The following is a 56,024-nucleotide window of genomic DNA, read 5'->3' on the forward strand; positions in this document are numbered from 1 at the left end:
CAGAACTCAGCAAAGAGCACAGAGGAGAGGGAGCGCGCAGCCGGAGCAAGACCCGGCCAGCAGAACCAAGCAGAGAAAACTCCCCATCGCAAGAACACCGAAGTAAACTAAAACCCAACCCCAAGAACCATGACAACCCCCCCTTACGACCCGCAATGGTTGCGCGAGCTCCGCGCAGGCGCAACCGTACCCCCGTTGCGCCCGCGCGTCCCCCTCTGGGCCGGCGAATCCATGATCGGCTCAGTGGAACCCGGCTTCTTCCACAAGCTGGCCCTCCACACCATGACCGACGGCGACCACCCGCTCCTCAAGGAAGAGCGCCCCGGAACCCTGGGCTGGCGCGTGATGGGTGACGTCACGACCAGCCTGAACAAGATTGCGGTCGCGCTGCACGAAGCGGGCCTGGCCGGCGCCTGGCGTGACGAGCAGCTGGCGGTGCCGGACCAGTTCGGCCACCGCAAGGGTACGGTGGAGCGTGCGGCTGTGCGGCCGCTGGGCATCACCACGCTGGCGGTGCACCTGGTGGGGCAGTCGCCGGACGGGCGCTTCTGGGTGCAGCAGCGGGCTTTCGACAAATCCAACGACCCGGGCCTGTGGGACACATTGATGGGCGGCATGGTGTCTGCTGCCGACACGGTGGAAACGGCGCTGGTGCGCGAGACCTGGGAGGAAGCCGGCTTGCACACGGCTGCGCTGCAGGCCATGCGCTACGGCGGGCAGTTGGCGACGCGGCGGCCGGCTACCGACGGCAATGGCGCGGGTTATGTGGTGGAAGACATCGACTGGTATGTCTGCACCGTGCCTGAGGGCATGGCGCCGGACAACCAGGACGGCGAGGTCGAGCAGTTCCGCCTGATGGAGGTCGGGGAACTGGTGGCCGCGCTGCAGCGCGGCGAGTTCACCACCGAGGCGGCGCTGATTCTTTCAGATGCCATGGGCCTCACGGCCTGACCCTCAGAACAGCCCTGTCAGACCTGGTCTGGGAGGGCGGAAGCGCGCAGCCGGTTGGGTGCGAGCGCGCCGGCCGAATCGAGGATCGGATAAGCGATCGAGCAGATGTGCGAGTTGATGCGCTTGAGCTCGCTGATCAGGTCGATGTGCAGCGAACTGGTTTCCAGGCTTTGCACCGTGTTGGCCGAGAGCCGGCCCAGGTGGGTGGTGGCGTAGGCGCGCTCCAGGTCGCGGAAACGGGCTTTTTCCTCGAGCAGTTTTTGCGCGTCGCGCACCGTGCCGTTGAGGAACACACTCATGCCCAGGCGCAGGTTGTCCACCAGGCGCTCGTGCAGCTCGACGATCTCGGCCATGCCGGCTTCCGAGAAATTGCGGCCGGGCTTGATTTTCTTGTCCTCGATGTCGATCAGCACGCGCTCGATGATGTCGCCGATCTGCTCCATGTTGATGGTGAAGCTGATGATGTCGGTCCAGCGGCGGCTTTCCTCCTCGGCCAGCGCCTCGCGCGAGATCTTGGTCAGGTAGTACTTGATTGAGGAATACAGCTCGTCGACAGCGTCGTCCATCTTGCGCAGGTCCTCGGCCAGCTTGAGGTCGTTGTTGCGTATGACCTGCAGCACGCCCAGCAGCATGCTTTCCACCACGTCGGCCTGGTGCAGCGCCTCACGCGCCGCGCAGGAGATCGCCAGCGAGGGCGTGGCCAGCGCGGAAGGGTCCAGGTGTTGGGGCCGGCCGCCGGCCTTGTTCTTTTCAGGCTTGGGCAGCAGTTTTTCGACCCAGCGCGCGATCACCTGCGTCCAGCCTATGAAGACCACGCCCACCAGCATGTTGAAGGTCAGGTGGAACAGCACGACCACGGTGGCCGCCTCGCCCAGGTAGGGCCGCACGTGGCGCAGCCACAGGCCGATCAGGGGCGCGGCGATGACGATGCCCAGCAGCTTGAACAGCAGGTTGCCCAGGGGCACCTGCCGCACTTCGATGGGCGAGCGCATCGTGGTCAGCACGGCCAGCAGGCCGCTGCCGAGGTTGGCGCCCAGCACCAGGCCCAGCGCGACGTCGAGGGGGATCACGCCCGAAGCGGCCAGCGTGGCCGTGAGCAGCACGATGGCCAGGCTGGAATAGGACACCACGGCCAGAAAGGCGCCGGCGGTGATCTCGAGCAGCAGGTCGCTGCTCAGCGAACCCAGCAAGGCCTTGACGGCCGGCGCTTTCGTGAGCACTTCGGTGGAGGCCGTGACCAGGCGCAGCGCCAGCAGCATCAGGCCCAGGCCTATCAGCACGCGGCCCACGCGCCCGAGGTTGGTGTCCTGGCGCGAGATGAACAGCACCACACCGACAAAGATGAAAAGCGGCGACAGCCAGGACAGGTCGAAGGAGAACACCACGGCCATCAGGCTGGTGCCCACGTCCGCGCCCAGCATGACGGCCAGCGCCAGCGGCAGGGTGACCAGGCCCTGGCCGACGAAGGAGGAGACGATGAGCGAGGTGGCGGTGCTGGACTGCACCAGCGCTGTGACGCCTATGCCCGAGACCGCGGCGGCGAGCCGGTTGCTGATGCTGACGGCCAGCACGTGGCGCAGGTTGGCGCCGAAGACCCGCAGGATGCCGGTACGTACCAGGTGGGTGCCCCAGACCAGCAGCGCGATGGCCGCCAGGAGATTCAACAAATGCTTCATGCGGTGATTGTCCGTTCTACAGGGCCTGGGCGATGTGCCGCAGGTGTCAGGGGAGCCAGGGGCGTCAACAGGCTTTCGAGGCCGGTCATCAGGTGGTAAAGCGAGGAGGCCGGCGAGGGCGCAAGGTCAAAGCCGCCGTCTTCCCGCTGCCATTCATGCCAGAGGCCGGGTACCTCGGTGGCGAGGAAACGCATCAAGCCGGAAAAACTGCCGGCCGCGGCGGCCTGGAAAGCCTCGGTCCCGGCCGCGTCGCCCATGCCTTGCGCGGCGAACAGCAGCGAGGTCCTGAGCCTCTCGGTCTGCGCCCACAGCCGGGCACGGCGGTCCGTGGCCTGGCCGGCTTCGTTGACGGCAAACAGCGCGACCTGGCGCGCGGCATCGATGCCGAAGCCGCGGCCGAAGTTCTCGAGTGCGATGGCCTGGCTGCGTGCCTTGATGCCCAGCCAACCTTCCGCCTGCAGCAGAAGGTAAGCCCATTCAAATTGGTGGCCGGGTTCATACAGCCGCTCCTGCGGCGCGCCCAGCGGGGCCCAGCCTGCTGTGAAAAGCTCACCGACCGCGCTGTTGGCGGGATTGATCAAGCGTGTGGTGGCCAGCTGGCACAGCGCCAGGGCCGAGGTGCGGAAGCTGCCCTCTATGCCCATGGCCACCCAGGCCAGCAGAGCCTCGAGCAGATGCATGAGCGGGTTGGACTTGAGGATGGGCTGGTGCGGCAGGCCGTCGTAATAGCCGCCGCCGTCATGCGCCAGCGCGGCTTCAATCTGCCGCAGCAGGGTTTGCCCGGTGTCCAGCAATGCTTGCGGCCGGCCTTCGGCTTCATAGGCATGGGCCAGCGCGAACAGCACAAACGCCTGGTCGTAGAGGTCTATGCTTTCGTCGGCGGTGTCCAGCGTGCTGCGGAACAGGCCGTCGGGCCGGGGATAGCGCGACAGCATGAAAGACAGGCCGTGCCGCATGGCCGCCTGCCAGGGACCGGTCCAGCCGAGGGCGCCGGCGCGGGCATAGACATAGGTCTGCCGCGCCTGCACGCGCACGCGCACCGGCTTGCCGATGGGCAGGCCGTCCTGGCCCAGCTTTTCGTGGAAGCCGCCTCCCTCGTGGTCCGCGCCGCGTTCCCACCACAGGGGCAGGGCAGACTCAAACAGCCAGTGTTTTGCGTGTCGGCGTGTGTCGGCAAGAAAAGAAGGGAAGGACTCTGGGGGCATCAAGCGTGGCGGAATAAAAAAGCGAGTTCGGCGGTCAGGTGCTGGTCGTCGGGCTGCTGCAGCGCGGCCTCCAGCAGCGGCAGGCGCGCGGTGACAAGCTGTGCGGCCAGGCGCAGGCGCTCGCCGACGTCGGGGGTGGGATTGTCGCCGCTTTTCACCAAGCCGACGGCGACCACGACCGTGAGCAGTTCGGGCAGGGCCGCGAGGGCCTCGGGCTGCTGCGCCGGCTGGCCGGCCCAGGGCGGCAGGCTGGCGTCGCGCACCGGCCGCGCCGCGGCCAGGGCCCGCAGCACGGCGGCGCACAGGGCGGCGTGGTCGCGCGGCGAGGCCTTGGCCTCCTGCGCGCGGGCGATGAGGCCTGCGTGCTGCTCCAGCACCTGCCAGAAAGCCTCGTCAATCGCCTGCTGGCGCGCGATCAGCGCGCTGCCGGGCTTGCCCGCCAGCGCGTGGCGCAGCAGCCAGTAAAAGGCGTTGGTGAAATGCTGCGATGGATTTTTCGGGTCGCTTTGCTGCAGGAAAAAATCGGCCATCGGCTGCAGTTCAAAGTGCAGGGTGCGGTAGGCGGCGTCCGGCAGCACGGCGACGGCCGCGGCCTGCTGCGCGACCTGCAGCGTGGAGAAGGTGGCCTGGGCCGTCGAGTCGATCAGGTGGTGCAGCTTGTGCAGCGTGCCGGCCTCGTTGCGTGGCTCGGCCTGCTTGACCAGGCTGCTGCCGACATCCTGCAGCAGCCAGTGCGCGCCGCGCTGCAGGTTGAAGCCGAAGGTGCGCAGTTCGTCCTTGAGCGCCAGCTGCACGGCGGTGCGCGTCGGCTGCACGGTGCGGGCCGGGCGGGCGGTGGGCAATATGTTGTGTGTCATGAAAATCCCATCAATGGTTTACGTTAGCATGACAGCCGGACGGGGAGGGCCTGAAGCCTGATTTTGCACCCCAAACCGGCCTAAATTGGCCAAATTGGCCAAATCGGTCACTTCCCCAGAATCAGGAGCCGCCTTGCCCAAACCCGCGAAAACCCCCGCCGAAGGCAAAGCTGTCATGCAAGCGCCGACTGCCGCCGAACTGGATGCGCCGCTCGCGGGCGCGGGGCCCAGCCAGCGCAACAAGCGCATGCGCCTGCGCGTGGCCTGGATGTATTTCGTCGAGGAGATGACGCAGAACGAGATCGCGCAGCGCCTGGGCATAGGCCGGGTCACCGTGGTGCGGCTGCTGTCCGACCTGCGCGAGCGCAACGAGATCAAGTTCAGCATCGAAACCGGCGTGCCCGAATGCATCGCGCTGGAGCGCGAGCTCGAAAGGCTTTTCGGCCTCGGCGAGGCGGTGGTGGCGCCGGTGTCGGATGCCGACGTCGATGCCACGGTGCCCATCGCCGCGGCCACCGGCCAGTACATGGCCGGCCTGCTGCGCCCCGGCATGCGCATAGGCCTGGGCTGGGGCCGCACGCTGCACGAGTCGCTGCGTTTCATGAGCGAGGCGCCGGTCGCCGACCTCGGCGTGATTTCACTGCTGGGCGGCATCACCAAGGTCAGGCGCTTCAACCCTTCCGAGTTCGCCTGGCGGTTTTCCAGCCTGTTCCAGGCCGAGTGTTATTTGATGACGGCGCCCGCCGTCGTCGATTCGCCGCAGACGCGGCAGACCCTGATCGACCATTGCGGCCTGGGTGAGGTCTTCGACAACGCCAAACTGCTGGACGCCGTGCTGGTGAGCGTCGGCGACGTGTCGCCCGAAGGCACGGCCTACCGCTACGGCGTGATGCCCGAAGAACTGCGCCGCCGCGTCGTCAAGATGGGGGCCGTGGGCGATCTGCTGTTCCACTATTACGACCGCAAGGGCGAACTCATCAATGACCCGATCCAGGGCCGCGTGATGTCGGTGCCCGTCGAGACGCTCAAGGCCGTTCCGCAGCGCATCCTGGCTTCGGGCGGCGTTGGCAAGGCCGAGGCCCTGCTGGGCGCGCTGCGCCTGATCAAACCCACCACCCTGATCACCGATGAACACGCCGCGAGGGCCTTGATCAAGCTCGCCGGCCAGGCCGGCTGAAGCGCCGGCCCAGGCTTCTCCCACCTCTCGGGGATTACCCCTAAATCGCGGCTGATTCGCCATCAGCCCGTGGTTTTTGCTTGCGCTCATGATGTACATAAGTATAAGATTAAGATCAAATGTACACAAGCGCGGGAGTTGAACCGTCGCCGTACCGGTCTTTCAAATCGACGAAATGGGGTATTGGATGAATGGTTTTACGCCCAGCGGCCTGGCCGCTGACCTGCTCAGGCTCGAGGCTTCGGGCAAACCGGTGCGCATAGGCCTGATCGGCTCGGGAATGATGGGCACGGACATCGTGACCCAGGTGCTGCAGATGCGCGGCATCGTGGTCGCGGCGATTGCCGACATCAACGTGCCGGCCGCCGTCGCCGCGCTGGCGTCGGCCGGCCATAACCCCGACGCGCACCGCGTGGTCAACACGGCCAGCGCCCTGGAGCAGGCGATACGGGATCGCCGCATCGCCATCACGCAGGACGCGCAACTGGTCTGCGCCTGCGGCCTGATCGACGTGGTCGTCGACGCCACCGGCAAACCTGCCGTCGGCGCGCAGATAGGCCTGACCGCGATGGAGCACGGCAAACACCTGGTGATGATGAACGTCGAGGCCGACGTCACCATAGGCGCCTACCTCAAGCACGAGGCCGACCGCCTGGGCGTCATCTATTCGCTGGGCGCGGGCGACGAGCCCAGCGCGGCCATCGAGCTGATCAACTTCGTCTCGGCGCTGGGCTACCCGGTGATTGCCGCCGGCAAGGGCAAGAACAACCCGCTCAACGTCGACGCGACACCGGACGACTACACCGAGGAAGCCCTGGGCAAGGGACTGAACCCGCGCATGCTGGTCGAGTTCGTCGACGGCTCCAAGACAGCTGTCGAGATGTCGGCCATCGCCAACGCCACCGGCCTGGTGCCCGACATCGCCGGCATGCACGGCCCCAACGCCTCGCTGGAAGACCTGCACAAGGTGCTGTGCCCGGTGGCCGACGGCGGCATCCTCACACGCAAGGGCGTGGTTGACTACACCGTCGGCAAAGGCGTGGCGCCCGGCGTCTTCGTGGTCGCCGAGATGGCGCACCCGCGGCTGCGCGAGCGCATGGACTACCTCAAGCTGGGCACCGGCCCTTATTACACCTTCTACCGGCCCTACCACCTGTGTAGCCTGGAAGTGCCGCTGACCTGCGCGCGCGCCGTGCTCTACGGCCTCGCCGACATGGCGCCGCTGCCCAAGCCCTCGGCCGAAGTCTGCGCGCTGGCCAAGTGCGACCTGAAGCCCGGCGACCGGCTGGACGCGATCGGTGAATACACCTACCGCGCCTGGGCCATGGCGGCCGATGACGCGCGCGCGAAGAACGCCGTGCCTTGCGGCTTGATTGAACGCGGCACGGTGAGGGCGCACATCCGCAAGGGCGAGTTGCTGACCTACGCCAACGTCGCGGTCGACCCGGATTCGCGCATCGTCGAGCTGCGCCGTCGCCAGGACGAGCTGGTCTACGGCGTGCTGGAGCACGCATGAACGCCGTGCTCAAACCCACAACCCCCGAGGCCTATACCCGCCTGGGCAAGGCGGCCCTGCACAAGGCCCTGCGCCAGATGGTGTTGATACGCCGCTTTGAGGAAGGCGCCGAGCAGGCCTATATGCGCGGCCTGGTGCACGGCACCATGCACCTGTCGATAGGCCAGGAGGCCAGCGCCGTCGGCGTCGGCATCAACCTGGGCGCCGCGGACTGCATCACCTCCACGCATCGCGGCCACGGCCACTGCATCGCCAAGGGCGCGGAGCCCAAATACATGTTCGCCGAATTTTTCGGCAAGGACACCGGCTACTGCCGCGGCCGCGGCGGCTCCATGCACATCGCCGACGTGGCGGGCGGCAACCTGGGCGCCAACGGCATCGTGGGCGGCGGCATCCCGATCGCGGTCGGCGCCGCGCTGGCACTCAAGCAGATGAAAAAGCCCAACGTCGTGGTCTGCTTTTTCGGCGACGGCGCCAACAACGAAGGCGCTTTCCATGAGGGCCTGAACATGGCGGCGATCTGGAAGTTGCCCGTGGTCTTTGTCTGCGAGAACAACAAGTACGGCATGTCGACCTCGACCGAGCGCTCCACCGCCGTGAAGAAGATCGCCACGCGCGCGCTGGCCTACGACATGCCCGGCCTCACGGTGGACGGCAACAATTTTTCCGACGTCGCCGAAGCGGCGCACACGGCGATTGAACGCGCGCGCGCCGGCGGCGGCCCGACCCTGATCGAATGCCTGACCTACCGGCACCGCGGCCATTCCAAAAGCGACCGCAACCGCTACCGGACCAAGGAAGAGATCGAGTCCTGGGTCGAACGCGACCCCATCGTGCTCTTCGAACAGGATTTGCTCAGGCACGGAATGATTGAACAGGATGAAGTGGACGCACTGGTGAAAAGCGTGGAACAGGAAATCGAGGACGCGGTGGAATTCGCGAAAGACAGCCCGGCGCCCGACATCGCCAGCCTGACGGATTTTGTCTATGCCGCGCCCGTGGCGGAGGCCGCCCATGGCTGAAGCAGTGCGTGAACTGACTTATTCGCAGGCCATCCAGGAAGCCCTGGGCATCGCGATGGAGCGCGACGAGCGTGTCTTCCTGATGGGCGAGGACATCGGCGTCTATGGCGGCGCCTTCCAGGTCACCGGCGATTTGGTGCAGCGCTTCGGCGAGGAGCGCGTGATGGACACGCCGATCTCCGAACTCGGCGGCGCGGGCGTCGCGGTCGGCGCGGCGCTGATGGGGCGGCGGCCCGTCTATGAATTCCAGTTTTCCGACTTCGCATCCCTGGCGATGGAGCAGATCGTCAACCAGGCGGCCAAGATGCGCTTCATGCTGGGCGGCAAGGCTTCGGTGCCGCTGGTGATGCGTTTCCCCAGCGGATCCGGCACCGGTGCTGCGGCCCAGCACAGCCAGAGCCTGGAAGCCTGGTTTGCCCACGTGCCCGGCCTCAAGGTGGTGCAACCCTCGACGCCGCACGACGCCAAGGGCATGCTGCTGGCGGCCATCGAAGACCCGGACCCGGTGATGTTCTTCGAGCACAAGCTGCTCTACAAGATGAAGGGCCCGGTGCCGGAAGGCTATTACACCGAGCCGCTGCACGAGGCGCGCGTGCGCCGCGAGGGCAGCGACATCACGATTGCCGCGACCGCGATCATGGTGCACCGCGCGCTGGAGGCCGCCGAGTTGCTCGCGGCCCAGGGCATTTCGGCCGAGGTGGTGGATTTGCGTTCGCTGCGTCCGCTGGACCACTCCACGCTGATCCGGAGCGTGAGCAAGACCACCCGCCTGGTCTGCGTCTACGAAGGCACCAAGCAGCTGGGCATAGGCGCCGAGGTCAGCGCGATGATCGCCGAGAGTTCTGCCTTCGATCGGCTGGATGCGCCCATCATCCGGCTGGGCGGCGCGGACTGCCCCTTGCCCTACAACCCCGAACTCGAAAAAGCCGCGGTGCCCCAGGTGCCCGACATCGTCGCGGCGGTGAAACGTTCATTGCTGGTGAGGGCCTGAGCATGGCGGTGGAACTGATACTGCCGCGCGTCGACATGGACATGAGCGAAGGCAAGATCGCGCATTGGTACGTCAAGAACGGCGATACCGTGACCAAGGGCCAGGTCGTGTTCGAGATCGAGACCGACAAGGCGACCATGGAGATCGACGCGGCGGCCGACGGCATCGTGCAGGGCATAGATGGCGTGGTCGGTGTGACCATGCCGGTCGGGCAGATCGTCGGCTGGATTTTGCAGCCTGGGGAGGCGGTGCCGGCTTCGGTCGCTGCGCCTGACGCGCCGCAGGCCGTGGCTGAAGTCTCTGCGCCGGTGGCCGCTGTCGTAGGGCCTGAAGTCAGCAGCGCAGGCAAAGCCACACTGCTGCGCGCCACACCGCTGGCCCGCAGCCTCGCGCGCGAACGTGGCATTGATTTGAACAAGGTCAGCGGCTCCGGCCCCGACGGCCGCGTGCTGGCCGCCGACCTGGCGGGCACCAAACGTCCCGCAAGCCAGGCCACCACAGGCGCCCTGAACCTGCACTGGTTTTCACGCCACGAGGGTGCACCGCTGGTGCTGCTGCATGGTTTCGGCACTTCGCAGGGGTCCTGGCGACTGCTGGCCGACCAGCTGCGCGACCTTCCGGTGCTGGGCATAGACCTGCCCAACCACGGCAAGTCGCCGCGCGCGGAGACGCCCAATTTCGCCGCCGTCGCGCAAGCCGTGCTGGACCGGCTGGACAACGAGGGCATCAACGAAGTCCACCTGCTGGGCCACTCCATGGGGGGCGGCACGGCCTTGGCACTCACAGGCCTGCTTGGTTCCCGCCTGCGCTCGCTGACCTTGCTGGCCCCGGCCGGGCTGGGCCCCGAGATCAATGGCGCTTTTGTGGACGGCATCCTGCGCGCGAACAGCGAAGCCAGCCTGCGCCCCTGGCTGGCCCAGCTGTTCGGCGACGCCTCGCGACTGAGCGGCTCGTTTGTCGCGACGGCCTTGCAGGAACTCGGCAACGAGACCAAACGCGCCGGCCTCGCTGCCATGGCGGCCAGCCTGGTGCCCGACGGCACCCAGGCCGAGTCCTTGCGCAGCCGCCTGGAGGGGCTTGTCATGCCGGTGAAACTGCTCTGGGGTAGGCTGGACCGCGTGCTGCCGATACAGCAGGCCGAGGGCCTGCCCGGCAATGTGGCGCTGCACACCTTGCCGGCGACAGGCCATCTGCCGCAGATCGAGGCGGCGCCGCTGGTCGCGGCCCTGGTGCGGCAGCAACTGGGCGCCTCGGCCTTCGCGTCTTCTTCCCTGCAAGCTTCATGACATCAACGACCATGCGAATTCTTGTCAGCAACGACGACGGACATTTCTCACCGGGGCTGGCCGCCCTGGAGCGCGCCGCCGCCAGCCTCAGCGACGACGTCTGGGTGGTCGCGCCGCAAGACAAGCGCAGCAGCAAGGGCCACAGCATTTCGCTGCATGAGCCCTTCACCATGACACGCCTGGGCGTACGGCGTTATGCCTGCTCGGGCACGCCGGCCGATTGCGCGATCGCGGCCTTTGCCTGGCTGTTCGCCGACTCACACAAACCCACACTGGTGCTCTCGGGCATCAACGACGGCCGCAACATAGCCGAAGACATCGCCTACTCGGGCACCATGGCGATTGCGCGCGAGGCGAGCTTCTGGGGTGTGCCCGCGATCGGTTTTTCCGCGCCCAACGGCAGCGATCTTGAATCGCCCGAGGTCGCCGCCTGGCTGGAGCGCCTGGTGCGCCATTTCGGCGAAACCCTGGACGAGTGGCACCATCCCGACACCTGGCTCAGCGTCAACCTGCCGGCCGTGCTGCCCGCGCCCCTGCGCCATGCGGCGCCGGGCCGGGCCAAGATCGCGGCCGCGATCACCGCCGAAAAAGCCGGGCCCGACACGACGGTCCTGCGCTACGACAAGGGCCGTGCCGGCACGGCCCAGGCCGGCGACGAGCAATCGCAGCTCGAAGCAGGGTTTGCGACGGTTTACCGACTGCGCTGGAATGGCTACGCTAGCCTGGAAGACTCGCTGCTGGACGGCATCAACGATGCCGCCCTGCAATCCACCACCCACCCATGACGAGACCGCCTTGGCCATGAACCCTTTCGATTTGCCCCTCAAGGTCTTGCGCCACCTGCCAAGCCCGCTGGACCTGCCCCTGGCGCTCAAGGAGCTGTCGGACGGCATGCGGGCACGCGTGGGGCCGCGGCCGGCCGTCACCGCGAAGAAGCACCTGCCGCTGGTCGACGACAGCCAGGTCAGCGGCATCCAGATTGGCGAGGTCAGCGGCGACGCGGCCATCGTCTGGGCGCGCCTGCCGTATGCGGCCGATGTTGAAATCGCCTGGAGCGCCGACGGCGAGGCCGGGCCGTGGCACACGCTGCGTGCGCCGCAGGCGCTTGAGGTGACCGACTACACCACGCGGCTGGCGCTCTCGAGCCTGCCGCGCAATGCGACGATTTCGCTGGTCGTTACCGCCTACGGGCTGGAGGCCGCGCATGCCGGGCCCTGGGTGCGGCGCTCCAGCTTTCGCTCCGCGCCCGACACGGCACGGACTATCCGGTTTGCGTGGTCGGCCGACGTCAACGGCCAGGGTTTCGGCATCAACCCCGAGTGGGGCGGCCTCAAGATGTTCGAGACCATACGCCGGCGCGAGCTTGATTTCTTTGTGCACTGCGGCGACACGATTTATGCCGACCACCCGCTGCAGCACCGGGTCGACGACGAGCGCGGCCGCAGCTGGACCAATGTGGTGACCCTGGCCAAGACCCGCGTCGCCGAAAGCATTGAGGACTACCGCGGCAACTTCCGCTACAACTGGCTGGACCCGCATTTCACGAAGTTCTGCGCCGAGGTGCCGCAAATCATCATGTGGGACGACCACGAGGTCGTCAACAACTGGTCGCCCTCGCTGGACCTGATGCGCGACAAGCGCTATGTGGGCAAGGACCTCAAGCTGCTGGCCGCGACGGCCGCGCGCGCCTTCCGCGAATACTCGCCCATGCCGCTGGAAGGCTTCGGCGGCGCCGGCCTGCTGTACCGGCGCGTGCAATACGGGCCGCTGCTCGACGTGTTTGTCGTCGACATGCAGACGCACCGCGGGCCGAATTCGCACAACACGCAGACCGAAGGCCCGGGCACGGCCTTCCTCGGCGACGCGCAAATCAAGTGGCTGCAGCAGGAGCTGCTGGCCTCCACCGCGCAATGGAAGGTCATCGCGGCGGGCATGCCCATAGGCACCAACGTCGCCGACGGCCATGACACCGAGGGCCGGGTCAAGTGGCAGGGCGTGGCCAACGGCGACGACGGCGAGCCCAGCGGCCGCGAGATCGAGCTGGCCGGCTTGCTGTCCTTCATCAAGGCGAACGCCATCCACAACATCGTCTGGCTCTGCGCCGATGTGCATTACACGGCCGCGCATTATTTCGATCCCGAGCAGGCGGTGTTCAAGGACTTCCTGCCCTTCTGGGAGTTTGTCTCGGGGCCGTTGCATGCGGGCTCCTACGGCCCCTTCAACCCCGATGCGACCTTCGGCAACCAGGTGCGTTACTCGCGCGCTTCGCCGGTGCGCGGCGCCAGCCCGGCCGCCGGCTACCAGTTTTTCGGCGAGGTGGAGATTGATCCCGCTTCGCGCTGCCTCACCGTCAAGCTCTGTGACCTTGAGGGGGTCGTGCTCCACACGGAGGTCATAGCGCCCCAATAGCTGAAGTTGCCAGGTTTTTTCGTGACCGCATTTTGATAACTAAATAGATAGCTAGGAGACAAAGATGAAACGACGTTCCCTGATCCAGGCGGCCGGTGGGCTGGCCGCGTTTTGCGCCGTGGCGCAGCTGCGGGCACAGCCGGCGGCGATTTCCAAAATCATCGTGCCCTTCGCGCCTGGCGCGGGCAGCGATGCGATGGCGAGGTTTTTCGGCTCAGAGCTCAGCAAGTCCATGGGCCGGCAGTTCGTCATCGACAACCGCACCGGCGCCGGCGGCGCGGTGGGCGCCGACCTGGTGGCCAAGGCGCCGCCCGATGGGCAGACCCTGCTGTTCATCGCCTCGCCCTTTACCACGGTGGCGGCTTCGGGCGGCACGCCCAAATACGACCCGACGCAGTTCGCGCCCGTGGCCATCATGGGGGCGGGCCCGCTGCTGTTTGCCTCGCACCCCAGCCTGCCGGGTAACAACCTGCGCGAGGCCATAGACCACATCAAGACCAACCCGGGCAAGTACAACTACGGTTCGGCCGGCAACGGCAGCATCAACCACCTGGTGGTGGAACTGCTCAAGCAGCGCACCCACACCGCGATTGTTCACATCCCTTACCGCGGCATTGCGTTTGCAACCACCGACCTGCTGGCCGGGCAGCTCCAGTTCATGACCGGCAGCGTGCCGGCCTTGATGCCTTACATCAAGGACGGCAAGGTCAAGGCCCTGGCGCTGACCTCCAAGGACCGCGCGCCCAGCGTGCCCGGCGTGCCGGGCATGGAGGAACTGGGCTTCAAGGACTTCGACGTCAACAACTACTGGGGCCTGATGGCGCCCCCGGGCACGCCGGCGGCGATCACATCGGAACTCAATGCCGCGATCAACAAGCTGATCGCACAGCCGGCCGTCGCCGCCCGGCTGCGCCAGGATGCGACCGAGCCGACCTTGCTCGAAGGCGCGGCAATCTCAGCCTATGTGGCGGCCGACTACCAGCGCTGGAAGCACCTGATCACCTCGACCAATATGAAGCTCGGTTGAGCCGGGGAGTTGCTGGGCTCAGGAGCGCTGGCGCGCGAGTGCCAGTGCTTTTTGCATCGCGGGCCGGTGTTCTATCAGCGAGCGGCTTTGCCAGGCCGGTTGCAGGCCGGTCATCTGGTCGAGAAAACAGGTCGCGGTCGAGCTGTCTTCGGCGATGTTTTCGACATAGCTGGCCCAGCGCGGACCGGTGAGCGCGGCCGCATCCAGCGTGAGCGCGGCCGTGCCGGCATTGCTGTGCAGGGCCTGCAGCAGGGTCAGCACAAAACTTGTGAGGGGAAGCGCCGCGGCGTTGGCGGAAACATCGCGCAGCACGGGGGGCTGGGCTTCCAGCAGTTTTTGCAGCAGCAGGCCCAGGATGAAATGCCGGAAATCGGCGGCGTCCAGCGCCTCATAGGGCGTATACAGCTCGACCAGCTCGGCCCAGGCAAAAAATGCCTTCGCCAGGCTTTCTTCATCCACCGCCCAGCTTGAAGAGGGTGCCACGGCATGGCCTTGCAGCGCCTCGCCGAAGGCCTGCCTGAACCAGCTCCAGCTCTGCGCCCGGGAATGCAGGGCGGGCTCGCCGGCCCACTCCGCCGCAAGCGGCTCAAGGATGGAGGCTGTCATGGGACTCGCAGGGGCCGCGGCCTAGCTGGTTTTGCGGACCCGCAGCAGCTCGTCCAGGATCAGGCAGACCGCGCCTATGGTGATGGCGCTGTCGGCGATGTTGAACGAGGGGAAATACCAGCCCGCCCAGTGGAACTGCAGGAAGTCCACGACGTAGCCGTGCATGGTGCGGTCTATGACGTTGCCCAGCGCGCCGCCCAGGATGCAGGCCAGCGCGAAGGAGAACAGCTTTTGCCCCGGATGCGAACGCAGCATCCACAGGATGAACAGCGCGGCGGCGATGCCGATGGCGGTGAAGAACCAGCGCTGCCAGCCCGAGGCTTCAGCCAGGAAGGAAAAGGCCGCGCCGGTGTTGTGCACCCGCACGACGTTGAAGAAGCTGGTCACGTAAGTGGAATCGCCCAGGCGGTAGTAGCCCAGGATCAGCACCTTGGTGAACTGGTCGGCGATGAGGATGATCAGCGCCAGGCCCAGCCAGGGCAGCAGCAAACTCGGGGAGCGGGTGAAGGTGGTTTTGGGCATCAGGCGAACTTCCGCGCTTCACCGGCGCCAAACAGGTTGCTGGTGCAGCGGCCGCAGATCGTCGGGTGAGCCAGATCGTGGCCCACGTCGGCGCGGTAGTGCCAGCAGCGTTCGCACTTGGTCGCCTCTGATGCATTCACTTCCACCGCAAAGCCTGCACCTGAGGTTTCCTCCAGTCGCGCTGCCGATGTTATGAGCACAAACCTCAAATCGTCTCCTAACGAGGAGAGCTCGGAGAACAAAGGTTGTTGGCACTTGATGGTGACTTCGGCTTGTAGAGATGAACCGACTTTTCCGTCAGCGCGCAAGGCCTCGATTTCTTTGTTCACCACGGCTCGCGTTTGCAGGATATCCCCCCACTTGGCCAGCAACGCCGCGTCGGGCGCGGGGAACTCGGCATAGGTCTCCATGAAGATGGATTCCGAGGTGCCGAACACCTTCCAGGCCTCTTCCGCCGTGAAGCTCAGGAACGGCGCCATCCAGCGCAGCATGGCGTGCGTGATGCGCCAGAGCGCGGTCTGCGCGCTGCGGCGGGCCAGCGATTTGGGACCGGTGGTGTAGAGCCGGTCTTTCAGGATGTCGAGGTAGAAAGAGCCCAGGTCTTCGCTGCAATAGATCTGCAGCTTGGAGACCACCGGGTGGAATTCATAGACCTCGTAGTGCGCCAGGATGTCGGCCTGCAGCTGCGACGCGCGGCTCAGCGCGTAGCGGTCGATTTCCAGCATCTGCTCAAACGGCACGGCATCCTTGGCCGAGTCGAAGTCGCTGACGTTGGCCATCAGGAAGCGCAGCGTGTTGCGGATGCGGCGGTAGGCGTCGACCACGCGGGCCAGGATCTTGTCGTCGATGCCCAGGTCGCCCGAGTAGTCGGTCGAGGCGCACCACAGGCGGATGATCTCGGCGCCCAGCTTGTCGCTGACCTCTTGCGGCACCACGACGTTGCCTTCGCTCTTGCTCATCTTGCGGCCCTTGCCGTCCACGGTGAAGCCGTGCGTGAGCAGGCCCTTGTAGGGCGCGCGGTCGTACATCGCGCAGGCGGTGAGCAGCGAGGAATGGAACCAGCCGCGGTGCTGGTCGTGGCCTTCGAGGTAGAGGTCGGCCGGCCAGGTCGACTGTGCGGCGTGGCTGTGGCGCAGCACGTGGTCGTGCGTGGTGCCGGAGTCGAACCAGACGTCGAGGATGTCGGTGCTCTTGATGTAGTCGGCGGCCTCGGCGCCCAGGATGGACTCGGCGCTGGCCTTGCTCCAGGCCTCGATGCCGCCGGCCTCCACCATGTGGGCGGCCTGGTCCATGATTTCCATGGTGCGCGGGTGCAGCTCGCCGGTGGCGGTGTGGATGAAAAAGGGCAGGGGAACGCCCCAGTTGCGCTGGCGGCTGATGCACCAGTCGGGCCGGCCGGCGATCATGTCGCGCAGGCGGACCTTGCCGTTTTCGGGGTAGAAGCTGGTTTCCTCGATGGCGGCCAGGGCCAGTTCGCGCAGGGTCTTGCCGGCCTTGTCACTGGCGAAGACGCCCTGGGTGCCGGCGGTTTCGCCGTCCATGCGGATGAACCACTGGGCCGCCGCGCGGTAGATCACCGGCGTCTTGTGGCGCCAGCAATGCGGGTAGCTGTGCACGATGTCCTGGGTGGCGAAGAGGCGGCCGTGCTCGCGCAGCTTCTCGATGACCAGCGGCGCGGCTTTCCAGATGTTGAGGCCGCCGAACATCGGCAGCTCGTCAACGTAGCGGCCGTTGCCCTGCACCGGGTTGAGGATGTCCTCATGGGCGATGCCGTTGGAGACGCAGGAGTTAAAGTCTTCCACGCCGTAGGCGGGCGAGGAGTGCACGATACCGGTGCCGTCGTCGGCGGTCGCGTAGTCGGCCAGGAACACCGGGCTGAAACGTTGGTAGCCCGGATCGACGTCGTAGAAGGGATGCTCGAAGTTGATCTTCGCGAGGTTTTCGCCCTTGGTGACAGCGATGACGCGTCCTTCGAGCTGGAAGCGCTCCAGGCATTTTTCGACCAGCACCGAGGCCAGCACCAGCAGCCCGCGCTCGGTATCGACCAGCGAATATTCGAGGTCCGGGTTCAGGTTCAGCGCCTGGTTGGCGGGGATGGTCCAGGCGGTCGTCGTCCAGATGACCGCGAAGGCATCCTTGCTCAGCGTGGCCTGGCCGAAAGCCAGCGCCAGCTTTTGCGGCTCGGCGCATTTGAAGCCGACGTCCAGCGTCTGCGACTTCTTGTCGGCGTATTCGATTTCAAACTCGGCCAGCGAGGAACCGCAGTCAAAGCACCAGTACACGGGTTTCAGGCCGCGGTAGACGAAGCCGCGTTCCATGATGCGTTTGAGCGCACGGATTTCATTGGCCTCGTTGGCGAAATCCATGGTGCGGTAGGGGTTGTCCCATTCGCCGAGCACGCCCAGGCGCTTGAAGTCGGCCCGCTGGCCCTCGATCTGCTCGGTCGCGAAGGCGCGGCTCTTGGCCTGCACCTCGTCGCGCGGCAGGTTGCGGCCGTGAAGCTTTTCGATGGCGTTTTCGATCGGCAGGCCGTGGCAGTCCCAGCCGGGCACGTAGATCGCGTCCAGGCCCTTGAGCTGGCGCGCCTTGACGATCATGTCCTTGAGGACCTTGTTGACGGCGTGGCCGATGTGGATCTTGCCGTTGGCATAGGGCGGGCCGTCGTGCAGCACGAACTTGGGCTTGCCGGCGCGCACGTCGCGCAGCTTTTTGTAAATGCCCTTGTCGTCCCATTCCTTGGCCCAGCCGGCCTCGCGCTTGGGCAGGTCGCCGCGCATGGGAAACGGGGTGTCTGGCAGGTTCAGGGTGCTGCGGTAATCGGTTTTGGTCTCGGACATGGGATGCTTTTGTTAGGGCGGCCTGGGAAAGCGGGGCCGCCGGCAGTACGGTGGGGAGGAAAGCCATCCGCCGTGGGAGCAGGGCGGGGCCAGAGGCGACGAGATCGTCTAAATTCGGTCGCGCGTGGTCTGGCGGCTGGTTTCCGTGTGCATGGCGGCTGAAAACGGCTGCGGTGCCTGGGCAAAAAACGCCCGAGCCTCGTCGCAGTCCTTGGCGATGCCTGTTTTCAGGCTCTCCAGGCTGTCGTATTTCAGTTCGTCGTGCAGTTTGTGCAGCAGTTCCACGCGGATGATTTTACCGTATGCCCCCTCGGGCCCAAGGCCGGCGGGCCATTCGAGGCAATGCGTCTCCAGCAGCACCCGCCCGCCGTTGACGTCGGCCGGGTCCAGCGAGGGGCGTATGCCCAGGTTGGCGACGCCCGGGAGGGGCTTGTCGCCCAAGCCGTGCACCTGGACCGCAAAAATCCCGCCGGCCGCCGGTTTCCAGTGCGAAAAGCGCAGGTTGAGGGTGCGAAAACCGAGGTCGCGCCCGAGTTTGCGGCCGTGCACCACGTGGCCGGAGACGCTGTAAGGCCGCCCCAGCAGGCCGGCGACGCGGTCCATGCGGCCCTGGGCCAGCGCTTCGCGCACGGCGGAACTGGACACCCGGGCGCCGTGCACCTCGTAGCTGTTCATGCGGGCGACGTCAAAGCCCAGGCGCTCGCCGGCGGCGTCCAGCATGGCGTAGTCGCCCACGCGCTTGGCGCCGAAGCGGAAGTCGTCGCCCACCAGCACGTATTTCACGCCCAGGCCGCGCACCAGCACGTCCTGGATAAAGGCCTCGGCCGGCTGGGAGGCCAGGGCGGCATTAAAGGGCAGGACCACGCACTGGTCTATGCCGCAGCGCGCGAGTTCGGTGAGCTTGTCGCGCAGGGTGGCGATGCGGGCCGGCGCCAGTTCGGGCTTGCGCGCCACGGCCGCGAAATAGTCGCGCGGATGGGGCTCGAAGCTCATCACGCAGCTGGGCGCGCCCCGGTGCTGGGCCTCGTTCTTCAGCAGCGCCAGCATGGCCTGGTGGCCGCGGTGCACCCCGTCGAAGTTGCCTATGGTCAGGGCGCAGTGTTCGGCCAGCTGGGGATGGTGGTAGCCACGGAAAACTTTCATAGGGGCAATTATCGTTTTTGTAGCGCCTGAGCCCGGCCAAACGGGGCTTGAACGTGGTTAATGGGGGATTTGGGGGCGTTTTTCATGATTTCACTGTATATTGATACACAGTTAGCCCAGTACCGTGTTTCCATGCGTCGTCCACCTTGATGGAGGTTCGTTTTGAAGGTCTTGAAGCTCTCAGCCCAGGGATTGCCACAGTCGTGGATCAGCCTTGAACAAGCCGTGTTGCACTACGCGGCCGACGAGGTGCGCTGGGAGATGGGCGCGCGGGTGGTGGTCTTCCACGGCGGCCACAATGCGATCACGGGCCAGCAGTCCATCATCACGGTCAATAGCATCATCGGCACCAAGGGCGTGCCTAACATCAACCCCTTCGACCTCAAACCGGGCCTGACCAACGGCAAGCTGTTCGCCCGCGACCGCAATGTGTGCGCCTACTGCGGCGGGCATTTCCATGAGGAAGACCTGACGCGCGAGCACATCATCCCCTTCGCGCAGAACGGCATAGACACCTGGATGAACGTGGTGACGGCCTGCCGCGCCTGCAATCACCGCAAAAGCAGCCGCACACCCGAGCAGGCCCACATGCCGCTGCTCTACACGCCTTATGTGCCCAGCCTCTGGGAAGACTTCATTCTGCGCAACCGCCGCATCCTGGCGGACCAGATGGAGTTTTTGATGGCGCACATCCCGAAAACGTCACGCCTGCACGCGTAACGTTTCCGGGGCCGGCTCAGGCGAATACGCCGGCCGTCTCCTGCATCCGCTCCGATACCTCGCCCAGGTGATGCAGCGTGTCGCCAAAGGTCATTTCGAGCTGGGTCAGCTTCTTGAAATAGTGGCTCACGATGTATTCGTCGGTCACGCCTATGCCGCCGTGCAGCTGCACCGCCTGCTGGCCGACAAAACGCATGGACACGCCGAGCTGGTATTTGGCGCGCGCCAGGGCCCGACGGCGCTCGTCGGCCGGGGCGTTGAGCTTGAGCGAGGCGTAATAACTCATGGAACGCGCCAGCTCCAGTTGCATCTTCATGTCGGCCACGCGGTGGCGCAGCGCCTGGAAGCTGCTGATGGCCACGCCGAACTGCTTGCGCGTGTTCATGTACTCGACGGTGATGGCCAGGGTCTTGTCCATCACGCCCACGGCTTCGGCGCAGGCCGCGGCGATGCCGATGTCGACCGCTTGGGCCAGGGCCGTGAGGCCGTCCAGCGTGACCAGCGCGGTGGGCGCGTTCTTGAGCACCACCTCGGCGGCACGGCCGCCGTCCTGCGTGCCGTAGCCGCGCGTCGTGACGCCGGCTGCCGTGCGCTCGACCACAAACAGCGCGAGCTTGCCCTTGGCCATCGCGGGCACGATGAAGGCATCGGCCTGGTCGCCGGCCGGGACAATGCTTTTGATGCCGTTCAGCGTCCAGGCGTCGCCGGCCGCAGTGGCCGTGGCTTCGCATTTTTCAAAGTCGTAGCGCGCCGCGCGTTCCTGGTAGGCCAGCACCACCAGGCTTTCACCTGAGGCAATGTTGGGCAGCCAGGCGGTCTTGACGGCGGCCGGCGCATAGCCGGCGAGCACGGCGCCGACGATCAGCGCCTGGGCAAAAGGCTCCAGCACGATGCCGCGGCCCAGCTCTTCCATCACCACCATGCCCTCGACCGGGCCCATGCCCAAGCCGCCGTCGGCCTCGGGGATGTAGAGGCCGGTCAGGCCCAGTTCGGCGATCTGGCCGTAAGCCTCGCGCGAGAAGCCGCCGGCTTTGGCGATGCCGCGGCGGCGCTCGAAGTCGTAGCCCTTGTCCACCCATTTGCGCACGGCGTCGCGCAGCTGTTCCTGGTCGTCGGTGAAATCGAAATCCATGATGTTTTCCTTAGAGCCGGTATTAGCCGAGGACGACTTGCGAGACGATGTTTCGTTGCACTTCGTTGGAGCCGCCGTAAATCGTGGTCTTGCGCATGTTGAAGTAAGTGGATGCCAGCGGCGCGTCGCCCGCCAGGCCGCCGGGGAAGTCGCCCTGCCAGCCGGCTTCCATGGCTTCTTCGATGAAGGGCAGGCTGAAGGGGCCGGCGGCCAGCATCATGAGCTCGCTGTAGCGCTGCTGGATCTCGCTGCCGCGGATTTTGAGCAGGCCGGCGATGTCCAGCGAGTTCTTGCCCGATTTTTCGGCCGAGAGCACGCGCAGCACCAGCATTTCGAGCGCCACCACGTCGACCTCGAGTTTGGCGATCTCGTCGCGAAAGCGCTGGTCGTCATAGACGCCTTCGGCCTTGGCGATGCGTTTGAGGCGCTCGAGCTCGCGTTTGGCGCGGTTCACGTCGGCGATGTTGGTGCGCTCGTGGCTCAGCAGGTGTTTGGCGTAGGTCCAGCCCTTGTTCTCCTCGCCGATCAGGTTTTCGGCCGGCACTTCGACGTTGTCGAACCAGACCTCATTGACCTCGGCCTCGCCGTCCAGCAGCACGATGGGGCGCACCGTCACGCCGGGCGACTTCATGTCGATCAGCAGAAACGAAATACCGGTCTGCGGTTTGCCTTCGGTGCTGGTGCGTACCAGGCAGAAAATCCATTCGCCGTACTGGCCCAGCGTGGTCCAGGTCTTCTGGCCGTTGACGAGGTATTTGTCGCCCTGGCGCTCGGCCCGGCACTTGACCGAGGCCAGGTCGGAACCGGAGCCCGGCTCGCTGTAACCCTGGCTCCACCAGACTTCGCCGCTGGCGATGCCCGGCAGGAAGCGCTTTTGCTGCTCGGCGGTACCGAAAGCCATGATCACAGGTGCCACCATCACCGGGCCGAAGGGCACGACGCGCGGCGCTCCGGCCAGCGCGCACTCTTCCTCAAACAAATGCTTTTGCACCGCGTTCCAGCCCGGGCCGCCGAATTCCTTGGGCCAGCCATGGCCCAGCCAGCCTTTTTTGCCGAGGATCTTGGCCCAGCGCTGCATGTCGTCACGCGTCAGCCGCAGGGCGTTGTGCACCTTGTGCGAAATGTCGGCCGGCAGGTTGGCGCGGACCCAGGCGCGAATCTCTTCGCGGAAAGCCTGTTCTTCAAGGGTGAAAGCTAAATCCATGGCGGGATGTCTCCGGATCGGTTGGCGGCGGTTCTGCAGTCGCCTGCAGTCGATTTCTTATTTTTAGCACGGTCGTTCGTAATTTTATGTCTCAGGTGGGACATCGGCAAAACGGTCGCCGGCCGGCTTCCTGCCCCGTTCTAAACTAGAGGGCTATGGCCAGCGCGAACAAACCGAACAAAAACATCGTCATCCTGATTTCCGGCAGCGGCTCCAACATGGCCGCCATCGCCCGGGCGGCGGACAAGGAAGGCTGGCGCGGCCTCTACGGCGCGCAGGTGGCCGCCGTCATCAGCAACCGGGCGGACGCCGCCGGGCTGGACCTGGCCCGAAGCCTGGGCATCGCCACCGCCGTCGTGCCGCACAAGGACTTTGCTTCACGCGAAGCCTTTGACGCCGAACTGATGGCGCGCATAGACGGCTACACGCCGGCGCTGGTGGTGCTGGCCGGCTTCATGCGCATCCTGACGCCCGGCTTTGTGAAGCACTACGCGGGACGGCTCATCAACATCCACCCCTCGCTGCTGCCGGCCTTCACCGGCCTCAACACGCACCAGCGCGCGATAGACGCCGGCTGCAAGGTCGCGGGCGCCACGGTGCATGAAGTCACGGCCGAACTCGACCACGGCGCCACCCTGGCGCAGGCCGTGGTGCCGGTGCTGCCGGGTGACACGGCCGAGACCCTGGCCGCGCGTGTGCTCACGCAGGAGCACCTGATCTTCCCGCAAGCCGTGCGTGGGTTTTTCGAACGCGGGGCCTGAGACTTTAGGCCCTTGCCGGCCCCCCCCGGGGGCTCACTTCTTGTTGCCAGTGATGGCCGTGGAAAAGTTGAAACCGAATCTGTTTTGAATCCAGCGGGCCCCGCGCCCCGTATTCATCACAGCCGCTTGAATCATGGTGATTTCGGCTCTTGGTTCAACTTCTTCCAAAGGACTTCACATGCAGACCCCACACAAACTCGCTTCCATCGGCCTCGCGCTGGCCCTGTCGTTCGCCGCGCTTCCCTCCTTCGCGCAAGTCATGGTGGGCGGCGCGCCCATGCTGGCCAGCAAGGACATCATCGACAACGCCGTCAACTCCAAGGACCACACCACGCTGGTCGCGGCGGTCAAGGCCGCGGGCCTGGTCGACACGCTCAAAGGCCCGGGCCCGTTCACGGTGTTCGCGCCCACCAACGCCGCTTTCGCGGCGCTGCCCGCCGGCACGGTGGACACCCTGCTCAAGCCCGAGAACAAGGGCATGCTGACCGGCGTGCTGACCTACCACGTGGTGGCCGGCAAGTGGGATGCCGCCGCCATCAGCAAGATGATTGCCGACGGCAAGGGCATGGCCTCCATCAAGACGGTCGCCGGCGGCACGCTGGTGGCCAAATCGAGCGGCGGCAAGGTCACGGTGACCGATGAAAAGGGTGGGGTGGCCACCGTGAGCATCGCCGACGTCTACCAGTCCAATGGCGTGATCCACGTGGTCGACAAGGTAATGCTGCCTAAGTAAGGCTGAAGCGGGGCTTTTGACCAGGCCCGTGCGTCGTGCACGGGCCTGCTTGCATTCGCTCAGGCCTGTTTGCGCAGGTGCAATGCAGCTTTCACGATGCTTTGCGCATCGACGCTGAAAAATTCACGCAGCGCGGCGCGTGTGTCGCTGCGGCCGAAGCCGTCGGTGCCCAGGGTCAGGTAGCGCCGGCCTTCGGGCAGGAAGGCGCGAATGCTTTCGGGAACGGCGCGCACATAGTCGGTGGCGGCGATGATGGGGCCGGAACTTGCCTTCAACTGCTGCGCGACGAAGGCCTCAGCCTGCGCTTCACCGCTGAGCGCTGCGTGCTGGCAGGCCGCGCCGTCGCGCGCGAGTTCGCTCCAGCTGGTCACGCTGTACACCGTGGCGGCGATGCCCTGCTGCGCGAGTTGCTGCGCGGCCTTGATGACTTCGGTGAGGATGGCGCCCGATCCCATCAGGGTCACTTCGCCGGTGGCCTTCTTGCCGGCGGGGAGGAAGCTGTCGAAGCGGTAGCAGCCGCGGATGATGTCGGCCTCGGCGCCGGGCCGCAAGTCGGGCTGGGCGTAGTTCTCGTTCATCAGCGTGACGTAATAGAAGACGTCCTTCTGCTCGACCATCATTTCCCGCATGCCGCGGTCCAGGATCACGGCGAGTTCGCCGGCGAAGGCCGGGTCGTAGGCCTTGCAGTTGGGGATGGTGGCGGCGATCAGGTGGCTGCTGCCGTCCTGGTGCTGCAGGCCTTCGCCGCCCAGGGTGGTGCGGCCTGAGGTGGCGCCCAGCAGGAAGCCGCGTGCGCGCTGGTCGGCGGCGGCCCAGATCTGGTCGCCCACGCGCTGGAAGCCGAACATGGAGTAATAGATATAGAAGGGCAGCATGGCCAGGCCGTGCACGCTGTAGCTGGTGGCCGCGGCCGTCCAGCTGGCCAGGGCGCCGGCCTCGCTGATGCCCTCCTCGAGGATCTGGCCGTCGAGCGCCTCGCGGTAGCTCAGCACCGAGCCTATGTCTTCGGGCGCATAACGCTGGCCCACGCTGGAGTAGATGCCGACCTGCTTGAACAGGTTGGCCATGCCGAAGGTGCGCGCCTCGTCGGCGACGATGGGCACGATCTTCGGACCGAGCGCCGAATCCTTGAGCAGGCCGCCCAGCATGCGCACAAAGGCCATGGTGGTGCTCATTTCCTTGCCATCGGCGGCGAGCGCGAACTGGGCGTAGGAGGGCAGGGCCGGGATGTCCACGACGTCGGCCGCGGTTTCACGCCGCGGCAGGTATCCGCCCAGCGCCGCGCGCCTGGCGTGCATGTACTGCATCTCGGCGCTGTCGGCGGCGGGTTTGTAGAAGGCCAGGTTTCTGGCCTGCTCGTCGGAGAGCGGCAGGTTGAAGCGGTTGCGGAATTCGACCAGGTCCTCGCCGTCGAATTTTTTCTGCGAATGTGTGGTCATGCGGCCCTGGCCGGCGCTGCCCATGCCGTAGCCTTTTTTGGTGTGGGCCAGGATCACGGTGGGCTGGCCCTGGTGGTTGGCGGCCGCGGCATAGGCGGCGTGGATTTTCACGAGGTCGTGGCCGCCGCGTTTGAGGCGGTCTATCTGCTCGTCGGTCATGCCCTGGGCCAGGCGCGCGAGTTCGGCGTTCTGGCCGAAGAAGTTGTCGCGGTTGAAACGCCCGTCTTTCGCGGCGAAGGTCTGCATCTGGCCGTCCACCGTCTGCGCGAAGGCCTGGGTCAGCGCGCCGGTGAGGTCGCGCGCGAACAGGCCGTCCCAGTCGCTGCCCCAGACCAGCTTGATGACGTTCCAGCCGGCGCCGGCAAACAGCTTTTCGAGCTCGTCGATGATGCGGCCGTTGCCGCGAACCGGGCCGTCCAGGCGCTGCAGGTTGCAGTTGACGACCCAGACCATGTTGTCCAGGCCTTCGCGCGCGGCCAGGGTCAGCGCGCTCATGGATTCGGGCTCGTCCATCTCGCCGTCGCCGAACACGCCCCAGACCTTGCGGCCCGTGCAGTCGAGCAAACGCCGGTGCGTGAGGTAGCGCATGAAGCGCGCGTGGTAGATGGAGCTGATGGGGCCTATGCCCATGGAGCCGGTGGGGAACTGCCAGAAGTCCGGCATCAGATAAGGGTGAGGGTAGCTGCACAGGCCTTGCGCGCCCTGGCCGGGTGCGCTGAGTTCCTGGCGGTAAAAGCCCAGGTCTTTTTCGCTGAGGCGGCCTTCGAGGTAGGCGCGTGCATAGACGCCGGGCGCGCTGTGCGGCTGGAAGAACACCAGGTCACCGCGATGCTGCCCTTGGCCGACGCCTTCGCGCGCGCGGAAGAAATGGTTGAAGCCGGTTTCAAACAGGTCGGCCGCGCTGGCGTAGCTGGCAATGTGGCCGCCGAGTTCGGCGGAGCCGCCGGTTTCGACCTGGTTGGCGCGCACCACCATGGCCAGCGCATTCCATCGCATCAGCGAGGCCAGGCGCTCTTCCATCGCGAGGTCGCCGGGGAACACGGGCTGCTCGTCCACAGCGATGGTATTCATATAAGGCGTGGCCAGCTCGGGCTGCCAGCCTATGCGCTGCTTGCGGGCGACGCGGCTCAGTTCGCCCAGCATGTGCCGCGCCCGGGCGGGGCCGTGGGTCAGGGCCAGCGCCTCAAAGGCTTCACGCCATTCGGCGGTTTCTTGTGGGTCGGGATCGGCGGGCGTTGCGGCCTGCATCAGCAAATGGTGGGGAGTGGAGTCGTTCATGGCAGAAACGACTGTACGCAGCTTTTCCCGGAAGGTGTAACCTCAATATCGGGGTTTCAGACCATTCAGAGGCATAAAATGCCGTAGAAATGGATTTTTACAGATGATGCAGCTTGATGCCCTTGATTTGAAAATCCTCGATGAATTGCAGCGCGACGGCTCGCTGTCCAATGTGGAGTTGTCGCGGCGCGTGCACCTGAGCCCTTCGCCCTGCCTGGCCCGCGTCAAGGCGCTGGAGGCTGGCGGCGTGATCGACCGCTATGTGGCGATTGCCAATGCCGCAGCGCTGGGCCTGGGCCTCAATGTGTTTATCTCCATCAGCCTGCGCACGCAAAGCAAGGAGTCGCTGGCCGACTTTGAGCGGCGCATCGCCGAGCATGACCAGGTGATGGAGTGTTATTTGATGTCGGGCGACAGCGACTATTTGATTCGCGTGGCGGTGGCCGACATAGGCGCTTTGGAGAAATTCATCCTCGAACAGCTGTCGCCGATCTCGGGGATTGAAAAAATCCGCTCGAGTTTTGCACTCAAGCAGGTCAGATACAAGACGGCCCTGCCGCTGCCCAAACGTTGACCAGGGCTTTCAGCGTGCGCCGCGCTCGCCCGCCAGCGAGGGATGTGAGGTTTCGATCGCATTGATTTTGGCCAGCAGGTCTTCGCGCCGGTTGGCGCCTTCGGCCGCGGCGCTGCCGGGCTCCAGCGGCGAATCGACAAACTGCACGGGCCGTTTGGTGCCGGCGGCCATGTGGTGCAGGCGTATCTTGAGCGCATCGCTGACTTCCGCGGCGGTCTGGGCGCGCGGTATGTCGTGCCATATGGCGATGTGCAGGGTGAACGCGCCCGCATCGCCGAGTTTTTCGGAGGCGCGTATGCAGTCCGCCAGGATTTTGGTGGACACCTCCGACAGGACGGCGCGGCTGACGGGGCCTTCGACCAGCACCATGAAATGGTTTTCGTCGCAGCGCGCCACGGTGTCCACGTCACGCGCGGCGCGGCGCAGGATTTCACCGATGCGGGACAGCGCGGCGCCGCGCTTCTGGTCGCCCACTTCGTCGTGGCTGGGGGCCTGGTTGAGCCAGTGCAGCATCAGCGCGCCGCAGGCCGACTTCTGCCGGCGGCCGCGCAGCAGCATGGCCGGCAGCCTGGCTTCGATGATGCGGGGCAGCATCAGGCCGCTGGCGGCGTCGTAGGTCGACAGGGCGGCGCCACGGTGGTTGGAGAACAGCGCCGCCCGGCTGCGCCACGCGAGCACCCCGAAAATCCAGAGCAGGCCGACCATGGCAGACAGCACGCCCGCGGCCTGCGCCGATTCCACATTCAGCACCCAGCCCGCGTTGTAGGAAAGCCGTGCCAGCGCGGCCAGACCGATGGGCGCGGCGCCTAGCAGCAAAAGAAGGTTCCAGGCCTGGCCGCGCCAGGATATCCAGACCAGGCTTGCCAGGATCGCCACGGTGGCCAGCGCCAGCCACAGGTTGCGCAGGTCGCGCGGCACGAAGTCCAGGCGGACCATCATCACGCAGGCCATGAGCAGGCTGCCCGCTGTGACGGCGGCCAGCAGCCGGTACAGGCGCGGATGGCCGTCCCGGGCATAGCTGGCCTGGGCGCAGAACCAGGCGGCCGCGGCCATGGTGACCGTGGCGGAGACCCAGCCCATGACCTGGTTCAGGTGCACGCTGTAGGGCCAGATGCGCCAGCCGCCATAGCCGATCAGCACCAGCTGCGTGAACATCAGCGTCACCACCACTGCGCCGAACCAGAGGAACACCTTGCTGCGCGACATGCTGAACGCGGCCAGGCACAGCACGGCCAGCACGCTGAACATGCCCCACATCAGGCCAATCACCACGCCGACGCGCGAGGCGCCGTCGATGTATTCGACGGGGGTGAGCAGCATGGGCCGCTCGGTGATGGGCCGGCGATGCTCGAAGCGCAGGTAATAAACCTGCGGCTGCTCGGCATGCGATTGCAGCTCAAAGCTCGGGACGCGGGTGCGCAAGGCCCAGTAGGCGGGGGCGATCGCCTCGCCGGCGGAATGGACCTGCCAGCCGCCCTGCGGCTCGCGCGCGTAAAGGCTGACCTTGAAGATCGCCTGGGCGGGCAGCCGGATGTACCAAGTCTGCAGGTTCTCGGTGACCGGCAAGGCGAAGCTGGCCCAGACTTCCTGCTTGTCCGAGGTCGGCAGGATGGTGCTGTCGGTGTAGGGCTGGAAGACGCGCTTTTCGGCGCCGGGCTCTGCGGTGTTGAAGGCGTCGGGTGACGTGACGGAGTCCGTGGGTACTGCGACCCATTGCAGCGGCTGCGCCAGCGTGATCTGGGGGCTGCTTTCATACAGGCGGTCAAACACCTGCGCGTGGCTTGCGCCGAAAAAGGCGCAGAGCAGCATGAAGAGGGAAGCACGCAGGCTGGCTTTGAGGGACATGGGCATAGCTTATGGCAAAAGAGCCGGCGCGGCCGTGGCCGGCGGCCGGCCGATACGGGCAATTTATACCGCGAACAGCTGTTTAGACGGGAAACCAGCGTCGTCCCGAAGATTTCCTTGAGGGCGGCCCTCCGCCTTCTGTAATGAGGGCGTCACACGAGTTGCACACCATCCGCTTTTCATCAACAGTGGATTGCCCATGCCTTTTTCCCGTTTTGCCGCAATGCGGCGCCGCGTTTCCAAAGCCCCTCTTAAAGCCCTTTTCTTCGCCCTGGCCACCGCTGCGCTGGTGTCGCCGCTACGGGCCCAAACGGCTTTCCCGGCCACGCTGGCCGGCCATGCCGTGATGCCCGCCAAGTCCTTTGTCGCCGCGCCCAAGGATGCGCCGCAGGACCTGCAGGTCAGCGGCAAGTTCAGCAACGGACAGCGCACCGAAGCGCTGGGCACGGTGGAAGGCATGTCGGCCGGCCGCCTCACCGGCGTCTCGCTGCCTTTCAAGGGCCAGCCGCTGCAAGGCCATTCGGGCATCAAGAAGATGGCTGACGGCACGTTCTGGATACTCACCGACAACGGTTTCGGCGCCAAGGCGAACTCGCCCGACGCGATGCTGTACCTGAACCACTACAAGGTGGACTTCAAGGCCGGCAGCATGACAAGGCTGGAAACCGTGTTCCTGCATGACCCGGATAAAAAAGTGCCGTTTCGCATCGTCCACGAAGGCACGAAGAAGCGCTACCTGACGGGCAGCGACTTCGATACTGAAAGCTTCCAGTTCGCCGGCGGCGCGCTGTGGATAGGCGATGAGTTCGGCCCCTTCCTGATCAAGACCGATCTCAAGGGCAAGGTGCTGGCGGTTTTCGAGACCCTGGTGGATGGCAAGGTGGTGCGTTCGCCCGACCATCCCGCCGTTACCACGCCGGGTGCGCCCGGCGGCACGGTCGATTTCCAGGTCAAGCGCTCCAAAGGCTTCGAAGGCATGGCGTCGTCAAAGGACGGCAGCAAGCTTTATGCGCTGCTGGAAGGCCCGGTGTGGAATGCCGAAGCCAAAGACTATGAACGTGTCGCCGGCAAGGAGGCCTTGCGTATGCTGGAGTTCGACGTGCAGGCGGGCAAGTGGAGCGGCCGTTCATGGATGTACCCGCTGGAGGCCAACGGCAACGCCATCGGCGACTTCAACATGATCGACGGAACCATGGGCCTGATCATCGAGCGCGACAACGGCGAAGGCACGGCCGACAAGGCCTGCCCCGAAGGCCAGAAGCGCACGGACTGCTTCCACGACATCGCCAAATTCAAGCGTGTCTACAAGATTGAGATGACGGACGCCAACGTAGGCGGGCCGGTGCGCAAGGTTGGCTATATTGACCTGCTCAACATCGCCGACCCGCACAAGCTGGCGCGCAAGCCGTTAAACGAGGGCGTGCTCAAGTTCCCCTTCTTCACGATAGAAAACGTGGATGTGGTGGACGCGACGCACATCGTGGTCGGCAACGACAACAATCTGCCGTTTTCCACCAGCCGCGAGCCGAACAAGGCCGATGACAACGAGTTGGTCCTGCTTGAAGTCGGCGAATTTTTGAACGCTAAATAAACCGGCGGATCAACGCAAAAAGCTACGGGCGTCAGTCGCTATCCATGGGATAGCTGCTGACGCCCGTTTTGCGTCTGGATAAGATGAAGGGAAGCGCCTACATCTTGGACTGGAACACCAGCCCGGCGTGCTCACGCAGCGCATGGAACTTGATCTTGGGCCATTGCTGCTCCACGGCGCGCAGGGTGGCGCTGTGATCCACCAGCAGGGTGGGTGCGTCGACGGCGTCCAGCGCGACGCGGTGGGCGTTGGCGTCCATGAATTTTTTCAGCTCGTTGGCGTCCTCGCTGGTGACCCAGCGCGCCAGGTTGAAGTTGCTGCCCATGATGCGGGCCTTGACGCCGTACTCATGCTCCAGGCGGTGAGCGACCACTTCAAACTGCAGCTGGCCGACCGCGCCCAGCAGCAGCAATGAGCCGGCGATAGGCCGGAACACCTGGATCGCGCCTTCTTCGCCGAGCTGCGTGAGGCCGGCGCGCAGCTGCTTGCTGCGCAGCGGGTCGGCCACCTCGACGGCGCGGAACATTTCGGGCGCGAAGAAGGGCAGACCGGTGAACTGCAGGGCTTCGCCTTCGGTCAGCGTGTCGCCGAGCTGTAGCACGCCGTGGTTGGGGATGCCGATGATGTCGCCGGCAAAGGCGGTATCCAGCAGTTCGCGGCGCTGGCTCATGAAACTCACCACGGTGTTGGGGCGCAGCTCCTTGCCGCTGCGCACCACCTTCAGGCGCATGCCGCGGGTGAACTCGCCGCTGGCCACGCGCAGGAAGGCGATGCGGTCGCGGTGGGCCGGGTCCATATTGGCCTGGATCTTGAAGACCACGCCGGAGAATTTTTTCTCCTCGGGGTGCACCACGCGCTGGATGGCTTCGCGCTCGGCGGGTGCGGGCGCCAGGTCGACCAGCGCATCCAGCACTTCCTGCACGCCGAAGTTGTTGATGGCGGAGCCGAAGAACATGGGCGTCTGTTTGCCGGCCAGGAATTCGGCGCGATCGAACTCTGGCGTGGCGCCTGCCACCAGTTCGATTTCGCCCTGGGCCTGCGTGTATTCGGCGCCGAAGCGTTTGGCGGCTTCGGCATTGTCCAGGCCGGCCAGGATTTCATCGTCGCCGCCGGCTTTTTCCTCGCCGGGGCTGAAAACGCGCATGCGGTCCTCGCGCCTGTCGTAGACGCCGTGAAACAGCTTGCCCATGCCGACCGGCCAGGTAAAGGGAACCACCGTCATGCCGAGTTCGCGCTCGATCTCGTCCATCACGCTCATGGGGTCCTGCACTTCGCGGTCCATCTTGTTGACGAAGGTCAGGATGGGCGTGTTGCGCGCGCGGCAGACCTGCAGCAGGCGGCGCGTCTGCGGCTCGACGCCGTTGGCCGCGTCGATCACCATCAGCGCCGCGTCCACGGCGGTCAGCACGCGGTAGGTGTCTTCCGAGAAATCCTGGTGGCCGGGGGTGTCCAGCAGGTTGATGACGCAGTCGCGGTATTCCATCTGCATGACCGAGCTGGCGACCGAGATGCCGCGCTGCTTTTCGATCTCCATCCAGTCGGAGGTCGCGTGGCGCGCGGCCTTGCGGGCCTTGACGCTGCCGGCGATCTGGATCGCACCCGAGAACAGCAGCAGCTTTTCGGTCAGCGTGGTTTTACCCGCGTCGGGGTGGGAGATGATGGCAAACGTGCGGCGGCGTTTGACCTGTTTTGCGATTTCGGTGGATTCGGACATAACCCACGATTATCGGTGACTGGGCCTATCGAGGGGCTTGGTCGGGCTCCCGGGCAAAACGCGGCCGTTTCACGCCGGCTATCACCACCTCTTCGTTGAACATGGCCGCGGGCCGTACCCACAGGTTTTTCTCGCCGAGCACGCGGTACAGCGTCATCGGCTCCAGGGTCTCGCTGTGGCGGACGGTGCCGATCACTTCATATACCTTGTCTTTGTAGTGACGGTACAACCCTGGCGGGGTTTCGATCAGGGGCGGCAGGGCTTCTGCAGGGGTTTTTGGCATGTCGGTCGGGGGTTGTGAAGGGCTTAAAGATGGGGGTGGCAAGACCGGAGTGGGACAATGGGGCCTATGCATCCTAAAGCCTTACTCGACAGTTGTTCCGAGCTTCTCAAGCAGGTCCTTAAATTTGATCATCCCGCCGACATGGTGGTGTCGCGCTATTTCCGCGACTACCGCCTCGGCCCGCGCGAGCGCGCCACCGTGGCCGAAACGGTTTACGGCGTGCTGCGCAAGAAAAACCTCTACACCTACCTGGCCCAGCACGGCAGCGGCGCGCCCGAGCGGCGGCTGGCCATCCTCGGCTTTGCCGCCGATCGTGATTTTTTGCTGGGCGCGCTGACCGATCAGGAAAAAGACTGGCTGGCACGTTGCGACCAGGTCAAGCCGGCCGACCTGATGGAATTGCATCGCCACAACTTGCCGCAATGGCTGGTCGAACCGCTCAAGGAGCAGCTGGGCGACGATTTCTGGCCACTGGTGGAAAGCCTCAACGCGCCGGCCGGGCTGGATTTGCGTGTCAACACGCTGAAAGACAAACGCGCTGAAATCCAGAAAGAGCTCTCGAAAGCGGCGATCAAAACCGTCGCCACGCCGTATTCGCCCTGGGGCCTGCGCATTGATGGCAAGCCGCAGCTGGCCAAGCTGGACGCTTTCACCCGCGGCGCGATTGAGGTGCAGGACGAAGGTTCGCAGTTGCTGGCCCTGCTGGTGGACGCCAAACGCGGAGAGATGGTGGTCGATTTTTGCGCCGGCGCCGGCGGCAAGACGCTGGCCCTGGGCGCATCCATGCGCAACACCGGGCGGTTGTATGCCTTCGACACCTCCGGCCACAGGCTGGATGCGCTCAAGCCCCGGCTGGCGCGCAGCGGGCTGTCGAATGTGCATCCGGTGGCCATTGCCCATGAACGCGACGACCGCATCAAGCGTCTGGCCGGCAAGATAGACCGCGTGCTGGTCGACGCGCCGTGCTCGGGCCTGGGCACCTTGCGGCGCAACCCCGACCTCAAATGGCGGCAAAACCCCAAGGCGATTGAAGAGCTCAGGGCCAAACAAACCGCGATTTTGCAGAGTGCCGCGCGGCTTTTAAAGCCCGGCGGCCGGCTGGTTTATGCCACCTGCAGCATCCTGCGTGAAGAAAACGAGGCGATTGCGGAAGCCTTCAGCGCGGCCAATACGGGGTTCAACGTCCTTGAAACCGGGCCTTTGTTGACCCATCTGGGGGTGGAACATGCGGAAAAACTCTGCCGCGGCCCCTACCTTCGCCTCTGGCCCTACTTGCACCAGACTGACGGGTTTTTCGCGGCGGTTTGGCAAAAGTCCTGATATTTTTGCCAGCAAAAGACGACAGATAGGCTGATGTTACATATTTATTCGTGACTTTTCGCACTGATTTGACCTTCGGTACTGTGCCTGAAGCGACTTGGTATTTATGGGGGTTCGCCTTACAATAAAGCCTTGTTTGGTGCAGCGCCCGGAGACAAATTTGGATGGCGCTGGTGCAGCTTGTTTAAAGGATTTTTATGATGTTGTTTGATGCCGCCCTCGACTGGCTGGCAAATGGATTGCTCGCCGCCAGCTGGTGGCAAATCGTGTTGTACGCCCTGGTGACCACCCACATCACCATCGCCAGCGTGACGATTTACCTGCACCGCCATCAGGCGCACCGCGCCATGGACCTGCACGCGATCCCCTCGCATTTCTTCCGCTTCTGGCTCTGGCTGGGCACCGGCCAGGTGACCAAGGAATGGGTGTCCATTCACCGCAAGCACCACGCCAAATGCGAAACCCTGGAAGACCCGCACAGCCCCCAGGCCCACGGCATCAAGAAGGTGTTCTGGGAAGGTGCCGAGTTGTACCGCGCCGAAAGCAAGAACAAGGAAACCATGACCAAGTACGGCCATGGCACGCCTAACGACTGGATGGAGCGCAATGTCTATTCCCGCTACAGCTGGCAGGGTGTGGGCCTGATGATGATCATCGACCTGGCCTTCTTCGGCGCGGCAGGCCTTGCGGTCTGGGCTGTGCAGATGGCCTGGATTCCCGTGACGGCCGCCGGCATCATCAACGGCATCGGCCACTACTGGGGCTACCGCAACTTTGAGGCACCCGACGCCAGCACCAACATTTCGCCCTGGGGCATCATGATTGGCGGTGAAGAGTTGCACAACAACCACCACACCTACCCAACCTCGGCGAAATTCTCGGTCAAGCCCTACGAATTCGACATCGGCTGGATTTACATCCGCGCCCTGGAAAAGGTCGGCCTGGCTTCCGTGAAGAAGGTTCCGCCCAAGCTCCAGCTGGGTTCCATCCAGCCCGTGGCTGACGAGAAAACGCTGGAAGCGCTGATCGCCCACCGCTACGAAGTGATGGCCGGTTTTGCGCGCGAACTGCGCCGTGCCGGCAAAGCCGAAATCGAAGTGCTGAAGGCGAAAAAAGCCGACGTGTCCGTGCTGCGCGCGGCCAACCGCTGGCTGCACCGCGACGACGACAAGGTCCCTGCGGCCGCCAAGCCGCAACTGGCCCAGGCCCGCGCCGAGCACCCGGTGCTCGACAAGATGGTCACCATGCGCGAAGAGCTGCGCCAGATGTGGATGAGCACCTCGGCCTCCCGCGAGCAGCTCGCGAGCGACCTGCAGGCCTGGTGCCACCGCGCGGAAGAAAGCGGCATTGCCGCGCTGCGCGAGTTTTCGATGAAGCTGCGCGCCGCCCGCGCCTGACCTGGCCCTACATGTCGGCCTGATTCAGGTCGATCCCTCTTCAAAACCGCTCCGGAGAAATCTGGGAGCGGTTTTTTACTGGTCGGCGCAAAGTATGAGCCCAGTGATCGGGCGCCGCCGGATTTGGCAATGGGCAGGGTCGCTACCAGCGCACTGGTCAGAGCGTCCGAGATTAGTCATCTTCTGCACACGGAAGAGTGCTTTCGTGCGAATTGCGCTGAAGTCTGACCCACTCTCGAAGTTAAAGTGCTGTCCCCAGATTCGACTGCTGCTTGTCGCGCCGAGCCAAACGCAGCCAACAGGTGATAGTGCTGGGAAACAGCGGCGCACTTTGATGCAGATATCGAACGTAATCGCTTGTAATCGCAACAGCCGGCCCCCTTGCCCATACTGCAGATGCACTTCCCCCCAACCTTTCTTGACAAAAAGATAGGCAAGACCGGTGCATTTTTTTAACTATTTTTAGGAGAACTAACATGCGTTATGCACAAAAAGACCTCGGTATGGGCGCGTACAACATTTCCGTTCAGATCAACAACACTCCGGACTTCCAAATCGTTCCCCAAGTTGAAGCTGTCATCGAAGTTCCCTTGACTACGATCACGTTTCATTGCCCGAACCAAACCATTCCCGTCATTGCCAACGCACCCGACAATAAGATTTATCGGGTTGAAGTGAAGGAGCCCGCAGTGGCTGCGCCCAACTCGCTCGAAGTGGTGCAATATGCAGTGGAGTGAAACGGTGCGAATTTGACCTGCCGATGGGCAAGAAGGGGAATCCTTGCCCTCTGCCCGTCGACGTGCCGCCATCAGTTGCAAACGGCTCGCCTTGAAGTGGTGCCCGGCGAGCGAAACGAGACGGCCGTCGCCTAACCCACGCGCCTGCAACTCAAAACGGGCTATCGGGTCGATGTTCCACAAGGTAAATGGTCGTCCGGCAGGCGACTTCACACCAACTTCATACAGCTCATCAAGACCTCACAGACGCGTATCAGACTGCACCTATCGAAAGTCGAATGCATCCATCGGATGTTTCATTTCGAAGAAAGGTCGGTCTGTGAGTTCAATCCATAGCGTCGCTACTCTTCCGCCGTACGCACGAATTTTCGGTCCGGTAACGACAAGAAAGACTGTCCGACTTCTAAAACTGTATTTGCTGCTCGTTACGGGCGGCTCGGCTTTGCTGCTCTTCGCGCATCGGGATGCCTTGCGGATTTTCGGCTTGGGGTTGATGGTGCCGGGCGGCGGATTTCTGGCGCATGCTGATATTTGCACAGGCAGTGGTATAGGTCATATAGCCGCCTGGCTGTGTTCGGTGGGTGCCTTGGCGTTTGCGCTGTTGGTCTGGTTTGGCACGGGCAATGTGCTGCTGCCTCCGTTTGTATGGCTCGGTTCGGCGTTTTGGGCCGCGAGCATGAACCACGGCGCAATTCAGCCAGGTGTGGTCCTGAATGTGTACTACCTGCTCGCGCTGTCTGCTGCGGCGGGCTGCCTGTCGATGCTGGCCTGGTTTATGTTTTCAGGCCGGCAAAGGCGCATCGATAACGAATACCTGGTCCAACAAACGGCTAGATTGGAAACGATCTTCACAGCCCAATCATCAAGGCAAAAACCGGAGATGTCGTTGGCGCATCTGCAGCGCGTGAGGTTCGCACTCGATCGGGCTCTGCAACCTTTGGATGAATTTTCGGGGTTCGAGCAACGCGATCAGTTTCAGACGGCGGCGCTTCGGTATCAAGTCAACTTTCTGGCTTATGGTATTGCCTTGACGCAGGCACGCTTCACGCCTGCGTTAGGCGGGTACATGAGCGACGCGCAAAACAAGCTACTGAACAAGCAGGCACAGCACCGCGCGTGGGCCTACTGGTCGCTGGAAAATCTATGGGGAAATTGCCGGTGGAACCCCGACCCTACCGCCCGTGAAAACATCATGTACACGGGCTTCGTGGCACTGCAGATGGCCCTGTTCCAGGCCAGCACAGGAAGCCAGGAATTTTCGAAAAAGGGTGCCTTTACGCTGGTGCACCCGAACGGAAAACGCTACGAACACAGCTTTGAGTCCTTGCTGTCCAGGTTGGAAAAAGAATACGAACGTTCGCCCTTCTATTTGATGGCCTGCGAGCCCAACTGGGTCTATCCCCTGTGCAACACAATGGGAGCCTCGGCACTGCGTGCCCACGATGCGCAGTACGGCCAGACGAAATGGGCCGGTCACGCGCCAGAGTTTCGCCGGCATCTGGACGCGGAGTTTCTGGACGGCATGGGTCGCTACGTGCCATGCCGTTCTACATATACGGGGTTGGCCTTGCCCGCCATTGGGGGCGCAATGCCTCTGGCGATGCCCTGCTATTTTTTGAATGCGCTGGAACCTGACTTGGCGCGTCGCCAATGGCTGTTGTTGAGGCGTCGGCTGTTCGATCGTCATGAGCGGCTTCGACGCAGTGAATTCTGGCCCATCGACACAGGAAACTACGGTTTTTCAAGAGGCAGTGCCTACGCAGCGACGGCCTTGGCGGCGGCAGAGTTGGGCGATGAGTGTGTGTATCAACACTGCATGGATGCCTTGGAGTATGCGTGTCCAACTACGCTCAATCATGGGGTCGCCCACAGGCGTAAGGCCTCGGTATGGGCGCATGGTGTCGAGCTGATGGCGCATTCCGGAGGGCGCGACAGTTTTCGAAACTTGATCAGTAACCCACTTTCATCAAAAGGTCCCAGGTTGGAGCCCCTGTCCTATCCCGATGTGCTGGTTGCAGCTGCGCACTCCGATGCTGTAAGCAGCTCTTTGCAAGCGGTGCTGTATGGCGGGGCCGGCGATGGCATCAAGAGCTTGGGCGTGTCGGGCTTGCGTCCGTTGGCACCCTATCGGATCACAGGTGCTTGCCTGACGCAGGTTCGGGCTGACGACATGGGAACGGTGTGCTTGGAGATTCCGCTTGCTGGACGCACCTGTTTGACGCTGGAGCCGGCCGGCGCACTGTGATGGGTTGCTGTATTTTGATGGCCACGGTATGGGGCTGCTGGTATGGGTTGCAGGCTATACGGGCGTGCACTGTTCGACGTTCATGTGTTGCCCAGGCTTGGCGGTTGGTCAATAAGAAGGATGAAAAAATGAAAGAAGTCCCTCATGCCTGCGCTCCGCCGCGATTCACCCTGGCCGCACGCCTCAAGAGTTTTGGCTATGCCTTCGAGGGGATAGCGTTGATGCTTAAAACGCAGCACAACGCATGGCTGCATCTGATCGCCACAACGCTGGTGACGGGACTGGCCGGTTGGTGCCGAGTGGACGCCGGCGATTGGCGCTGGCTGATTGGCGCGATGGCCATGGTTTGGATGGCAGAGGCCATGAACACAGCAGTGGAGTCGCTCTGCGATGTTGTGTCGCCACACTATTCATTGGCCGTCAAATCCGCAAAGGATCTTGCCGCCGGCGGCGTGTTAATTGCGGCTTGTGTAGCCGCGGCAATCGGTGTCATAACCTTCTGGCCCTATTTGGGTGCCAGGTGATTGCGCTGTGGCGCTGTGCGTGATGCGTCGCCTTTGCGGCAAGGCTTAAATCACAGTAGGGCTTATGTGGATCAGATTTCGACAGAATTCAAACAAGCCAGGTAGCAACCCTGCTTGTTTGGTGGGAGTTCTGCTTTCTAAATCCCCAAAAAATAAAGGACACCGAGGTGTCCTTTATTGGATGTACTGACCGAGTGTAGTTTTTTACTACACACGGATTCGTAGCTTTATTTCAGCTTGATTTCTTTGTATTCCACGTGCTTGCGTGCCTTGGGATCAAACTTCATGATCAGCATTTTGTCGGGCGTGGTTTTCTTGTTCTTGGTGGTCGTGTAGAAGTGACCGGTGCCGGCGGTGGATTCCAGCTTGATTTTTTCGCGTGCGCCTTTTGCCATGATGGTGCTCCTTAAGCTTGGCCGCGTGCGCGCAGGTCTGCGAGCACAGTATCAATACCCTTCTTGTCGATCAGGCGCAGTGCAGCGCTCGAAACGCGCAGGCGAACCCAGCGGTTTTCGGTCTCGACCCAGAAGCGGCGGTATTGCAGGTTCACGAGGAACCGGCGCTTGGTTTTGTTGTTGGCGTGGGAAACATTGTTTCCGACCATTGGGCCTTTGCCCGTGACTTCACATACGCGTGCCATGTGCACTCCAGTGCTTTTCAACAGCAGTCGTGTCGAAGGCATTTGCTGCCTGTCGTCATTCCTGCCTCACCTCGCCAGAATAGGGTGGCGGTAACCCGAGACTGCCAAACCCGGCCTTTTTGGGGCGAATTTAGCAAAGCCTTGAATTATAAGGGATTTTTGGCTTACTCCGCTTGTTCCAGGAAACGCTGGGCGTCCAGCGCGGCCATGCAGCCGGTTCCGGCGCTGGTGATGGCCTGGCGGTAGACGTGGTCCTGCACGTCGCCGGCGGCGAACACGCCGGGCACGCTGGTCATGGTGGCAAAGCCCTGCAGCCCGGTTTTGGTGATGATGTAGCCGTCTTTCATCTCCAGCTGGCCGGCGAAGATGTCGGTATTGGGCTGGTGGCCGATCGCGATGAAGCAGCCTTTGAGGGTCAGGTCCTGCGTCGCGTCGTTCTGGGTGCTTTTGAGGCGCACCCCGGTCACACCGGAGGCGTCGCCCAGCACCTGGTCCAGCGTGTGGTGCAGCTTGAGTTCGATCTTGCCGGCCGCGACCTTGTCGTGCAGCTTGTCGATCAGGATGGCCTCGGCCTTGAATTTGTCGCGGCGATGCACCAGCGTGACCTTGCTCGCGATGTTGGACAGGTACAGCGCCTCTTCCACGGCCGTGTTGCCCCCGCCCACCACGCAGACTTCCTGGCCCCGATAGAAGAAGCCGTCGCAGGTGGCACAGCCGGAAACGCCGCGGCCCATAAAGGCGCTTTCGGATTCCAGCCCCAGGTATTTGGCGGAGGCGCCGGTGGCGATGATCAGCGAGTCGCAGGTGTAGGTGCCGCTGTCACCGGTCAGGGTGAAGGGACGCTTGCTGAAATCGACCTTGTTGATGTGGTCGAAAATAATCTCGGTCTTGAAGCGTTCGGCGTGCTCAAGGAAGCGCTGCATCAGGTCCGGCCCCTGCACGCCGTGCACGTCGGCCGGCCAGTTGTCGACATCCGTGGTGGTCATGAGCTGGCCGCCCTGCGCGATGCCGGTGATCAGCACCGGGTTGAGGTTGGCGCGCGCCGCGTAGACAGCCGCGGTGTAGCCGGCAGGCCCCGAACCGAGGATTAAGACTCTTGAATGTTTCATGTTGAAAAACTGATTGGGAAAGTGTAAGAACTCAGGTAGAGTCGTGCCGCATAAGCGCAGCGCAAGGTAAAAACCGTCGGGTAATACTTTTGCGGCATTTGGTTTTATAAATTACGTGCCATTGTAAGAACTCACGCGACGTCCCGTTGTTTGTGAGGTTGGGAGATATCAGATATGACGACGATGGTGTCCAACCTGGAATTGATTCGCCGGGTGCCCCTTTTCTCCGTGTTGACGGCCGCCCAGGCCGCATCCGTCGCCGATACGGTGGTCAAGCGCCGCTTCAAGCGTGGCGAGCCCATCGTCGAGCAGGGCAAAAAATCCAATGCCCTGTCCATCATCCTGACGGGCCGCGCCCGCGTCGTCACCACCGACTCCCGCGGCCGTGAGGTCATCCTGGCCACCATGCACCCCGGCGACTACGTCGGAGAGATGAGCCTGATCGACAACGAACCGCATTCGGCCACGGTGCGCGCCGAGATCCAGACCGACGCCCTGATCCTGGGCCGCCTTGAATTCGCGCGCTGCCTGCCCGAGAACAGCTCCATGGCCTATGCCGTGCTCAAGGGCCTGGTGCAGCGCCTGCGCCACGCCGACCGCCAGATCGAGTCGCTGGCCCTGATGGACGTCTACGGCCGCGTGGCCAGGGCCTTGCTGGAATTCGCCAGCGACGACGGCACCGGCAACACCGTGATCCGCGACAAGGTCTCGCGCCAGGATCTGGCCAAGATGGTCGGCGCCTCGCGCGAAATGGTCAGCCGGGTCATGAAAGACCTGGAGGAGCGCGGCTTCATCGAAACCCGGGAAGACGGGTCCGTGCTGGTCAAGGAACGCCTGCACACCCTGGGTTAGCGCGCTCAGCCCGCCCGCCATCCGCTTTGGCGCCCCTGGCGCCCTTCAGAGCGCTCGCCCAACTGCGTTAAGCTTGGTACCGCAACCCAAAAATATCGAAACATGAAAGCGCGTCTTCGCACCCATGGCGGCGTTGCAACCCTTGCGAAGGCGTATAGCCTTCGCTGCGGCTCGCGCCTTGCCCTGGGCACGAATCCATCCCCTTCATTCGGTTTCGCTATTTCCGGTTTGCAGTACTAGCCGGGCCATGACTTACTCACTCGACACCCTGAACTCCAGAAACTCCCCCGCCACGGGCGCGCCCGGCGGCATCAAACGCTTTGCCCATGAAGTCAGCCTGATCCTGGGCCTGCTCGGCCTGGTTTTCTGGCTGGCCGCCTTGCTCAGCTATTCGCCGCAGGACGCGGCCTGGTCGACCTCCGGTACCGCGCACGCTGTGGCCGGCGGCCAGGCCACGACCCTCAACTGGGGCGGGCGTGTGGGCGCCTGGCTGGCCGATGCCAGCTATTACCTGCTCGGCTTTTCGGTCTGGTGGGCGCTGGCCGCGGGCGGCCAGGCCTGGTTGCGGTCGCTGGCGAGGTGGTTGCGCGGCGAACCGGTGGCGGATGGGGAGTCCCACCGCATCCGTTTCTGGCTCAGCCTGGCGCTGTTGCTGGTGGCCTGCACGGCGCTGGAATGGTCGCGCCTCTACCGCTTTGAATTGAAGCTGCCCGGCCATGCGGGCGGGGTGCTGGGCTACCTGTTCGGCGCGATGGGCGAAAAATGGCTGGGATTTGCCGGCTCCGGCCTGGTGTTTATCGCGCTGGGCGTCATTGCCGTGTCGGCGGTGTTCGGTTTTTCCTGGGCTCATGTGGCCTTGCGCGTCGGCGCCTGGATAGACAACCTGATCGATTCGCGCCGCGAAAAACGCGAGATCGCCGAAGACCTGGCTTTCGGCAAGCTGGCGGCCCGCGAGCGCGAGGAAACGCTGATTGACGAGCGCATCGAAATCGAGGAACACCACCCGGTGCCGGTGCTGATCGAGCCCGTGCTGGTCGACATTCCCAAGAGCGAACGCGTTGCCAAGGAGCGGCAAAAGCCGCTTTTCAGCGAAATGCCCGACTCCAAGCTGCCGCAGGTCGACCTGCTCGACGGCGCGCTGAGCCGCCAGGAAACCGTGGCGCCCGAGACGCTGGAGATGACCTCGCGCCTGATCGAGAAAAAGCTCAAGGATTTCGGCGTCGAGGTGCGTGTGGTCGCCGCCGCGCCCGGCCCCGTCATCACGCGCTATGAGATCGAACCCGCCACCGGCGTCAAGGGCTCACAGGTCGTCAACCTGGCCAAGGACCTGGCCCGTGCCCTGAGCCTGGTGTCCATCCGCGTGATCGAGACCATTCCCGGCAAGAACTACATGGCGCTGGAGCTGCCCAACGCCAAGCGCCAGTCCATCAAGCTCAGCGAAATCCTGGGTTCGCAGGTCTACAACGAGGCCAAGTCCCTGCTCACCATCGGCCTGGGCAAAGACATCAGCGGCGCCGCCGTGGTGGCCGACCTCGCCAAGATGCCGCATTGCCTGGTGGCCGGCACCACTGGTTCGGGCAAGTCGGTCGGCATCAACGCGATGATTTTGAGCCTGCTCTACAAGGCCGATGCGCGCGACGTGCGGCTGCTGCTGATAGACCCGAAGATGCTGGAGATGAGCGTCTACGAAGGCATTCCGCACCTGCTGGCCCCGGTAGTGACGGACATGCGCCAGGCGGCCCACGGCTTGAACTGGTGTGTGGCCGAAATGGAAAAGCGCTACAAGCTCATGAGCAAGCTGGGCGTGCGAAACCTGGCCGGCTACAACGCAAAAATCGACGAAGCCAAGGCCAAGGGCGAATTCATCTACAACCCCTTCAGCCTTACGCCGGAACAGCCCGAGCCGCTGGAGCGCCTGCCCTACATCGTGGTGGTGATCGACGAGCTGGCCGACCTGATGATGGTGGTCGGCAAGAAGATCGAGGAACTCATCGCCCGCCTGGCGCAGAAAGCCCGCGCCGCCGGCATCCACCTGGTGCTGGCCACGCAGCGCCCCAGCGTGGATGTGATCACCGGTCTGATCAAGGCCAACATCCCGACCCGGCTGTCCTTCCAGGTCAGCAGCAAGATCGACAGCCGCACCATCCTGGACCAGATGGGCGCCGAGGCTTTGTTAGGAATGGGTGACATGCTTTACATGCCGAGTGGTACAGGCTTTCCAATCCGGGTGCATGGTGCGTTTGTGAGTGATGACGAAGTGCACCGCGTGGTGGCCTATCTCAAGCAGCAGGGCGAACCCAATTACATCGACGGCGTGCTTGAGGGCGGCACCGTCGACGGCGAAGACGGCGACCTGTTGGGCGACGGCGGCAACGGCGGCGGCGGAGAGAAGGACCCGATGTACGACCAGGCTGTCGAGGTCGTGCTCAAGAACCGCAAGGCCAGCATCTCGCTGGTGCAGCGTCATCTCAAGATCGGCTACAACCGCGCCGCGCGGCTGGTCGAAGACATGGAAAAAGCCGGGCTGGTCAGTGCCATGAGCGGCAGCGGCCAGCGCGACATCCTGGTGCCCGCAAGGGCGGAGTGACGATCATGAAGAAATATATTGCAACGATGCTGGTGGCGCTTTGTGCGCATCCCGCCTGGGCCAACGGCCTGGACAGCCTGGAGCTTTTTGTCAAGACTGTCGGCAGCGGCCGCGCCGAGTTCACCCAGGTGGTCACCGCGCCGGCCAAGGAAGGCCAGGCCGCGCGCAGCAAGACCTCAACCGGAACCTTCGAGTTTTCCCGGCCGAATCGCTTTCGGTTTATTTACAAAAAACCGTTTGAGCAAAGCATCGTGGCCGACGGCCAGACCCTGTGGCTGCACGACGTGGACCTGAACCAGGTCACCTCGCGCAAGCAGTCCAGCGCCTTGGGTTCCACGCCCGCGGCCCTGATTGCCGCGGCCCCCGATTTGCGCGCCCTGCAGGCCGATTTCACCCTGGCCGCCGCACCCGATGCCGACGGCCTGCAATGGGTGGTGGCCACGCCCAAAAGCAAAGAGGGCCAGCTGCAGGCCGTGCGTGTGGGTTTTCGCCCCGGCGAAAAATCCTCGGGCCTCGCCGCGCTGGAGATCATCGACAGTTTCGGCCAGCGCTCGGTGCTGAGCTTCAGCAAGGTCGAGGTCAATCCCAGCCTGCCGCCCGACACCTTCCGCTTCACGCCGCCCAAGGGCGCGGACGTGATCCGGCAGTAAAGATTAAAAGGCTCAGACCAGCGGAGGTTTGGGAAGCCGCTGCGCGGGATCGTAGAAAAACGTTTCTTCCGCGATGCGCTCGCCTTCCCAGCGTTGCCAGGCGAGTTCCTCCATTTCGGTGCGGCTGCCGTCCTGCCATTCGAAGCGGAAGACCCAGCGGATCACCACGTGGTCGCCGTTGAGCAGGGCAGGGCGTACGCAGGTCGAGGTCAGGGACTTGGCCCTTTCCATCACCTTCTGCTCGCCCAGGACCAGGTTGGCGCGGCCCACACGCGGCGCGGACTGGTTTTCCTGCATGGACGCGTTCTCGGTGTAGAACTCTTCGATGGCTTCGGCATGGGCGTTTTCTTCAACGCGCGCGATAAATCGTTCCAGTGTTTCGGGGCTTGGCATGGTTTTCCTCCAGAGAGTCTCTCAGCGTTGTACACGACTTGCCGTAACCCTGCCGCCGACCCGGCCCGGTGGCTTAGACTCCTGGCATCAGCCCCGATTTCCCTTGATTTCCCGTTTTCCAGCCCTTCAGTGAAAGCCGCCTCCTCCACCCACCAGCCCCTGGCCGAACGCCTGCGTCCGCAAAACCTGGGCGAGGTGATAGGCCAGCAACACCTGCTGGGTGAAGGCATGCCGCTGCGCATCGCCTTTGAGTCCGGCCAGCCGCACAGCTGCATCCTCTGGGGCCCTCCCGGTGTAGGCAAGACCACCATCGCGCGGCTCATGGCCAGCAGTTTTGACGCGCACTTCATCACCATCTCGGCGGTGCTGGGCGGCGTCAAGGACATCCGCGAGGCGGTGGAGCAGGCCAGCATCTGGCAGGCGCAAAGCGGTCGCCGCACCATCGTGTTTGTCGACGAGGTGCACCGTTTCAACAAAAGCCAGCAGGATGCGTTTTTGCCGCATGTGGAGAGCGGGCTGTTCACCTTCATAGGCGCCACCACCGAAAACCCCTCGTTCGAGGTCAACTCGGCCCTGCTGTCGCGCGCGGTGGTCTACGTGCTACAGCCTTTGGGCGAGGCCGACCTGAAGCAGATCGTGGACAAGGTCCTGGCCGAAAAAGCGCTGCCGGCCATTGCATCCATCGCGGACGAAGCCGCCGACCGACTGGTGGCCTATGCCGACGGCGACGCCCGGCGCCTGCTCAACACGCTGGAATCGCTCAGCGTGGCGGCCAAGGCCGAGAAGGTTACCGAGGTCACCGACGCCTGGTTGCTCAAGGTGCTGGGCGAGCGCCTGCGCCGTTACGACAAGGGCGGCGAACAGTTCTACGACACCATCTCGGCCCTGCACAAGTCGGTACGCGGTTCAGACCCCGACGCCGCGCTCTACTGGTTCATGCGCATGCTCGACGGCGGCGCTGAGCCGCGCTACATGGCGCGCCGGCTGGTGCGCATGGCCAGCGAGGACATCGGCCTGGCCGACCCGCGGGCGCTGCGCATGGCGCTGGACGCGGCCGAGGTCTATGAGCGCCTGGGCTCGCCCGAGGGCGAACTGGCGCTGGCCCAGTGCGTGATCTACCTGGCGGTGGCGCCCAAGTCCAACGCGGTCTACAAGGCCTTCAACGAAGCCAAAGCCTTTATCGCCAGGGACGGCACCCGGCCGGTGCCCCTGCATTTGCGCAATGCACCAACAAAGCTCATGAAACAGCTGGATTACGGCAAAAACTACCGCTACGCCCATGACGAGGAAGACGGCTTCGCCGCCGGTGAAAACTACTTTCCCGAAGGCATGCAGGCCCCGGGCTTCTACCGGCCCGTCAACCGGGGGCTGGAGATACGCATTGCTGATAAGTTGAATGAGTTGAAAATAAAGAATAATAAGAAGAGCTAATAAAAAACAAAACCCGCTGATAAAGGCTGATTCGGCCGAAAAAATCCCCTTTCTCAAGGGTAAACCCCGCGTAAACCGCAGTGCTGGCTCGATTCTCGCTTGAGGCGCTTGGCTACAATTTGCGAATTAGCTCGCCATCTTCACCAGCCAACCGGCTTTGATGGGCGGGCTTTTTGTTAACTCGTGCCAGCCGCCGGTGATCCCGGTGTAGGGCGGCCGCCAGGCGGAGTTGGCAATTTCAATCAATCGGACGGGAGAGTGAGTTATGGAAGTATTGCTACAGCAGATCATCAACGGTCTGGTGCTGGGCAGCATGTATGCCCTGATCGCCCTGGGCTACACGATGGTGTACGGCATCATCAACCTGATCAATTTCGCGCATGGCGAGGTACTGATGGTGGGCGCGCTCACCAGCTGGACCATCATCGGCCTGATGCAGAGCGCCATGCCGGGCACGCCGGGCTGGCTGATTTTGCTGATATCGCTGCTGATCGCCTTCGTCGTTTGCGGCGCCCTCAATTTCGCGATCGAAAAAATCGCCTACCGGCCGCTGCGAAACTCCCCCAAGCTGGCGCCGCTGATCACCGCCATCGGCATGTCGCTGCTGCTGCAGACGCTGGCCATGATCATCTGGAAGCCCAACTACAAGCCCTATCCCACCCTGCTGCCGAGCGAGCCCTTCCAGGTCGGCGGCGCCGTCATCACGGTGACCCAGCTCTTCATCCTGGGCGCCACCGCCGTCTCCCTCTCCGTGCTGATGTGGCTGGTGCATTACACCAAGCTGGGCCGCGCCATGCGGGCCACCGCCGAGAACCCGCGCGTGGCGGCGCTGATGGGTGTCAAGCCCGACACCGTCATTTCGGCCACCTTCATCATCGGCGCCGTCCTGGCGGCGCTGGCCGGCGTGATGTACGCCTCCAACTACGGCACGGTGCAACACACCATGGGCTTCCTGCCCGGCCTCAAAGCCTTCACGGCGGCCGTGTTCGGCGGCATCGGCAACCTGGGCGGTGCGGTGCTGGGCGGCATCCTGCTGGGCCTGATCGAATCGATCGGGGCGGGCTATATCGGGCCGTTGACGGGCGGCGTGCTGGGCAGCCAGTACTCCGACATCTTCGCCTTTATCGTGCTGATTTTTGTCCTCACGCTGCGACCCTCGGGCTTGCTGGGTGAGCGTGTGGCGGACCGGGCGTAAGGCCCGTCCATCCGGTACACAAGGAGAATATTGATGAATTCCACACAATCCAAAAAACTGGTGACCTTCCTGGTCGTCGCGGCGGCACTGCTGGTGCTGCCCCTGATCCTGCAGCAGGGCGGCAACGCCTGGGTGCGCATCGTCGACATGGCGCTGCTGTATGTGCTGCTGGCCCTTGGCCTGAACATCGTCGTCGGCTACGCCGGCCTGCTGGACCTGGGCTATGTCGCCTTCTTCGCCGTCGGCGCCTACCTGTTCGCGCTGCTGGGCTCGCCCCACCTGGCCGAGGCCTTCCCCTGGATCGCAGCACAGTTCCCGAACGGCCTGCATTTGCCGATCTGGGCCATCATCCCGGCCGCCGCGGCGCTCGCCGGCTTTTTCGGTGTGGTGCTCGGCGCCCCGACGCTCAAGCTGCGCGGCGACTACCTGGCCATCGTGACGCTGGGCTTTGGTGAAATCATCCGGGTGTTCCTGAACAACCTGGACCGCCCCATCAACCTGACCAACGGGCCCAAGGGCATCAACCAGATCGACTCGATGAAGTTCTTCGGCTTCGATCTGGGCAAGCCGCATGAGTTCTTCGGCTTCGAGGTCAACTCGGTGTCCATGTACTACTACCTGTTCCTGGTGCTGGTGATCGTCTCGGTCGTCATCTGCCACCGCCTTGAGAACTCCCGTACCGGCCGCGCCTGGATGGCGATCCGCGAAGACGAGGTCGCCGCCAAGGCCATGGGCATCAACACCCGCAACCTGAAGCTGCTGGCTTTCGGCATGGGCGCCACCTTCGGCGGCGTGTCCGGCTCGATGTTTGCTGCTTTCCAGGGCTTTGTTTCTCCCGAATCCTTCAGCCTGATGGAGTCCGTCATGATCGTCGCCATGGTGGTGCTGGGCGGCATCGGCCACTTGCCCGGCGTCATCCTGGGAGCCTTGCTGCTGGCCGCGCTGCCTGAAGTGCTGCGCCACGTCGCCGGCCCGCTGCAGGCCATGACCGATGGCCGCCTGGACTCCGCCATCCTGCGCCAATTGCTGATCGCGCTGGCCATGATCACCATCATGCTGATGCGTCCGCGCGGCCTGTGGCCGTCCGCGGAACACGGCAAGTCGTTGAACAAGCCCGTCGGTCCAGATCCTATTCAGTCAATCAATCCCTAAGGAGAATGGACATGAGCGAAACCATTCTTAAAGTCTCCGGTGTCTCCAAGCGCTTCGGCGGTTTGCAGGCCCTGAGCGATGTCGGCATCCACATCGAACGCGGCCAGGTCTACGGCCTGATCGGCCCCAACGGCGCCGGCAAAACCACCTTTTTCAATGTGCTGACCGGCCTGTACACGCCCGACAGCGGCACCTTCGAGCTCGCCGGCAAGGCCTACAAGCCCACGGCCGTGCATGAAGTGGCCAAGGCCGGCATTGCCCGCACCTTCCAGAACATCCGACTCTTCGCCGACATGACGGCGCTCGAGAACGTGATGGTTGGCCGTCACATCCGCACCAAGTCCGGCCTGATAGGCGCGGTGTTCCGCACGCCGGGCTTCAAGCAAGAAGAGGCCGCCATCGCCAAGCGTTCGCAGGAACTGCTCGACTACGTGGGTATCGGAAAATACGCCGACTTCAAGGCCCGCACCCTGAGCTACGGCGACCAGCGCCGCCTGGAAATCGCCCGGGCCCTGGCCACCGACCCGCAGCTGATTGCGCTCGACGAACCGGCGGCCGGCATGAACGCCACCGAAAAAGTGCAGCTGCGCGAACTGATAGACCGCATCCGCAAGGACAACCGCACCATCCTGCTGATCGAGCATGACGTCAAGCTGGTCATGGGCCTGTGCGACCGCGTCACGGTGCTCGACTACGGCAAGCAGATCGCCGAAGGCGCACCCGCCGACGTGCAAAAAGACGAAAAAGTGATCACCGCCTATCTGGGCACAGGTCATTGAAGGAAAGCAAGAACATGGCAGCAAACACACTCCTCAAAGTGACCGGCCTGAAGGTCGCCTACGGCGGCATCCAGGCGGTCAAAGGCGTGGACTTCGAAGTCCACGACGGCGAACTGGTCACGCTGATCGGCTCCAACGGCGCCGGCAAGACCACCACCATGAAGGCCATCACCGGCACCCTGCCGATGCTGGACGGCGACATCGAATACCTCGGCAAGAGCATCAAGGGCCGCGGCGCCTGGGACCTGGTCAAGGAAGGCCTGGCCATGGTGCCGGAAGGCCGCGGCGTGTTCACCCGCATGACCATCACCGAGAACCTGCAGATGGGCGCCTATATCCGCAGCGACAAGGCCGGCATCGTCGAAGACATTGAAAAGATGTTCGTGCTGTTCCCGCGCCTGCGTGAGCGCAAGGACCAGCTGGCCGGCACCATGTCCGGCGGCGAACAGCAGATGCTGGCCATGGGCCGCGCGCTGATGAGCCGTCCCAAGGTGCTGCTGCTCGACGAGCCCTCCATGGGCCTGTCGCCCATCATGGTCGACAAGATCTTTGAGGTCGTGAAAGACGTTTCCTCGCGTGGTGTGACGGTGTTGCTGGTCGAGCAGAACGCCAGCCGCGCGCTGGGCATCGCCAACCGCGGTTATGTCATGGAGTCGGGCAACGTCACCATGAACGGCGACGCCAAACAGCTGCTCAGCGACCCGCGCGTGCGCGCCGCCTACCTCGGCGAGTAAGCCAGGGGCCGTCCCGCGCGCCGGACGGCGCCGCGGGATGCGCATCCGGGGGTAACACCGGTGAACCGGCCCAGGGCCATAAATGCCTTGCCGCGTCAAATCTTTGCGCATAAAGTTCGAAGGGTGCGCGGCGTGCGCATCCTGACCGAACCCTGGGAAGCCGAAAAATGAGTACAAACCTTGTCCGCGGCGCCACCGTGATCCTGGCCTTCCTGGCCTCGTCCCTGTTCACGAGCGCCTCCGCCCAGTCGCTGCGCTGCAAAGGCGATCTCGCGCAGATCGGCAATTCCAAGGGCACCATCCTGCAAAAATGCGGCGAGCCCGTCATGAAAGACAGCTTCTGCAAACCCGTGCAGGAAACGACGGCCGGCGCGCCCGTCACCACGCCGACGGTGCCCGCCACTTCCGGCACCAGCACCAACGTCACGGTCAACACCTGCCAGCAGGTCGAAGAATGGACTTACAACCCCGGCTACGGGCAGTTCATGACCATGTTGCTGTTTGAAGGCGGTTCTCTCAAAAGCATCCGCTACGGCGACCGCGTAACCCGCTGAGCAAATAAAAAGAAAAAAGGCCGGCCCCTTGTGGGAGCCGGCCTTTTTTTATGGGCGCCGGACCGCTCCAGCCGTGGTTCAGTCCACCTTGGCGCCGGAGGCTTTCACTACTTTTTCATACTTGGCGAGTTCGCTCTTCATGAAGGCGCCGAACTGTTCGGGCGTGCTGCCCACGGGCTCGGCCATCAGCGTGGCGAAGCGGGTTTTGGCTTCGGGGGAGTTCAGCGCGGCGACAAAGGCATGGTTGAGTTTGGCCACCACGTCTTTCGGCGTGCCCGCGGGCGCCACCAGGCCCCACCAGGTGTCGATCTCGAAGCCTTTGAGCGTCTCGGCGACCGCCGGCACGTCGGGCAGCATGGCGCTGCGCTGGGCCGTCGTGACCGCCAGGGCCTTGAGCTTGCCGGCCTTGATGTTGGCCGAGGCGGTGGCGAGGTTGTCGAAGTTGTAGTCGACCTGGCCGCTGAGCAGCGCCAGCTGCGCCGGGTTGCCGCCGTTGTAGGGAATGTGCAGCGCGAAGATGCCGGCGCGTGCCTTGAACATCTCGCCGGCCAGGTGGCCCGCGCTGCCGTTGCCGCCGCTGGCGTAGTTGAGCTTGGCCGGGTTGGCCTTGGCGTACTTGATCAGGTCGGCCAGCGTGTTGATATTCAGGCGCCGCGCGGTGTCGGCGTTCATCACCAGCACATTGGGCACACGCACCATCTGCGTGATGGGCGCGAAATCGGTGGACGCGTTGTAAGGCATCTTGCTGTAAAGCCAGGGGTTGATGGCATGCGTGGCCACCGCCGAAATGCCGACCGTGAGCCCGTCGGGCTGGGCCTTGGCGATCGCGTCGACGCCGATGTTGCCGCCGCCGCCCGGCTTGTTTTCAATGATCACGGTGCCCAGCGAGTCTTTCACGCGCTCGGCCATCAGGCGGGCCGTCGCATCGATGGGGCCGCCGGCCGCATACGGCACGATGATGCGCATGACTTTGGCCTGGGCCAGCACCGGGGTGGGCGACAGGGCCGCGCCGGCCATGAAAAATACCGCCAGGCTTTTGCCCAGCAGGGAGGGAAGGGTGAGAGGACGAATGTTCATGCCCTATTGTTGCAAAAAATTGTTGCGCCTTGCCGCGGGATTCTGCTGTTCCTACATCCCCGCGCGCATAAAAAAGCCCCGGCTGATGCATCAGCCGGGGCGTTTCTTGTTCTTCTTCTTTATTCTTCTTGTTTGTCGGGGCATGTGCCCGCCTGATTCCAAGTTCAGGTTTCAGGTCTCCGCGGGCACGGTGGCCTGGGCTTTTTCTTTTTCGGTCACAAAAGAGTCGGCGTAAAACTCGTCTTCCGGCAGGCCGGCCGCAATGTAGGCGGCCTGGGCCGAATCCACCACGATGGGCGCGCCGCAAGCATACACCTGGTGGCCCGACAGGTCGGAAAAATCCTCCAGCACCGCCTTGTGGACAAAGCCGGTGCGGCCGGTCCAGTTGTCCTCGGGCAGGGCATTCGAAATAACCGGTATGTAGCGCAGATTCGGCATTTCCGCCGCCTTGGCCTTGACCCATTCGTCCATGTACAGGTCGACCGGCCGGCGGCCGCCCCAGTAGAGCACAGCCGGGCGCGTGCTGCCTTTGAACTGCAGGTGCTCGATCAGCGCCTTGATGGGCGCAAAACCGGTGCCCGAGGCCAGCAGCACCATGGGCTTGTCGCTGTCTTCGCGCAGGTAGAAGCTGCCGAAGGGGCCCTCGATGCGCAGGATTTCCTTTTCCTTCATCGGGCCGAACACGTGCTCGGTGAATTTGCCGCCCGGCATGTGGCGGATGTGCAGTTCCACGCCCGGGTTTTCAGCCTGGGTGTGCGGCGCGTTGCCCATGGAATAAGCGCGGCGGTCGCCGTCGCGCAGCAAAAATTCCACGTACTGGCCGGCGTGGTACTTGAAGACGTCGCTGGCCGGCAGCTGCAGGCGCACCACCATCACGTCGTGCGAGGCCTTGGCCATGCTGTTGATGCGCACCGGCATCTTCTTGACCGGGAAGGCGCTTTCGTCCGTGACGTGGCGTGACTCGAGGACGAGATCGCTCGTCGCCCTGGCGCTGCAGGTCAGGATGAAGCCGTTCGCTTCTTCCTCGGGTGACAGTGCCTTGACCTGGTGCGCGCCATGGAGGACGCTGCCTTCCAGCTTTTTGGACTTGCAGGAGCCGCAGGCGCCGTCCTTGCAGCCATAGGGCAGGCCTATGCCCTGGCGTATGGCGGCTGCCAGCAGGGGTTCATCCACCTCGGCCACGAATGTCCTGCCGCTGGGCTGCACGGTCACGTTAAAGCTCATATTCGGTATCCTTGCGGTATCTGTTCTCGACTCGGCCGGTTTTCCCGGCAACCCCCCAATTTTGCCCTCAAACCTGAATCCCCTAGGCGCTCTGCCTTTCCGTTTCCGCCGCGAGCGGATTCTGGTCGTCGGTTGCGGCGACGTGGGCTTGCGCGCCGCCCGGCAGCTGCCGCGCAACGCCAGGCTCATGGCGCTCACGTCTTCGCCGGCGCGTGTGCCCGAATTGCGGGCCCGTCGCATCACGCCGCTGCAGGGCAACCTGGACGACGGCGCCTCGCTGCGTCGCCTGGCCGGCCTGGCCACCCGGGTGCTGCACCTGGCGCCGCCCCCCAATGAAAACCCCGACGGGCGCGGCGACCCGCGCACCTTGGCCCTGCTGCGCGCCCTGCGGCTGCGCAGCCTGCCGCGCTCCCTGGTCTACGCCTCCACCAGCGGCGTCTATGGCGACTGCGGCGGCGAATGGGTGCGCGAAACCCGGCCTTTGAGTCCCCACACGCCGCGCGCCCAGCGCCGCGTGCATGCCGAGGCGCATGTGCGGCTGTTCGGCCGCGCCACCGGCACCCGCGTGCACCTGCTGCGCATCCCCGGCATTTACGCGCCTGACCGCGAAGGCGGCACGCCGCGCGGCCGGCTGCTCAAGGGCACGCCGGTACTGCGCGCGGAAGACGACGTCTACACCAACCACATCCACGCCGACGATCTGGCCGGCGCCTGCCTTGCGGCGCTGTGGCGCGGCAAGCCGCAACGGGTGAGCCATGCCAGCGACGACACCGAACTCAAGATGGGCGATTACTTCGACCTGGCGGCCGATCTTTACGGCCTGCCGCGGCCGCCGCGCCTGGCACGCGGCAGCGCCCACGAGCAACTGCCCCCGGTGCTGCTGAGCTTCATGAGCGAATCGCGCCGGCTCGACAACACCCGGTTGAAGCGGGAATTGCGGCTTCGCCTGCGTTACCCGACGGTGGAAATCGGCCTGCGCGATCACTGAAAAAAGCCGGACAGGCGCGCGCGAGGCCCCTCGCCGCTAAATTCGTCGCCCTGATTGTCTGTTTTTTACAACGCCTATTTCTTCGAATACTGTTACAAAAGAAGTAACTATTTGCAACTTCGAACCTCTACCTGGAGCACGTTTCTACTAGCCGCTAAAAGAACTTTTTTTGACCTGACCTGCTGCGATTCCTTTCTGCATACCATCAGCCCGAGAGGCCCCCTCCAGCAACCGGCTGGCAAAAAGGGTCTTGCGGAGTGTGAAAAATGCACAAAAAAAGTTCGAGGGACAGCCTGCGCCAGGCTGAAGGGTTTGTAACAAGCATTGACAAGCCGCCGCATGTTTTGGCCCGGCGAATCGTCGATGGATTGAGTTGGATCGCCGGTGGCGTGGGAGGCGGATGGGCCGCGCGCAAACCGGTCACCGCCGTGTTGCTGCTCGGCGCGGCAACGGCCCAGGCCGGCCCGGTGGACGGCCAGGTCACCGCGGGGGCGGCCAGCATTTCCCGGAACGGCGCGGCCACCACCATCACCCAGTCCAGCCAGAACGCTTCCCTGAACTGGAAGAGCTTCAACGTCGGCGCGCAGGAAAGCGTCAACTTCGTGCAGCCCTCGGCCAGCGCGATCGCGGTCAACCGCATTCTCGACACCCATGGCAGCCAGATCCTGGGCCAGCTCAATGCCAACGGGCAGGTCTACCTGATCAACCCCAACGGCGTGCTGTTCGGCGCCGGCGCCCAGGTCAATGTGGGCGGGCTGGTGGCGTCCACGCTGGACATCAAGGATGCGGACCTGAACAGCAGCCAGCGCAGCTTCAGCGGCGCCGGCGCAGGCAGCGTCGTCAACCTGGGAACGATCCATGCCGCCCCGGGTGGCTATGTCGCCTTGATCGGCAACAGCGTCAGCAACCAGGGCAGCATCAGCGCCCCGTCGGGCAGCGTGGCGCTGGGGGCGGGCAGCGCCGCCACCTTGACCATGCAGGACAACCAGTTGCTCAAGGTCGTGGTGGACCAGAGCGTCCTCAACAGCCTGGCCGCCAACGGCGGGCTCATCGTGGCCGACGGCGGGCAGGTGCTCTTGAGCGCCGGCGCCCGGGACTCCCTGCTGGCCAGCGTGGTCAACAACAGCGGAGTGATCCAGGCGCGCACGGTCGAAAACCGCAACGGCACCATCATCCTGCTCGGCGGCATGGCCGCCGGCACCGCCAATGTCGCCGGCACGCTGGACGCCTCGGCGCCGAATGGCGGCAACGGCGGTTTCGTGGAAACCTCGGGCGCGCAGGTGAACATTGCCGACGGCGCGCGGATTTCCACGGCGGCCCCCGCCGGCAACAGCGGCACCTGGCTGATCGACCCGGTCGACTTCAATATCGCAGCCTCGGGTGGGAACATCACGGGCGCGACCCTGAGTGCCAACCTGGGTGCGGGCAACGTCGTCATCCAGAGCAGCAGCGGGAACACGGGCACGGCAGGCGACGTCAACGTCAACGATGCGGTGAGCTGGAGCGCCAACCAGCTGACGCTCAACGCGCAGAACAACATCAACATCAACGCCAACCTCAATGCCTCGGGCACGGGCAAGCTGGCACTGGAATATGGCCAGGGCACGACAAGCGGCGCCGGCAGCTCTTACAACGTCAACAACGGCGCCAAGGTCAACCTGCCGGCAGGCAACAACTTCAGCACCAAACGAGGCAGCACCGGCGCCACCCTCGCATACACCGTCATCACCGACCTGGGCGCGGCAGGCAGCACCACCACCACCGATCTGCAGGGCATCAGCGGCAACCTCGGCGGGCGTTATGTGCTGGGGGCCGACATCGATGCCGCGCCCACCAGCGCCTGGAACGGCGGCGCGGGATTCGCACCGATCGGAACCGGCAACAGCGGCTGCACCCCCAACTGTTTTTACGGCACTTTTGACGGCCTGGGCCACACC

49 protein-coding genes (1 of these 49 running past the window's edge) are annotated in these 56,024 nt (G+C 64.1%); 30 read left to right on the plus strand and 19 right to left on the minus strand.

What is annotated here, in order from left to right:
- Positions 1 to 129 precede the first annotated feature (129 nt).
- Entirely contained in the window at positions 130 to 951 is an 822-nt protein-coding gene (locus ACSQ27_RS00005; RefSeq protein ID WP_436153437.1) for an NUDIX hydrolase, read from the plus strand.
- A 17-nt stretch (positions 952 to 968) separates the two neighbouring features.
- On the opposite strand, the gene ACSQ27_RS00010 is transcribed toward ACSQ27_RS00005, so the two are convergent.
- Genes ACSQ27_RS00010 through ACSQ27_RS00020 form a run of 3 tightly spaced genes read right to left on the minus strand, consistent with a single transcriptional unit; the run spans position 969 to position 4,689 of the window.
- Positions 969 to 2,627, minus strand: coding sequence for a Na/Pi cotransporter family protein (locus tag ACSQ27_RS00010; RefSeq protein WP_436153438.1), 1,659 nt, complete (start codon positions 2,625 to 2,627; stop codon positions 969 to 971).
- Positions 2,624 to 3,832 (minus strand): AGE family epimerase/isomerase, encoded by a 1,209-nt coding sequence (locus ACSQ27_RS00015; protein WP_436153439.1) that lies wholly within the window; start codon positions 3,830 to 3,832, stop codon positions 2,624 to 2,626. Before ACSQ27_RS00015 ends, ACSQ27_RS00010 begins: the two co-directional genes overlap by 4 nt.
- On the minus strand, positions 3,832 to 4,689 hold the full coding sequence (locus tag ACSQ27_RS00020; protein ID WP_436153440.1) for a hypothetical protein: 858 nt from the start codon (positions 4,687 to 4,689) through the stop codon (positions 3,832 to 3,834). The genes ACSQ27_RS00015 and ACSQ27_RS00020 overlap by 1 nt, the downstream gene beginning before the upstream one ends.
- Before the next feature lie 175 nt (positions 4,690 to 4,864).
- Between ACSQ27_RS00020 and ACSQ27_RS00025 the strand changes: the two genes are divergently transcribed.
- From ACSQ27_RS00025 to ACSQ27_RS00060, 8 genes are all read left to right on the plus strand, one after another.
- Positions 4,865 to 5,866 carry a sugar-binding transcriptional regulator gene (locus ACSQ27_RS00025; protein WP_436153441.1) on the plus strand — a complete coding sequence of 334 codons (1,002 nt, stop codon included), beginning with the start codon at positions 4,865 to 4,867 and terminating at the stop codon, positions 5,864 to 5,866.
- 187 nt (positions 5,867 to 6,053) lie between these two features.
- Entirely contained in the window at positions 6,054 to 7,382 is a 1,329-nt protein-coding gene (locus ACSQ27_RS00030; RefSeq protein ID WP_436153442.1) for an NAD(P)H-dependent oxidoreductase, read from the plus strand.
- Entirely contained in the window at positions 7,379 to 8,404 is a 1,026-nt protein-coding gene (gene pdhA / locus ACSQ27_RS00035) for a pyruvate dehydrogenase (acetyl-transferring) E1 component subunit alpha (protein WP_436153443.1), read from the plus strand. Before ACSQ27_RS00030 ends, pdhA begins: the two co-directional genes overlap by 4 nt.
- Positions 8,397 to 9,395, plus strand: a complete 999-nt coding sequence (locus ACSQ27_RS00040) for an alpha-ketoacid dehydrogenase subunit beta (protein WP_436153444.1) — start codon at positions 8,397 to 8,399, stop codon at positions 9,393 to 9,395. The genes pdhA and ACSQ27_RS00040 overlap by 8 nt, the downstream gene beginning before the upstream one ends.
- Before the next feature lie 2 nt (positions 9,396 to 9,397).
- Positions 9,398 to 10,681: an acetoin dehydrogenase dihydrolipoyllysine-residue acetyltransferase subunit gene (locus ACSQ27_RS00045; protein ID WP_436153445.1), complete on the plus strand. Its 1,284-nt coding sequence runs from the start codon at positions 9,398 to 9,400 to the stop codon at positions 10,679 to 10,681.
- A gap of 11 nt (positions 10,682 to 10,692) precedes the next feature.
- A complete protein-coding gene (locus ACSQ27_RS00050) occupies positions 10,693 to 11,466 on the plus strand; it encodes a 5'/3'-nucleotidase SurE (protein WP_436153446.1) in 774 nt (257 codons plus the stop codon).
- A 16-nt stretch (positions 11,467 to 11,482) separates the two neighbouring features.
- Positions 11,483 to 13,090, plus strand: coding sequence for an alkaline phosphatase D family protein (locus ACSQ27_RS00055; RefSeq protein WP_436155368.1), 1,608 nt, complete (start codon positions 11,483 to 11,485; stop codon positions 13,088 to 13,090).
- 64 nt (positions 13,091 to 13,154) lie between these two features.
- Complete coding sequence (locus ACSQ27_RS00060) at positions 13,155 to 14,117, plus strand: tripartite tricarboxylate transporter substrate binding protein (protein ID WP_436153447.1); 963 nt, start codon at positions 13,155 to 13,157, stop codon at positions 14,115 to 14,117.
- An 18-nt stretch (positions 14,118 to 14,135) separates the two neighbouring features.
- Here ACSQ27_RS00060 and ACSQ27_RS00065 read toward each other — a convergent pair whose 3' ends face one another.
- The 4 genes from ACSQ27_RS00065 to ACSQ27_RS00080 all read right to left on the minus strand — a co-directional run bounded on the left by ACSQ27_RS00065 (position 14,136) and on the right by ACSQ27_RS00080 (position 19,225).
- Positions 14,136 to 14,723 (minus strand): hypothetical protein, encoded by a 588-nt coding sequence (locus ACSQ27_RS00065; RefSeq protein WP_436153448.1) that lies wholly within the window; start codon positions 14,721 to 14,723, stop codon positions 14,136 to 14,138.
- Positions 14,724 to 14,744: 21 nt separating this feature from the next.
- Positions 14,745 to 15,245 (minus strand): signal peptidase II, encoded by a 501-nt coding sequence (lspA, locus tag ACSQ27_RS00070; RefSeq protein WP_436153449.1) that lies wholly within the window; start codon positions 15,243 to 15,245, stop codon positions 14,745 to 14,747.
- Positions 15,245 to 18,082 carry an isoleucine--tRNA ligase gene (gene ileS, locus ACSQ27_RS00075; protein ID WP_436153450.1) on the minus strand — a complete coding sequence of 946 codons (2,838 nt, stop codon included), beginning with the start codon at positions 18,080 to 18,082 and terminating at the stop codon, positions 15,245 to 15,247. The genes lspA and ileS overlap by 1 nt, the downstream gene beginning before the upstream one ends.
- A gap of 108 nt (positions 18,083 to 18,190) precedes the next feature.
- A complete protein-coding gene (locus ACSQ27_RS00080) occupies positions 18,191 to 19,225 on the minus strand; it encodes a bifunctional riboflavin kinase/FAD synthetase (protein ID WP_436153451.1) in 1,035 nt (344 codons plus the stop codon).
- A 162-nt stretch (positions 19,226 to 19,387) separates the two neighbouring features.
- Here ACSQ27_RS00080 and ACSQ27_RS00085 point away from each other — a divergent pair, with 162 nt between their 5' ends.
- Entirely contained in the window at positions 19,388 to 19,945 is a 558-nt protein-coding gene (locus ACSQ27_RS00085; RefSeq protein ID WP_436153452.1) for an HNH endonuclease, read from the plus strand.
- Positions 19,946 to 19,961: 16 nt separating this feature from the next.
- On the opposite strand, the gene ACSQ27_RS00090 is transcribed toward ACSQ27_RS00085, so the two are convergent.
- Both ACSQ27_RS00090 and ACSQ27_RS00095 read right to left on the minus strand, forming a co-directional pair.
- Positions 19,962 to 21,077: an acyl-CoA dehydrogenase family protein gene (locus ACSQ27_RS00090; protein WP_436153453.1), complete on the minus strand. Its 1,116-nt coding sequence runs from the start codon at positions 21,075 to 21,077 to the stop codon at positions 19,962 to 19,964.
- 22 nt (positions 21,078 to 21,099) lie between these two features.
- Positions 21,100 to 22,281, minus strand: coding sequence for an acyl-CoA dehydrogenase family protein (locus ACSQ27_RS00095; protein ID WP_436153454.1), 1,182 nt, complete (start codon positions 22,279 to 22,281; stop codon positions 21,100 to 21,102).
- A gap of 155 nt (positions 22,282 to 22,436) precedes the next feature.
- On the opposite strand from ACSQ27_RS00095, the gene purN reads away from it, so the two are divergent.
- Together purN and ACSQ27_RS00105 are read left to right on the plus strand one after the other, a co-directional pair.
- Complete coding sequence (purN, locus tag ACSQ27_RS00100; RefSeq protein ID WP_436153455.1) at positions 22,437 to 23,042, plus strand: phosphoribosylglycinamide formyltransferase; 606 nt, start codon at positions 22,437 to 22,439, stop codon at positions 23,040 to 23,042.
- A 178-nt stretch (positions 23,043 to 23,220) separates the two neighbouring features.
- Positions 23,221 to 23,775, plus strand: a complete 555-nt coding sequence (locus ACSQ27_RS00105) for a fasciclin domain-containing protein (RefSeq protein ID WP_436153456.1) — start codon at positions 23,221 to 23,223, stop codon at positions 23,773 to 23,775.
- A 59-nt stretch (positions 23,776 to 23,834) separates the two neighbouring features.
- Here the strand turns inward: ACSQ27_RS00105 and mdeB are convergent, their stop codons facing one another.
- Positions 23,835 to 26,492, minus strand: coding sequence for an alpha-ketoglutarate dehydrogenase (gene mdeB / locus ACSQ27_RS00110; RefSeq protein WP_436153457.1), 2,658 nt, complete (start codon positions 26,490 to 26,492; stop codon positions 23,835 to 23,837).
- 106 nt (positions 26,493 to 26,598) lie between these two features.
- Here mdeB and ACSQ27_RS00115 point away from each other — a divergent pair, with 106 nt between their 5' ends.
- Positions 26,599 to 27,066, plus strand: coding sequence for an Lrp/AsnC family transcriptional regulator (locus tag ACSQ27_RS00115; RefSeq protein ID WP_436155369.1), 468 nt, complete (start codon positions 26,599 to 26,601; stop codon positions 27,064 to 27,066).
- A gap of 9 nt (positions 27,067 to 27,075) precedes the next feature.
- Here ACSQ27_RS00115 and ACSQ27_RS00120 read toward each other — a convergent pair whose 3' ends face one another.
- Positions 27,076 to 28,911: a 7TM diverse intracellular signaling domain-containing protein gene (locus ACSQ27_RS00120; RefSeq protein ID WP_436153458.1), complete on the minus strand. Its 1,836-nt coding sequence runs from the start codon at positions 28,909 to 28,911 to the stop codon at positions 27,076 to 27,078.
- A gap of 223 nt (positions 28,912 to 29,134) precedes the next feature.
- Between ACSQ27_RS00120 and ACSQ27_RS00125 the strand changes: the two genes are divergently transcribed.
- Positions 29,135 to 30,502 carry an esterase-like activity of phytase family protein gene (locus ACSQ27_RS00125; protein ID WP_436155370.1) on the plus strand — a complete coding sequence of 456 codons (1,368 nt, stop codon included), beginning with the start codon at positions 29,135 to 29,137 and terminating at the stop codon, positions 30,500 to 30,502.
- 97 nt (positions 30,503 to 30,599) lie between these two features.
- On the opposite strand, the gene ACSQ27_RS00130 is transcribed toward ACSQ27_RS00125, so the two are convergent.
- Together ACSQ27_RS00130 and ACSQ27_RS00135 are read right to left on the minus strand one after the other, a co-directional pair.
- Positions 30,600 to 32,216 (minus strand): peptide chain release factor 3, encoded by a 1,617-nt coding sequence (locus ACSQ27_RS00130; RefSeq protein ID WP_436153459.1) that lies wholly within the window; start codon positions 32,214 to 32,216, stop codon positions 30,600 to 30,602.
- A 25-nt stretch (positions 32,217 to 32,241) separates the two neighbouring features.
- Positions 32,242 to 32,499 (minus strand): DUF1653 domain-containing protein, encoded by a 258-nt coding sequence (locus ACSQ27_RS00135; RefSeq protein WP_436153460.1) that lies wholly within the window; start codon positions 32,497 to 32,499, stop codon positions 32,242 to 32,244.
- A 66-nt stretch (positions 32,500 to 32,565) separates the two neighbouring features.
- Here ACSQ27_RS00135 and ACSQ27_RS00140 point away from each other — a divergent pair, with 66 nt between their 5' ends.
- From ACSQ27_RS00140 to ACSQ27_RS00160, 5 genes are all read left to right on the plus strand, one after another.
- The gene (locus ACSQ27_RS00140; protein ID WP_436153461.1) at positions 32,566 to 33,819 is read left to right on the plus strand and encodes an RsmB/NOP family class I SAM-dependent RNA methyltransferase; all 1,254 of its coding nucleotides are present in this window, start codon (positions 32,566 to 32,568) and stop codon (positions 33,817 to 33,819) included.
- Positions 33,820 to 34,016: 197 nt separating this feature from the next.
- Positions 34,017 to 35,216, plus strand: a complete 1,200-nt coding sequence (locus ACSQ27_RS00145) for a DesA family fatty acid desaturase (RefSeq protein ID WP_436153462.1) — start codon at positions 34,017 to 34,019, stop codon at positions 35,214 to 35,216.
- Between the two features lie 476 nt (positions 35,217 to 35,692).
- Positions 35,693 to 35,953: a hypothetical protein gene (locus ACSQ27_RS00150; protein WP_436153463.1), complete on the plus strand. Its 261-nt coding sequence runs from the start codon at positions 35,693 to 35,695 to the stop codon at positions 35,951 to 35,953.
- 415 nt (positions 35,954 to 36,368) lie between these two features.
- The gene (locus tag ACSQ27_RS00155) at positions 36,369 to 38,198 is read left to right on the plus strand and encodes a hypothetical protein (protein WP_436153464.1); all 1,830 of its coding nucleotides are present in this window, start codon (positions 36,369 to 36,371) and stop codon (positions 38,196 to 38,198) included.
- A 128-nt stretch (positions 38,199 to 38,326) separates the two neighbouring features.
- The gene (locus ACSQ27_RS00160; protein WP_436153465.1) at positions 38,327 to 38,722 is read left to right on the plus strand and encodes a diacylglycerol kinase family protein; all 396 of its coding nucleotides are present in this window, start codon (positions 38,327 to 38,329) and stop codon (positions 38,720 to 38,722) included.
- A 227-nt stretch (positions 38,723 to 38,949) separates the two neighbouring features.
- Here ACSQ27_RS00160 and rpmG read toward each other — a convergent pair whose 3' ends face one another.
- The 3 genes from rpmG to trxB form a co-directional block, all read right to left on the minus strand.
- Positions 38,950 to 39,117, minus strand: coding sequence for a 50S ribosomal protein L33 (rpmG, locus tag ACSQ27_RS00165; protein ID WP_007863188.1), 168 nt, complete (start codon positions 39,115 to 39,117; stop codon positions 38,950 to 38,952).
- Between the two features lie 11 nt (positions 39,118 to 39,128).
- A complete protein-coding gene (gene rpmB / locus ACSQ27_RS00170) occupies positions 39,129 to 39,362 on the minus strand; it encodes a 50S ribosomal protein L28 (RefSeq protein WP_092128623.1) in 234 nt (77 codons plus the stop codon).
- A gap of 164 nt (positions 39,363 to 39,526) precedes the next feature.
- A complete protein-coding gene (trxB, locus tag ACSQ27_RS00175) occupies positions 39,527 to 40,471 on the minus strand; it encodes a thioredoxin-disulfide reductase (protein ID WP_436153466.1) in 945 nt (314 codons plus the stop codon).
- 174 nt (positions 40,472 to 40,645) lie between these two features.
- Here trxB and ACSQ27_RS00180 point away from each other — a divergent pair, with 174 nt between their 5' ends.
- The 3 genes from ACSQ27_RS00180 (at position 40,646) to lolA (ending at position 44,560) form a co-directional block, all read left to right on the plus strand.
- A complete protein-coding gene (locus ACSQ27_RS00180; RefSeq protein WP_436153467.1) occupies positions 40,646 to 41,323 on the plus strand; it encodes a Crp/Fnr family transcriptional regulator in 678 nt (225 codons plus the stop codon).
- Positions 41,324 to 41,570: 247 nt separating this feature from the next.
- Positions 41,571 to 43,910 carry a DNA translocase FtsK gene (locus ACSQ27_RS00185; protein ID WP_436153468.1) on the plus strand — a complete coding sequence of 780 codons (2,340 nt, stop codon included), beginning with the start codon at positions 41,571 to 41,573 and terminating at the stop codon, positions 43,908 to 43,910.
- 5 nt (positions 43,911 to 43,915) lie between these two features.
- Positions 43,916 to 44,560: an outer membrane lipoprotein chaperone LolA gene (lolA, locus tag ACSQ27_RS00190; protein WP_436153469.1), complete on the plus strand. Its 645-nt coding sequence runs from the start codon at positions 43,916 to 43,918 to the stop codon at positions 44,558 to 44,560.
- Between the two features lie 12 nt (positions 44,561 to 44,572).
- Here lolA and ACSQ27_RS00195 read toward each other — a convergent pair whose 3' ends face one another.
- Positions 44,573 to 44,953, minus strand: a complete 381-nt coding sequence (locus ACSQ27_RS00195; RefSeq protein ID WP_436153470.1) for a nuclear transport factor 2 family protein — start codon at positions 44,951 to 44,953, stop codon at positions 44,573 to 44,575.
- 129 nt (positions 44,954 to 45,082) lie between these two features.
- Between ACSQ27_RS00195 and ACSQ27_RS00200 the strand changes: the two genes are divergently transcribed.
- From ACSQ27_RS00200 to ACSQ27_RS00225, 6 genes are all read left to right on the plus strand, one after another.
- Complete coding sequence (locus ACSQ27_RS00200; protein ID WP_436153471.1) at positions 45,083 to 46,384, plus strand: replication-associated recombination protein A; 1,302 nt, start codon at positions 45,083 to 45,085, stop codon at positions 46,382 to 46,384.
- A gap of 265 nt (positions 46,385 to 46,649) precedes the next feature.
- Entirely contained in the window at positions 46,650 to 47,579 is a 930-nt protein-coding gene (locus ACSQ27_RS00205; protein ID WP_436153472.1) for a branched-chain amino acid ABC transporter permease, read from the plus strand.
- Between the two features lie 33 nt (positions 47,580 to 47,612).
- Positions 47,613 to 48,731: an ABC transporter permease subunit gene (locus ACSQ27_RS00210; RefSeq protein WP_436153473.1), complete on the plus strand. Its 1,119-nt coding sequence runs from the start codon at positions 47,613 to 47,615 to the stop codon at positions 48,729 to 48,731.
- 11 nt (positions 48,732 to 48,742) lie between these two features.
- Positions 48,743 to 49,510: an ABC transporter ATP-binding protein gene (locus ACSQ27_RS00215; protein WP_436153474.1), complete on the plus strand. Its 768-nt coding sequence runs from the start codon at positions 48,743 to 48,745 to the stop codon at positions 49,508 to 49,510.
- Positions 49,511 to 49,524: 14 nt separating this feature from the next.
- The gene (locus ACSQ27_RS00220) at positions 49,525 to 50,244 is read left to right on the plus strand and encodes an ABC transporter ATP-binding protein (RefSeq protein WP_436153475.1); all 720 of its coding nucleotides are present in this window, start codon (positions 49,525 to 49,527) and stop codon (positions 50,242 to 50,244) included.
- Positions 50,245 to 50,411: 167 nt separating this feature from the next.
- Positions 50,412 to 50,798, plus strand: coding sequence for a DUF2845 domain-containing protein (locus ACSQ27_RS00225; protein WP_436153476.1), 387 nt, complete (start codon positions 50,412 to 50,414; stop codon positions 50,796 to 50,798).
- Positions 50,799 to 50,876: 78 nt separating this feature from the next.
- Here the strand turns inward: ACSQ27_RS00225 and ACSQ27_RS00230 are convergent, their stop codons facing one another.
- A complete protein-coding gene (locus ACSQ27_RS00230) occupies positions 50,877 to 51,815 on the minus strand; it encodes a Bug family tripartite tricarboxylate transporter substrate binding protein (protein WP_436155371.1) in 939 nt (312 codons plus the stop codon).
- A 231-nt stretch (positions 51,816 to 52,046) separates the two neighbouring features.
- The gene (locus tag ACSQ27_RS00235; protein WP_436153477.1) at positions 52,047 to 53,099 is read right to left on the minus strand and encodes a CDP-6-deoxy-delta-3,4-glucoseen reductase; all 1,053 of its coding nucleotides are present in this window, start codon (positions 53,097 to 53,099) and stop codon (positions 52,047 to 52,049) included.
- 61 nt (positions 53,100 to 53,160) lie between these two features.
- Here ACSQ27_RS00235 and ACSQ27_RS00240 point away from each other — a divergent pair, with 61 nt between their 5' ends.
- A complete protein-coding gene (locus ACSQ27_RS00240; RefSeq protein WP_436153478.1) occupies positions 53,161 to 54,087 on the plus strand; it encodes an NAD-dependent epimerase/dehydratase family protein in 927 nt (308 codons plus the stop codon).
- A gap of 344 nt (positions 54,088 to 54,431) precedes the next feature.
- Positions 54,432 to 56,024 carry the 5' end (the start) of a YDG domain-containing protein gene (locus ACSQ27_RS00245; protein WP_436153479.1) on the plus strand. 4,335 nt of this gene lie beyond the right edge of the window, so 1,593 of the gene's 5,928 nt are visible here — the first part of the coding sequence; its start codon is at positions 54,432 to 54,434; its stop codon lies off the right edge, out of view.

Source organism: Polaromonas sp. LjRoot131 (genome assembly GCF_964252805.1).
Lineage (GTDB): Bacteria > Pseudomonadota > Gammaproteobacteria > Burkholderiales > Burkholderiaceae_C > Polaromonas.

Bases quoted from the DNA above. Each gene is read 5' to 3' on its own strand.
- ACSQ27_RS00185 (WP_436153468.1), top strand. From the start codon at position 41,571: ATGACTTACTCACTCGACACCCTGAACTCCAGAAACTCCCCCGCCACG.
- pdhA (WP_436153443.1), top strand. From the start codon at position 7,379: ATGAACGCCGTGCTCAAACCCACAACCCCCGAGGCCTATACCCGCCTG.
- ACSQ27_RS00040 (WP_436153444.1), top strand. From the start codon at position 8,397: ATGGCTGAAGCAGTGCGTGAACTGACTTATTCGCAGGCCATCCAGGAA.
- ACSQ27_RS00105 (WP_436153456.1), top strand. From the start codon at position 23,221: ATGCAGACCCCACACAAACTCGCTTCCATCGGCCTCGCGCTGGCCCTG.
- ACSQ27_RS00045 (WP_436153445.1), top strand. From the start codon at position 9,398: ATGGCGGTGGAACTGATACTGCCGCGCGTCGACATGGACATGAGCGAA.
- purN (WP_436153455.1), top strand. From the start codon at position 22,437: ATGGCCAGCGCGAACAAACCGAACAAAAACATCGTCATCCTGATTTCC.
- ACSQ27_RS00060 (WP_436153447.1), top strand. From the start codon at position 13,155: ATGAAACGACGTTCCCTGATCCAGGCGGCCGGTGGGCTGGCCGCGTTT.
- ACSQ27_RS00135 (WP_436153460.1), bottom strand. From the start codon at position 32,499: ATGCCAAAAACCCCTGCAGAAGCCCTGCCGCCCCTGATCGAAACCCCG.
- ACSQ27_RS00120 (WP_436153458.1), bottom strand. From the start codon at position 28,911: ATGTCCCTCAAAGCCAGCCTGCGTGCTTCCCTCTTCATGCTGCTCTGC.
- ACSQ27_RS00015 (WP_436153439.1), bottom strand. From the start codon at position 3,832: ATGCCCCCAGAGTCCTTCCCTTCTTTTCTTGCCGACACACGCCGACAC.
- ACSQ27_RS00050 (WP_436153446.1), top strand. From the start codon at position 10,693: ATGCGAATTCTTGTCAGCAACGACGACGGACATTTCTCACCGGGGCTG.
- ACSQ27_RS00055 (WP_436155368.1), top strand. From the start codon at position 11,483: ATGAACCCTTTCGATTTGCCCCTCAAGGTCTTGCGCCACCTGCCAAGC.
- ACSQ27_RS00180 (WP_436153467.1), top strand. From the start codon at position 40,646: ATGACGACGATGGTGTCCAACCTGGAATTGATTCGCCGGGTGCCCCTT.
- ACSQ27_RS00160 (WP_436153465.1), top strand. From the start codon at position 38,327: ATGAAAGAAGTCCCTCATGCCTGCGCTCCGCCGCGATTCACCCTGGCC.
- ACSQ27_RS00205 (WP_436153472.1), top strand. From the start codon at position 46,650: ATGGAAGTATTGCTACAGCAGATCATCAACGGTCTGGTGCTGGGCAGC.
- ACSQ27_RS00065 (WP_436153448.1), bottom strand. From the start codon at position 14,723: ATGACAGCCTCCATCCTTGAGCCGCTTGCGGCGGAGTGGGCCGGCGAG.
- ACSQ27_RS00095 (WP_436153454.1), bottom strand. From the start codon at position 22,281: ATGGATTTAGCTTTCACCCTTGAAGAACAGGCTTTCCGCGAAGAGATT.
- ACSQ27_RS00215 (WP_436153474.1), top strand. From the start codon at position 48,743: ATGAGCGAAACCATTCTTAAAGTCTCCGGTGTCTCCAAGCGCTTCGGC.
- ACSQ27_RS00235 (WP_436153477.1), bottom strand. From the start codon at position 53,099: ATGAGCTTTAACGTGACCGTGCAGCCCAGCGGCAGGACATTCGTGGCC.
- ACSQ27_RS00010 (WP_436153438.1), bottom strand. From the start codon at position 2,627: ATGAAGCATTTGTTGAATCTCCTGGCGGCCATCGCGCTGCTGGTCTGG.
- ACSQ27_RS00145 (WP_436153462.1), top strand. From the start codon at position 34,017: ATGATGTTGTTTGATGCCGCCCTCGACTGGCTGGCAAATGGATTGCTC.
- ACSQ27_RS00125 (WP_436155370.1), top strand. From the start codon at position 29,135: ATGCGGCGCCGCGTTTCCAAAGCCCCTCTTAAAGCCCTTTTCTTCGCC.
- ACSQ27_RS00220 (WP_436153475.1), top strand. From the start codon at position 49,525: ATGGCAGCAAACACACTCCTCAAAGTGACCGGCCTGAAGGTCGCCTAC.
- ACSQ27_RS00080 (WP_436153451.1), bottom strand. From the start codon at position 19,225: ATGAAAGTTTTCCGTGGCTACCACCATCCCCAGCTGGCCGAACACTGC.
- ACSQ27_RS00005 (WP_436153437.1), top strand. From the start codon at position 130: ATGACAACCCCCCCTTACGACCCGCAATGGTTGCGCGAGCTCCGCGCA.
- ACSQ27_RS00025 (WP_436153441.1), top strand. From the start codon at position 4,865: ATGCAAGCGCCGACTGCCGCCGAACTGGATGCGCCGCTCGCGGGCGCG.
- lolA (WP_436153469.1), top strand. From the start codon at position 43,916: ATGAAGAAATATATTGCAACGATGCTGGTGGCGCTTTGTGCGCATCCC.
- ileS (WP_436153450.1), bottom strand. From the start codon at position 18,082: ATGTCCGAGACCAAAACCGATTACCGCAGCACCCTGAACCTGCCAGAC.
- trxB (WP_436153466.1), bottom strand. From the start codon at position 40,471: ATGAAACATTCAAGAGTCTTAATCCTCGGTTCGGGGCCTGCCGGCTAC.
- rpmB (WP_092128623.1), bottom strand. From the start codon at position 39,362: ATGGCACGCGTATGTGAAGTCACGGGCAAAGGCCCAATGGTCGGAAAC.
- ACSQ27_RS00230 (WP_436155371.1), bottom strand. From the start codon at position 51,815: ATGGCCGGCGCGGCCCTGTCGCCCACCCCGGTGCTGGCCCAGGCCAAA.
- ACSQ27_RS00195 (WP_436153470.1), bottom strand. From the start codon at position 44,953: ATGCCAAGCCCCGAAACACTGGAACGATTTATCGCGCGCGTTGAAGAA.
- ACSQ27_RS00210 (WP_436153473.1), top strand. From the start codon at position 47,613: ATGAATTCCACACAATCCAAAAAACTGGTGACCTTCCTGGTCGTCGCG.
- ACSQ27_RS00090 (WP_436153453.1), bottom strand. From the start codon at position 21,077: ATGGATTTCGATTTCACCGACGACCAGGAACAGCTGCGCGACGCCGTG.
- ACSQ27_RS00030 (WP_436153442.1), top strand. From the start codon at position 6,054: ATGAATGGTTTTACGCCCAGCGGCCTGGCCGCTGACCTGCTCAGGCTC.
- ACSQ27_RS00150 (WP_436153463.1), top strand. From the start codon at position 35,693: ATGCGTTATGCACAAAAAGACCTCGGTATGGGCGCGTACAACATTTCC.
- ACSQ27_RS00140 (WP_436153461.1), top strand. From the start codon at position 32,566: ATGCATCCTAAAGCCTTACTCGACAGTTGTTCCGAGCTTCTCAAGCAG.
- ACSQ27_RS00130 (WP_436153459.1), bottom strand. From the start codon at position 32,216: ATGTCCGAATCCACCGAAATCGCAAAACAGGTCAAACGCCGCCGCACG.
- rpmG (WP_007863188.1), bottom strand. From the start codon at position 39,117: ATGGCAAAAGGCGCACGCGAAAAAATCAAGCTGGAATCCACCGCCGGC.
- lspA (WP_436153449.1), bottom strand. From the start codon at position 15,245: ATGCCCAAAACCACCTTCACCCGCTCCCCGAGTTTGCTGCTGCCCTGG.
- ACSQ27_RS00020 (WP_436153440.1), bottom strand. From the start codon at position 4,689: ATGACACACAACATATTGCCCACCGCCCGCCCGGCCCGCACCGTGCAG.
- mdeB (WP_436153457.1), bottom strand. From the start codon at position 26,492: ATGAACGACTCCACTCCCCACCATTTGCTGATGCAGGCCGCAACGCCC.
- ACSQ27_RS00225 (WP_436153476.1), top strand. From the start codon at position 50,412: ATGAGTACAAACCTTGTCCGCGGCGCCACCGTGATCCTGGCCTTCCTG.
- ACSQ27_RS00115 (WP_436155369.1), top strand. From the start codon at position 26,599: ATGCAGCTTGATGCCCTTGATTTGAAAATCCTCGATGAATTGCAGCGC.